Source organism: Paenibacillus sp. AK002 (assembly GCF_053903045.1).
This window is the reverse complement of sequence record NZ_CP096377.1, coordinates 6247501-6303527: the sequence shown is the minus strand read 5'-3', so window position 1 is coordinate 6303527 and position 56027 is coordinate 6247501. Positions and strand designations below refer to the sequence as shown.

The following is a 56027-nucleotide window of genomic DNA, read 5'->3' as shown; positions in this document are numbered from 1 at the left end:
CCGCTGCTTCGGAGGAAGAAATCCTGCCGCGCGGTTACCGGATTTTGAACAAAATCCCGCGTCTTCCGAATGTGATCATCCGCAACCTGGTGGACCAGTTCCATGACTTATCCAGCATTATGACCGCTTCCATCCATGAGCTGGATGAAGTAGACGGGATCGGCGAGGTTCGGGCACGCACCATCAAAGAAGGCTTGAAACGCTTGCAGGAACAAGTATTCATTGACAGACAAATCTAAAAGCCCTACAATCGATGTTCGAACGTACATGAACGAGGTGAATATAAAAATGACGAAATCAATTCCGAACATGTTTACTTTAGGTAATCTGTTTCTCGGAATGATTGGTATCATCTTGGCGACGGAAGGTCGAACGAGTATGGCTGCCATTATGATTATCATTGCCATGCTCCTTGACGGACTGGATGGTCGGGTAGCTCGGGCCTTGAATGCCCAAAGCGAATTCGGCAAGGAACTTGACTCCTTGTCCGATGTGATTTCATTTGGCGTAGCACCGGCACTTATTATGTATACCGTAGCGTTTACGGATATTAATACCGCATTGGCTTGGACAGTGACCGCCATATTTCCGATGTGCGGCGCACTGCGGCTTGCAAGATTCAATGTTCGTCCGGGCATCCCGGGATATTTTATCGGCCTGCCGATCCCCGCAGCGGGAGGCGTGCTCGCCACCCTGGCGTTGTTCCATGAAGAGATTACAGCACCTTATATGATTTTTGCCGTATTATTGCTTTCTTACCTTATGGTTAGCTCAGTCAAGTACCCGAATTTCAAAAAGATCGGCATTCCGAAAACCGCGATTAAATTTACGCCTTTGGTCATCATTGGCGCCGTGATGGTAGCCGTGTTCTTTCCGGAGCAGACTTCCATGCTGATCTTCGTGCCTTTGGTGTTGTATGCTGGTTACGGCTTGAAGCAGAATTTCCGCAGGCTGAACCGTAAAAACCGTCGCAAAAAAGATGACCGCAATTCCGATGAAGCCTATCAGTCTTCGGACCGATAAACGGATGCAAGGACATATATCCAAATAAAAAGCATTTATTTCCCTGCGAAGAGCAGCGAGATAAATGCTTTTTTTGTATGCATGGAGCACCTTGCCGTTAAGGTCCGTTTTGGTATGTAAGCGGCTTTACGACAGGTTGAAGAGACCCAATGTGGAGCATTTCTGCGACTCCTTGACAACAACCTCATCCAGTTGAATGTCCAGAAGATTCGCAAGGGCAGACATATAAAATAGGTTGCGGCCAAGCTCGGTGCTTACCGCTTCGCGGCAATTCTCGCACAGATGGCCTTCGACGTGCGTGCCTGCCAATTCCCGGGCTGATTCGAGATCAGCGCCGATATCGAAGGTTTGCTTCGTGGCGTGGAGCTCGATGCATCCGCATTCTGTGATGGCCTTTGTGACGGCCCGGTTGACTGAAGCATTGCTTTGACCATTTTTAGACAGAACATCCAAGAGACTGCGGTGACGGAGCAACAATTCGGAAACTTGGTCCTGAAAAGCCTGTAAACTAGGAGCGCTCATTTATACATCCACCTCGATATTATGAATTGAGTTCATTATATTCCACTACTTCAGCCGATTTCAACCAGTTTCAGGCGTGTAAAGGCGGTCAATTCCAGTTGTGAGGTCGATGTCAGCACACGTCAAAGCCTGATGGGTGTAGGTAAAAACAGGCAGGTCATCGCATCCGGAAACTTTATAAGAAAAACTTCAATCGGCACGATTACGACTTTGCAAATTGGACCATACTGGAAATAGAAGCCAAGATTATCAGGTATAAAAAGGAGGTGTGCGGAAGCTCATGTTAAAAAAAGCTATCTTAGCATTTACGGTATTATGCGGAGCATGGGGCGGGTATACGTTATATCATACAATGGAACGGTCTTTCTCAGGGCTCTCGCCTATGTTTGGACAAGGAATATTTGCAGCGGGAAGCGGAGCCTTCGCGGTGCTTGGAGGATTATTGTTTGGCATGATCGGCGTGCTGTCGGCGGATCGGGTAACGAGATGGCTGCACAGCCTGATCTCTTCGTTCTCTCGGATTCCGATGAATGAGCTGGCGGCGGGAACGGCAGGATTGTTAAGCGGCTTGCTGCTGTCTTTATTGCTCTCACCGGGGTTATCCTTGCTCGGACAAGCGGGGCAGCTGCTGCAGGTCGGCATCACGCTGCTCGGCGGCTACATCGGTTTACGCATTGGATTGGAGAAGAAGGATGAACTGGCTTCCCTATGGATGTCGGGGAAGTGGAGCCAAACCGCCGAACCGGAAGGTCGGCGCGTGGAGGAACATAAAATTCTGGATACAAGCGTCATTATTGATGGCAGGATCGCAGATATTTGCAAAACCGGATTTATTGAAGGAACGATTGTCATTCCCGAATTCGTTCTGGAGGAGCTTCAGCATATTGCGGATTCCTCGGATCTTCTAAAGCGAAATCGCGGCCGGCGCGGGCTTGATATCTTGAACAAAATCCAGAAGGAACTGGATGTTAAGGTGCTTATCTACGAAGGCGACTTTGAGGAGATATCCGAAGTGGACAGCAAGCTGGTGAAACTCGCCAAAGTGCTTCAAGGCAAAGTGGTCACGAATGATTTCAACTTGAACAAGGTTTGCGAGCTGCAGGGCGTGTCGGTGTTGAACATTAACGACCTGGCCAACGCGGTGAAGCCGGTGGTTCTGCCAGGAGAAGAAATTCTGGTGCAGATTATCAAGGATGGCAAAGAGCATGGTCAGGGCGTCGCATATCTGGATGACGGCACGATGATCGTAGTGGAGGGCGGACGCGAGTATATCGGCACGATGATGGAGGTGCTCGTTACCAGCGTACTGCAAACCTCGGCGGGCCGGATGATCTTCGCGAAACCAAAACTGTTGGAAAAAGCCCAGTAAAGGGGTATGATGGGGATATACATATCCGGTATTCGTCCTTTTGTGGCGTTTTGGGTGAGACAGGAGTTTGGTGTGTGATGAGTAACTTCGGCGCCGTCATCGTAGCGGCGGGAAAAGGAACGAGGATGGGCACCCGGGAGAGCAAGCAGTACTTGGTTCTGGACGGTAAGCCCATTATCGTTCATACGCTTGAAGCATTCAGCCGGATACCATGGCTGCAGGAAATTGTGCTTGTAACGGGGATGGATGATGTTTCTCGCTGTCAGTTCTGGGTGCAGGAATATGGTTTGGATAAGGTGTCTGCCGTAATCCCGGGCGGAAGCGAGAGACAACAGTCCGTATATCAAGGCATCAAGCAAATCTCTTCAGAATGGGTAATGATACATGACGGCGTAAGGCCGTTCGTAACGCAAGAGGAAATTGAAGCCTGCCGCGATGCGGCGATCCGCGAAGGCGCCTCGGTACTCGGGGTTCCCGTGAAGGATACGATTAAGCAGGTGAACGGTGAGGGGCTGATTACAGGCACCCCGGACCGTCAAAGTCTGTGGGCCGTCCAGACCCCACAGGCTTTTCGTCTTTCCGACCTGCTGTCCGCGCATGAAGCTGCGGCGAAGGAGGGATTTGCCGGCACCGATGACGCCATGCTGATGGAGCAGGCAGGGCATCCGGTCACCGTGGTGGAGGGGAAATACAGCAACATCAAAATCACCACGCCGGAGGATCTGGAATATGCGGCTTTTTTACAGAAACGTAAGGGAGAGGACATGGAATGATTCGAGTAGGACAAGGGTTTGACGTACATCAGCTCGTAGAAGGAAGGCCGTGCATCATCGGAGGTGTCACGATTCCGCATGACAAAGGTCTGCTTGGGCACTCCGACGCCGACGTGCTGCTGCACGCCGTGACGGACGCGATCCTGGGGGCGCTGGGGCTTGGCGACATCGGACGCCATTTTCCCGATAACGATCCTGCCTTTAAAGACGCTGACAGCCTGAAGCTTTTGGAACAGGTATGGGTCATGGCGAAGGAACGCGGGTATAGACTGGGTAACATCGATTCCACGATTATTGCCCAGAAGCCGAAGATGGCGCCATACATTCCGCAAATGGCGGAAGTGATCGCCAAAGCGCTGGATGCCGAGGTGGATCAAGTGAACGTGAAGGCGACCACCACCGAGCAGCTCGGGTTTACCGGCAGGGGCGAAGGAATCGCCGCGCAGTCGGTTGTCTGCCTTGTAAAAGGTGTGCTATCATCTTGAAGTATGCGTTCAAAAAGGGAGTTTTTGAACGGGGAAACTTTGTAGAATAGGGAAGCGGAGGGGTTACAATGACCGGAGAAGTCCGCGTGCGCTATGCACCGAGTCCAACGGGACATTTACATATCGGCAATGCCAGAACGGCATTATTCAATTATTTATTCGCCCGCAAGAACAACGGGAAATTCATTATCCGCATCGAAGATACGGATGTGAAACGCAACGTGGAAGGCGGCGAGCAGAGCCAGCTGAAGTACTTGAAGTGGCTGGGCATGGATTGGGACGAGAGCGTGGATGTCGGGGGCGAGTACGGACCTTATCGCCAGACCGAACGCCTTGATATTTATAAACAATATTGGCAGGACCTTCTGGATCGCGGGCTTGCTTACCGCTGCTACTGCACGGAGGAAGAGCTGGAGCAGGAGCGGGAAGAGCAGATGGCTCGGGGCGAAACGCCGCGCTATTCCGGAAAGCATCGCGATTTGACCGAAGAGCAGCGCCAGGCGCTTGAGGCTGAAGGCCGCGTGGCGAGCATCCGCTTCCGCGTGCCGGAAGACCGCGTCTACACCTTCGACGATATGGTGAAGGGCACGATTTCGTTTAACAGCAAAGAGACGGGCGACTTCGTCATCGTCAAAAAAGACGGCATTCCTACCTACAATTTTGCAGTAGCTTTGGATGATCATCTCATGAAGATCAGCCATGTGCTGCGCGGGGAGGATCATATCTCCAATACGCCGCGTCAGCTGATGATCTATGAAGCCTTCGGGTGGGAGCCCCCTCAGTTCGGGCATATGACCCTGATCGTGGGCGAGGATCACAAGAAGCTGAGCAAGCGCAACGAATCGATCATCCAGTTCATCGAGCAGTATGACCAGCTTGGTTATTTGCCTGAAGCGCTGTTCAACTTCATCTCGCTGCTGGGCTGGTCTCCGGAAGGGGAAGAGGAAGTGTTCTCCCAAGAGCAGCTGATCTCGATCTTCGATGAGCATCGCCTGTCCAAGAGCCCGGCGGTATTCGACACGAACAAGCTGGCTCATATGAATAACACGTACATTAAGAACGCGGATCCGGACCGGATCGCCGATTTGGCCATTCCGCATTTGCAGAAAGCCAGCCGTTTGCCGTCCGAGCTTACGGCCGAGCAGGAGGAATGGGCACGCGCGCTCGTGGCGCTCTATCAGGAGCAGATGACGGCGGCTTCGGATATCGTGGATCTGTCGGAAGTATTCTTCCGCACGCACCTGGAGCTGGATGCCGAGGGGATCGAAGTGATGGGCGGCGAGCAGGTGCCTGCCGTACTGTCCGCATTCCTGGCGAAGATCGAACAGTCCGATGAGTTTAACGCGCAGAAGATCGCTGCCATGATCAAGGAAGTCCAGAAGGAGACCGGGTTTAAGGGCAAACAGCTCTTCATGCCGATCCGCGTAGCCTTGACGGGACAAACCCATGGCCGCGACTTGAACCAGACGATCTGGCTGCTTGGCAGGGATCGCGTGCTTGACCGTTTGCGTTCCCAGATCAAAGGCGCATAAGTCGGGCGGCATCCGCAATAAACGTTCCTTGTCAGCCCGTATATCATCAGTTATAATTACACCAAACTATATGTGAAATATTCTTTGATCTAAGGGTTTTATTAAATGGTGCATTTACTCATACAGGGAAGTAGCGTCAGAGGACGGAATTGTGCTGGAGAAGCGAAGCGTTCGCCTTTGCCTTCCGATTTCAACCTAATTAATATCGTTAAAGAAATTCGGAAGGCAACAGCGATCGGAAACACGATCCGTCAGCGCAGCGTCTCTAGTGAGCCACGCGGTCATTTATGAAGCCTGGATCAACAAATATAAACGTTTAAAAAGCTACGATCAGGAGAAGTACGCGTAAAACAGGCACGTTCCAGAGAGGACAATCGGCAGAAGACAAGGACCACTTGAATTTGCCGGCTGAGAGTTGTCCCGTCGCCTGCAGCGGAAATGCACCTGTGAGCTGCATGGTTGAAGCGAACGCAATCGTTAGATCATGCCGGTCGTCTGCCGTTAATGACATGAAGAGAATCGGTAGAATCCGTCCCTGACGAAGGGAGGAGTCTTATGCCGGTTCGAAGCAGAGTGGAACCGCGGTCTAGCGCCTCTGCAGCGATAAGCTGCAGGGGCGTTTTTTATTACAGGAATAACGATGGATGGCAAGCTGCATGCGCGATTGGAAGAGGGGAAAGAGGGAGCGTTCATGTTTAAACAGATGAAATCGGATATTCGGACAGTGTTCGAGAATGACCCGGCTGCCCGGGGACTTTTTGAAGTGGTATTCACCTACTCGGGACTTCACGCCCTGTGGGCGCACCGGGTGGCTCATGCATTATTCAAGCGGCGGTGGTATACGCTGGCACGGATCATATCTCAGATCAGCCGGTTTATGACAGGCATCGAGATTCATCCGGGCGCCCGTATCGGGAATCGGCTGTTCATCGACCATGGCATGGGGGTTGTCATTGGAGAGACCTGCGAGATCGGAGACGACGTGGTGATTTACCAGGGGGTGACCCTTGGGGGAACCGGTAAGGAAAAAGGCAAGCGGCATCCGACCATCGGCAACAACGTGGTCATCGGATCCGGAGCGAAAGTGCTAGGTTCTTTTACGATTGGGGATAACTGTAACATCGGATCCAATGCGGTCGTATTAAGGCCCGTGCCCCCGAACAGTACCGTTGTCGGCAATCCCGGCAAAGTCGTGAAACAGAACGGGGAGCGGGTGCGCGACCGGCTGGATCACACGAATCTGCCCGATCCGATTGTCGATACGCTCCGTTCGATGCAGAAGGAGATCTACCAGCTCCGGGCGGAACTGGATGAGAGCAAGGGAAGCTCGCATCAAGCGATGGTTTCCGAGGCTGTCGTGTCTTCGGCCAAGGAAGAATAGAATAAACTCCCGTAACCTTGGATGCCTTGGACGATGCATCGCCTGACTTCATATAGCGATTTCGATACATCATCTTCAAAATGAATCAATGCGTTATGCAGGCTTTGAAGTAAAAGACAATAAGCGATGGAACGAAAGGATTGAGATGATACAATATGGCACTGCAAATCTATAACACGCTAACCCGCATGAAAGAAACGTTTGTTGCCCAGGAACCCGGAAAGGTAAAGATCTACGTATGCGGTCCTACCGTGTACGACTATATCCATATCGGCAATGCCCGGCCGATGATTTTCTTCGACGTGGTTCGAGCGTACTTCGAGAATCAGGGCAACGACGTGAACTACGTGGTGAACTTCACGGATGTGGATGACAAAATGATTCGGAAAGCGGAGCAAACCGGGACGACGGTTCCGGAGGTTGCGGAGAAGTTCATCAACGCATATTACGAGGATTTGGACGGTCTCGGCATACCCAGAGCGACATTGAATCCGCGGGTAACGGACAATATGGAGAGCATCATCGAATTCATCCAGGAGCTTATTGACCGCGACTTTGCTTATGAGAACGGTGGAGACGTATTCTACCGGACCCGCAAGTTCGACGACTACGGTAAGCTGTCCCAGCAGAACCTCGATGAGCTGCAGTTCGGGATCCGGATCGAAGTGGATAAACGAAAGGAAAATCCGGAGGACTTCGTCCTGTGGAAAGCCGCGAAGCCGGGAGAGATCTACTGGAGCAGTCCATGGGGCGACGGCCGCCCGGGCTGGCATATCGAGTGCTCCGCCATGGCTCGCCGCTATCTCGGGGATACCTTGGATATCCACGGCGGCGGCCAGGATCTGCAGTTCCCGCACCATGAATGCGAAGTGGCGCAGTCCGAGGTATTGACGGGCAAACCGCTCGCGAACTATTGGATGCATAATGGATATATCCGCATCAACAACGAGAAAATGTCGAAATCGCTGGGCAACGGCGTATTGGTTAAGGAACTTCGCGAACAATATACGAAAGAAGCCGTGCGCTATTTCATGTTGTCCACCCACTACCGCAACCCGCTGAATTACAGCGACGAGGTGATGGAACAGGCGCAGAACAGCGTGGAACGCCTCGCGAATGCGGCGGCAAACGTCGAACATCGATTGGGCACGGCGATCGGCTCCAAGGACGATCAAGTCAGCCAGGACGTAGCCGACAAAATATCGGCCGTGCTTGTCGAATTTCACGAGAAAATGCAGGACGATTTCAACACGCCGGACGCCATCACCGCGATGTTCCAATGGGCTAGCGAGGCGAATCAGCTGCTGAAGGAAGCATCGATTCCTGCCGCGAATCTGCATGAAGTGCTGCGTGCTTTCAACGAAATGAACAGCGTGCTCCGCATCGTGAACACAGGTACGGATGAATTGCTGGATGAGGAAATCGAAGCGCTGATTGCCGAACGTGTCGAAGCCCGCAAGAATAAAAACTGGGCCCGAGCGGACGAAATCCGCGACAAGCTGGCGGACGAGGGCATCGTGCTGGAGGATACGGCGCAGGGCATGCGCTGGCGGCGTAAATGAGCGGGGATAAGCATCAGGATCCTGCAGTAGGCTGGTTTGATTTTCCGCCGTCGAAGCCGGCCCGTTTAATTCCGCCCATCGTGCTCGCTTACATCGGGGATGCCATTTATGAGTTGGCGGTGAGGCAGTTTCTGATATCACGGGCCAATCTCCGTCCCCATCACTTGCACCGTTCGGCCACGAGCTTCGTGTCGGCGAAGGCGCAGAGCAGGATATTGGCTTTTCTGGATCCGGAGCTGACGGAAGAAGAGCGCGATGTGGTGCGTCAGGGGCGCAATGCCAAATCAGGCAGCATACCGAAGAATGCCGACGTGCTGGAATATCGGCATGCAACGGCATTCGAGACGCTGGTTGGGTATTTATATTATGCGGGAGAGCAGGACCGTCTCCGAGAACTCATCGGAAAGAGCATCGAGTTTATCGAGGGGTCCGTTAAATAAACCGTGTGGCAATATAGGCATCAACATTGAAACGATACAGCCGGTTTTCCCAAGCGAGGGGGACGCCGGCTGATATGCAGGAGGAGACCTACATGATGCAAGAAGAGGAAGTAGTAGCCGGTAAGCACTCCGTCACGGAAGCGCTCAAATCCGGACGCACGATCAACAAAATATGGATTGCCGAAAACGCGCAAAAGCATCTGACCCTGCCGATCATCGCGGAAGCGAAGAAGCTGGGCATCGTCATTCAGCATGTGGACAAACGGAAGCTGGATCAGATGGTTCCGGGAGTCCAGCATCAAGGCGTGGTTGCCCAGGCGGCACCCTATGCTTATGTGGAAGTGGACGATTTGCTGAAGGCCGCGGAGGAAAAGGGCGAGCCGCCTTTCCTGCTGCTTCTGGACGAGATCGAGGATCCGCACAATCTCGGATCGATTCTCCGAACGGCCGACTGCACGGGCGCTCACGGCGTCATACTGCCTAAGCGCAGATCCGCGCAGGTAACGGCAACGGTATCCAAAACATCGGCCGGCGCGGTGGAGTATGTGCCTGTAGCCAGAGTGACCAATCTGGGCCAAACCATCGATCAGCTGAAGGAAATGGGCGTCTGGGTTGTCGGAACCGTGGTCGATGCCGTTCAGGAATTGTATGATACCGAGGTTTTTGACGGGCCGGTCGCCATCGTTATCGGCAATGAGAATAAAGGGATGGGGCGTCTGATCCGCGAGAAATGCGATGTGCTTGTGAAACTGCCGATGGCCGGAAAAATCAATTCGCTAAACGCCTCGGTTGCCGCAGGCGTCGTCATGTACGAAGTGCTTCGCCGTCGCCGCCTGCAAGGTTAGCGATGATGGCCGATTGGCGGGATGTGCTGCTGGTCGACGGTTATAACATGATCGGCGGCTGGCCGCATCTTGCGAAGCTTGCCAATAGCAGCATGCACGAAGCGCGGGACTTGCTGCTTGAGAAATTAGCGGATTACCAAGCGTATTCTGGGCTCAGAGTCGTGGTGATTTTTGACGCGTACCGGGTCCCAGGCTTGGGTAAATCCTACACGCAAGGCAAGGTGCAGGTGTTTTTTACGAAAGAGAAGGAAACCGCCGACGAGTGCATTGAGCGGCTGGTCGGCGAGTTTAGCCATCGACGGCGTAAAATTTATGTGGCGACCAGCGATTTAATCGAGCAGCACGTCATTTTTGCTAGGGGAGCACTCCGGCTGTCCGCCCGGGAATTGCTGAGCGAGGTCGAGCAGAGCGAGCGCGAAGTGAAGCAGAAGATTACGAAAGAGCATACCAAGAGCAGAAATACGCTTGACGGGAAGCTGCCGCCGGATGTGAGACAGGCGTTCGAGCGCTGGCGAAGGGAGTAGCACAAGTTTTACACCATGGGGGACGAAAGGGCGGCTCGTTTGGAGAATGAAACAATATATGAATCTACGAAATAGTTTACATTAAATGTTATTATCGGTCTATTTTAGGTAGAACGTGGTTGACGGTCTAGTAGACATCATATATACTTGTCATATATTTCAAGCGAGTGACGGGCTACCGTGCGTTCCGGGCCGGAGGGATTCTATTGAGTGTGGACCTCAAGGAAGTCATGTTGTCAGGGTATGATGTGATAAGCGATGAAGACATTGTCGAGGCGGTCCGCGAGGGTGACAGCGGGGCGCTGGAGTATTTGATCAATAAGTACCGGAATTTTGTACGTGCTAAAGCCCGTTCCTATTTTCTGATTGGCGCCGACCGGGAGGATATCGTCCAGGAAGGCATGATCGGGCTGTACAAGGCAATTCGTGATTTTAAAGGGGATAAGCTGTCCTCGTTCAAGGCCTTTGCCGAGCTCTGCATTACCAGGCAGATCATTACGGCGATCAAGACCGCTACGAGACAGAAGCATATTCCGCTCAATTCGTATGTCTCTCTGGACAAGCCGATTTATGACGAGGATTCGGACCGTACGCTGCTGGATGTCATTTGCGGTACAGCGGTAAGCGATCCCGAGGAGCTGATCATCAATCAGGAGGAGTTTGTCGGCCTGGAAGACAAGATGTCAGAGATCTTAAGCGATCTGGAACGGAAAGTCTTGATGCTTTATTTGGACGGTCGTTCCTATCAAGAGATCGCGGTAGATTTGAGGCGTCACGTGAAATCGATTGACAATGCCCTCCAGCGGGTAAAGCGAAAGCTTGAGCGTTATCTGGAGGTCAGGGATAATTAAAGCAAATGTCGGACAAGAAGCAGAAGGCTCAATCAGAGCCTTTTTTTAATTGCAGCATCGTATTTCGGGATGGCCGGTGAAGGATCTTTGCATGCTTTACCGCCATGCTCTTTTGTCGGCAGACGTGATAGGATGCAATTCAGAGATGTCCATTTTCGCATGATGTGCAATATTTGGTGTTTCATCTGTTGAAAGATTGAACATACTGGATATAGGCTAAATGCTACGCAAGATGGACAAAGACTGTGAAACGCCACAGTTTTTTACAGCGGAAGGTGTACAATATGCCGGGGACTTATTCCCTGGTTTAGCTGGCAATGGCATTTATTGCAGCCCGCAATCAGAGAGAAAAAGGCTTGAAATGGCGCTATCCTTGTGATAAAGTGTTTTAGGTAGGCCTAAATTCGCGTGTTTTATGAATGGATCGTTGTTACAGCTTTTGGAACAACGGTTTTATTCATCTCGCAGAAATAACCGGTTTTCGATGAGAATAAGGTTGTTTCTACTAGGATCAATATCGATTCTTCTGACAAAGAAGGACGTCTTCGGGAGGTGCACATCATGCGGGTAATTATCACTTTGGCTTGTACAAGCTGCAAACAAAGAAACTACACAACCACCAAAAACAAGCGAAATCACCCCGACCGCATGGAGATGAAGAAATTTTGCAAGTTCTGTAACGAGCAAACTCCTCATCGCGAAACCAGATAGTTTTCTTTTGGAGGTGTAGTCGGCGTGAAACGTGGTTTCAAGTCTCTGTTTTCCTTTTTCTCTGAAAGCTGGGCGGAACTTAAAAAAGTTCGCTGGCCCAATCGTAAAGAACTGACGAACTATACTCTCATTGTTCTAGGCACCATTGTGTTTGTCACGATTTATTTTTGGGTTGTAGACATCGGTATTTCCGCTGTGATCGAAGCGATAATTTAGAAGGGTCCCAGGTGGCTTGATATGGAAAAAAGATGGTACGTAGTTCATACCTATTCTGGGTATGAGAATAAAGTCAAAGCCAATTTGGAAAAACGTGTCGAGTCCATGGGCATGGAGGACAAAATATTCCGCGTTCTTGTTCCGATGGAAGAAGAAATCGTAAACAAAGACGGCAAGAAAAAAACCGTCATGCGTAAAGTTTACCCGGGATATGTCTTGGTCGAAATGATTCAGACCGATGATTCTTGGTATGTTGTCCGCAATACGCCAGGAGTGACCGGTTTTGTTGGTTCGACAGGGTCCGGTTCTAAACCGACGCCTTTGCTTCCGGAAGAAGTGGAACAGATTCTGAAGCATATGGGCATGGAAGAGCCGAAACCGAAGATCGAATTCGACATCAAGGAATCCGTTCGTATCAAGGTTGGTCCTTTTGCGAATTTTGTGGGCTCCGTGGAAGAGATTTTGGCTGAAAAGAGCAAGTTGAAAGTTCACGTCAACATGTTTGGACGGGAAACCCCGCTGGAGTTGGATTATACTCAAGTGGAGAAGATTTGATTCTTCAGGTTTCTTGTGGGAGGGCGTAAATAAGCGTCCGTCTACCACTATTGATGCAAGGAGGTGTCAACCATGGCTAAGAAAGTTATCAAGATTGTGAAACTGCAAATTCCTGCAGGTAAAGCGAATCCGGCTCCTCCAGTAGGTCCTGCATTGGGTCAAGCGGGTGTCAACATCATGGCATTCTGTAAAGAATTCAACGCACGTACTGCTGATCAAGCTGGTCTGATCATTCCGGTTGAAATTTCGGTGTTTGAAGATCGTTCCTTTACGTTCATCACGAAAACTCCACCGGCTGCTGTTCTGCTTCGTGTGGCTGCTAAGATCGAAAAAGGATCCGGCGAGCCTAACAAGAAGAAGGTGGCTACCGTTAAGCGTGACGCTGTTCGTCAAATCGCTGAGCAAAAAATGCCTGACCTGAACGCTGCATCTGTTGAAGCTGCAATGAAGATGGTAGAAGGTACTGCCCGTAGTATGGGTATCACAATCGAAGACTAATCGTCTTTCGGTTGAAACCGGACGAGGTTCGGATTATGTGGGAGGAATTTCCGCTAACACCACAAAGGAGGAAAACAAACATGGCTAAACACGGTAAGAAATACGTTGAAGCTGCCAAGCTGATTGACAGCGAAGCAACTTATGAGCCTTTGGAAGCTGTGGAGCTTGTGAAGAAGGCTGCAACTGCCAAATTCGACGAAACTGTTGAAGCGGCTGTGCGTTTGGGCGTAGACCCGCGTAAACAAGACCAGGCTGTTCGTGGTGTTGTTGTCTTGCCTCACGGCACAGGTAAAACACAACGCGTTCTGGTATTTGCAAAAGGTGAAAAAGCGAAAGAGGCTGAAGCGGCTGGCGCTGATTTTGTTGGCGATCAGGACATGATCAACAAAATCCAACAAGGCTGGTTCGAGTTCGATGTCTGCGTAGCTACACCTGATATGATGAGTGAAGTCGGTAAACTTGGCCGTCTGCTCGGTGGTAAAGGCCTGATGCCTAACCCTAAAGCTGGTACGGTTACATTCGATGTTGCCAAGGCTGTTCAAGAAATCAAAGCCGGTAAAATCGAGTACCGTCTGGACAAAGCAGGTCAAATTCACGCGCCAATCGGTAAAGTGTCTTTCGATGCAGCTCAATTGAATGAGAACCTCAAAGCTCTCATCGATGCATTGAATCGTGCGAAACCAGCTGCTGCTAAAGGTGTATACCTGAAAGGTATCGCTGTTTCCTCGACGATGGGACCAAGCGCTCGCGTGAACACAACCGTTTACAGATAATATTACCATTGACTTTGGTCAATGAGGTTTGATATTATGTAACAGTTGTGAGTCTTCGAGACTGACCCTTAAAGTTGAATATGCTTACCGTAGACAGTAGGTGCCCTAAGCAGGCTTAATTTCCTACCGAGGTGTTATGATAGAACGTCAACAATTTGTCCGGTTGTACCGGCCAAATGATGATTCATCAGGCCTTCGTGATTCTACGGAGGCTTTTTTAGTGCCCGTAGGAAGAGCGGAGAGCTTGGTGCTCTTACGCTACTAATACAACCAGGAGGTGTAATCATTGGCAAACGCAAAAGTGATTCAAGCGAAACAAGAAGCGGTTGATGTCGTTGCTGCTAAGCTGCGCGAGAGCGTATCTACAGTAGTTGCTGACTATCGCGGACTGAACGTTGCGCAAGTAACTGAACTTCGTAAGCAGCTTCGTGAAGCTGGCGTCGAGTTCCAAGTACTGAAAAACACGCTGCTTCGCCGTGCAACTGCGGCAGCAGAGCTGACTGATCTGGACGAAGTCCTGACTGGTCCTACAGCTGTTGCTTTTGGTACCAATGACGCTGTCGCTCCAGCAAAAATCCTCAACGATTTTGCTAAGAAAAACGACGCGTTGAAATTGAAAGGCGGCGTAGTAGAAGGCCGTGTAATCGGAGAGAGCGAAATCAAAGCTCTGGCAGAACTTCCGTCCCGCGAAGGTCTCCTCTCCATGCTCCTCAGCGTGCTTCAAGCTCCAGTGCGCAACTTCGCGCTTGCAGTTAAAGCCGTTGCTGAGAAGGAAGAACAAGGCGCATAAGACTTGTCTTGCTGAAGCTGTGTAACAACAACTATCAAATCTTAATAATAAATGGAGGTTCAACTTAAATGAGCAAAGAGCAAATCTTGGAAGCAATTAAAGGTATGTCTGTTCTGGAACTGAACGATCTCGTAAAAGCAATCGAAGAAGAATTTGGTGTAACTGCTGCAGCTCCAGTAGCTGTTGTAGGTGGCGCTGGTGCAGCTGCTGAAGCAGAGCAATCCGAATTCGACGTAATCCTGACTAGCGCAGGCGCGTCCAAAATCAACGTAATCAAAGTGGTTCGCGAAATCACAGGTCTTGGCTTGAAAGAAGCAAAAGAACTGGTTGACAACGCTCCAAAACCATTGAAAGAAAAAGTAGCTAAAGAAGAAGCTGAAGCTGTTAAAGCTAAATTGGAAGAAGCAGGCGCATCCGTAGAAGTGAAGTAATTACTTCTCTAGATGAATGTCAGCAAGAAGCAAACCCCTTGAATATTTGTTCAAGGGGTTTGTTATTGTGGCGGGGAGTTCAACGCGTACTGATTCTCCGCAGGAAAGGTTATACTGGAATAATGGAGCGCTTAAGGCCGATATGCCTTAGGCGGGCAGAATTTGATTCAAAACGGAGGAAATGATGCCGAATCAACATTATTACTCAAACCAGCCGGAGATTGCTCATGATCGTAAGGAGCTAAAGACGGAACTTCGGGGGCAGTCATTTAGTTTGATCAGCGACGCCGGCGTATTCTCCAAGGGCGGCGTGGATTATGGCAGCAAGGTGTTAATAGACGCCATGGATTTTGGGCAGGATGCCCAGGTGCTGGACGTAGGGTGCGGGTACGGCCCGATCGGTCTAACGGCGGCAAGAATGGCCTCGCAAGGTCATGTGACGATGATCGACATCAATAGCCGCGCTGTCGAATTGGCCAAAGAGAATGCGAAGCGCAACGGTATAATCAACGTTACGATCTTAGAAAGCGACTTGTTTGAGGCGGTGAAGGATCAGCAATTTGATGTGGTTCTGACCAATCCGCCGATTCGTGCGGGGAAAGAAACGGTGCATGCCATATTCGAGGAATCATGGAAACATCTGCGCGAGAATGGACAGTTGTGGGTTGTGATTCAGAAGAAGCAGGGTGCGCCTTCGGCAAAAGCGAAGCTGGAGAGTTTATTCGACCAGGTTGAGGAAGTAACGAAGGATAAAGGGTACCGAATATTCAAAGCGACGAAATCTTCTTAAAATAGTTCGACTAGGCTGTTGACTTGGGTATGCTGGTATGGTATTATTATAAAATGTCAGTATTAGGATGGTCTCTTTGTCTTTAGTTGGCTGAAATGTCAAGACTTATTATGCGGAAATACGCATAAAGTCGGTCATATTGACGTATAATATGTACATTTTGGGCAAATCTACAGGATATGAGATGATTATCATAACCATGGATAAGCTGCTCTTTTTTCGAAAAGGTATTCGATAAGGGCTTTTCTCTATTTATGGGAGTGTCCTCTGTATGTTCCATTATAGTGTTACAAACAGAGGTTCGCAATGAAATTTTTAAAGTGAGTAGACATGAGGGGTGAGTTTAAGTTGGCAGGACATCTTGTTCAATATGGTCGACGCACTCGGCGAAGTTATGCTCGTATTAACGAGGTACTCGAAGTTCCGAACCTGATTGAAATCCAACAAAAATCTTATGAATGGTTTTTGGAGGAAGGACTCCGCGAAATGTTCCAGGACATCTCGCCGATTCAGGATTTCACGGGCAATTTGGTGCTAGAGTTCATTGACTACAGCCTTGGAGAACCGAAATACACCGTCGATGACGCGAAAGAACGCGACGTTACTTATGCGGCGCCGCTCCGCGTGAAAGTCCGGCTCATTAACAAGGAGACCGGAGAGGTCAAGGAGCAGGAAGTGTTCATGGGAGACTTCCCGTTAATGACGGAAACCGGAACATTCATTATCAATGGTGCCGAACGGGTTATTGTCAGCCAGTTGGTTCGCTCTCCCAGCGTCTATTTCAGCACGAAAGTGGATAAAAACGGTAAGACGACGTACACTGCAACAGTTATCCCTAACCGCGGCGCTTGGCTGGAACTGGAGATGGACGCGAAGGACATTATTTATGTCCGGATCGACCGCACCCGTAAAATCCCTGTAACGGTGCTTTTACGTGCGCTTGGTTTTGGCACGGATGCCGAGATTTTGGATCTTCTGGGCAATGATGAATATATTCAAAATACGCTGGATAAAGACAACACGGACTCCACGGAAAAAGCGCTCATTGAAATCTATGAACGCCTTCGCCCGGGCGAGCCGCCAACACTGGAGAATGCGAAGAGCCTTCTCGTTGCCCGTTTCTTCGATCCGAAGCGTTATGATCTGGCTAACGTTGGTCGTTATAAGATCAACAAGAAGCTTCATATTAAGAACCGTCTCTTTAATCAACGTTTGGCAGAAAGTTTGATAGACATCGATACGGGTGAGATCGTTGCGGAAGCCGGTCAAACCGTAGACCGTCGTCTTTTGGACGAGATTATGCCTTACCTTGAGAAGAGCGTAGGCTTCAAGAATTATCATGTTACCGGCGGCGTGATGGACAGCGAGGATATCCCGCTGCAAACGATCGACGTATTCTCTCCGATCGAGGATGGGAAAGTCGTGAAAATCATCGCCAATGCAAATATCGATAAATCCGTAAAACATATTACGCAGGCGGATATCATCTCTTCCATCAGTTATTTCATTGACTTGCTGCATGGAATCGGCAACACGGATGATATCGATCACCTGGGTAATCGTCGATTGCGTTCCGTAGGCGAATTGCTTCAGAACCAGTTCCGTATCGGTTTGTCCCGGATGGAACGGGTTGTTCGTGAAAGAATGTCGATCCAGGACGCAAACGTGATTACGCCGCAGGCGCTGATCAACATCCGTCCGGTTATCGCATCGATTAAAGAGTTCTTCGGCAGCTCCCAGCTGTCTCAGTTCATGGATCAGACCAACCCGCTTGCGGAATTGACGCATAAACGTCGTCTGTCTGCTCTCGGACCGGGCGGTTTGACGCGTGAGCGTGCGGGCTTTGAAGTGCGGGACGTTCACCACAGTCACTATGGCCGTATGTGTCCGATCGAGACGCCGGAGGGACCGAACATCGGTCTGATCAACTCCTTGTCGACATTTGCGCGCATCAACGAGTATGGCTTCATTGAAGCTCCTTATCGTTGGGTGGATCCGAAGACCAGCAAAGTAACGGACCAAATCGATTACTTGACGGCAGACGAAGAGGATAACTACATCGTTGCCCAGGCGAACGCCGAACTCAACGAAGACGGTACCTTCGCTGACGAAATGGTAATCGTCCGTTATAACAAGCAATCCGACAACATCCTTCCGATGCCGAGCGACCGTGTAGACTACATGGACGTATCGCCTAAGCAGGTCGTGTCGGTTGCGACGGCGCTCATTCCGTTCCTCGAGAACGATGACTCCAACCGCGCGCTGATGGGATCGAACATGCAGCGGCAGGCTGTTCCGCTTCTTATTCCTAAGGCTCCGCTCGTCGGAACCGGGATGGAGCATAAGTCTGCGAAAGACTCCGGTGTATGTATTGTATCCAAATACGACGGGATTATTGAACGTTCATCCGCCAACGAAATCTGGCTCCGTCGCGTGGAAAATATCGACGGACAAGAAGTCAAAGGCGATATTGTTAAATATAAATTACACAAATTTATGCGTTCGAACCAAGGAACATGCATCAATCAGCGTCCAATCGTCAAGCGCGGCGATGTGATCAAAAAAGGTGACATCCTGGCGGACGGACCATCCACCGAGATGGGCGAATTGGCACTGGGCCGCAACGTTGTCGTTGCGTTCATGACTTGGGAAGGCTACAACTACGAGGATGCGATTCTTCTCTCCGAGAAGCTGGTCAAAGAGGACGTGTACACTTCGATCCATATCGAGGAGTACGAATCCGAGGCTCGTGACACGAAGCTCGGTCCGGAGGAAATTACGCGTGATATCCCTAACGTAGGGGAAGAAGCGCTCAAGAACCTTGATGAGCGCGGAATTATCCGCATCGGTGCCGAAATCAGCGCTGGCGACATTCTTGTTGGTAAGGTAACGCCTAAGGGAGTAACCGAGCTGACGGCAGAGGAACGTCTCTTGCATGCGATCTTCGGTGAGAAGGCTCGCGAAGTACGCGATACCTCGCTGCGCGTTCCTCACGGTAGTGACGGAATCATCGTGGATGTGAAGGTGTTTACGCGTGAAAACGGCGACGAGTTGCCGCCGGGCGTCAACCAATTGGTTCGCGTCTACATCGCACAGAAACGTAAAATCTCCGAAGGCGACAAAATGGCCGGACGTCACGGTAACAAAGGTGTCGTTGCCCGTATTTTGCCAGAAGAAGACATGCCGTTCCTGCCGGATGGCACGCCGGTTCAAGTTGTGTTGAACCCTCTGGGGGTTCCATCACGGATGAACATCGGTCAGGTGCTTGAGGTTCACTTGGGTATGGCTGCGCTCCAGCTCGGCATTCACGTGGCTTCACCAGTATTCGACGGTGCAAGCGAGTATGACGTGTTTGATACGATGGAAGAAGCAGGCATGCAGCGCAATGGTAAGACCGTGTTGTACGACGGACGGACGGGCGAACGTTTTGAACGTGAAGTTACCGTCGGCGTCATGCACATGATCAAGCTCGCGCACATGGTTGATGATAAAATTCACGCCCGTTCCACGGGACCATACTCCCTCGTTACGCAGCAGCCGCTGGGTGGTAAAGCCCAGTTCGGCGGACAGCGCTTCGGTGAGATGGAAGTATGGGCGCTTGAAGCTTACGGTGCTGCCTATACGCTGCAGGAAATTCTTACCGTCAAGTCCGATGACGTGGTCGGCCGGGTGAAAACCTACGAATCGATCGTCAAGGGCGAGAACGTTCCGGAACCGGGTGTTCCTGAATCGTTCAAGGTGTTGATTAAAGAGCTTCAGTCTCTCGGTATGGATGTTAAAATCCTGAGCGAGAACGAAGAGGAAATCGAGATGAAAGAACTCGATGACGAAGACGATGCTCAAGGTGATAAACTGAGCCTTAACTTGGAAGGCGCTGAAGTCGGAGTGGAATAACGGTCAATCATTCACCCCCGTCGGCTGATTAGTCGGCGGTGGTGTTATGGTCGTACAGCACATAAATAGGACTAGGTTGAGGAGGGTTGCTCCTTGTTGGACGTTAACAATTTTGAGTACATGAAAATCGGTCTTGCTTCACCGGAAAAAATCCGTTCTTGGTCTCGCGGAGAGGTGAAGAAGCCGGAAACGATTAACTACCGTACATTGAAGCCGGAGAAAGAAGGCCTCTTCTGTGAGCGTATTTTCGGTCCTCAGAAGGACTGGGAATGTCATTGCGGTAAGTATAAGCGTGTCCGTTATAAAGGAGTAGTCTGCGATCGCTGCGGCGTTGAAGTCACGCGCGCCAAAGTCCGCCGCGAACGGATGGGCCATATCGAGCTCGCAGCTCCTGTTTCGCACATTTGGTATTTCAAAGGCATTCCAAGCCGCATGGGTCTGGCTCTGGATATGTCCCCAAGATCTCTTGAGGAGATCATTTACTTCGCATCTTATGTTGTGACCGATCCAGGAGATACGCCGCTGGAGAAGAAGCAATTGCTGTCCGAGAAGGAATACCGCAGCTACCGTGAGAAGTATGGCTACGGCTTCCAAGCCGGCATGGGTGCTGAAGCGGTCAAGAAACTTCTTCAAGACATTGATATTGAGAAAGAGCTTGAATTCCTTAAGGAAGAACTGCGCACTGCACAAGGTCAGCGCCGCAACCGGGCGATCAAACGCCTGGAAGTGATTGAGGCGTTCCGCAACTCCGGCAACAATCCGGAATGGATGATCATGGATGTGCTGCCGGTCATTCCGCCGGAGCTTCGTCCGATGGTTCAACTTGATGGCGGACGTTTTGCGACTTCCGACTTGAACGATCTGTACCGCCGTGTTATTAACCGGAACAACCGTCTGAAAAGACTGCTGGATCTCGGCGCGCCGGATATCATTGTTCAAAACGAGAAGCGCATGCTGCAGGAAGCTGTCGATGCACTGATCGACAACGGCCGCCGCGGCCGTCCGGTAACAGGTCCGGGTAACCGTCCGCTTAAATCCCTCAGCCACATGCTGAAGGGTAAACAAGGACGTTTCCGTCAGAACTTGCTCGGTAAACGGGTTGACTACTCTGGTCGTTCCGTTATCGTCGTAGGTCCTTACCTGAAAATGTACCAATGCGGTCTGCCTAAGAAAATGGCGCTCGAGCTCTTCAAGCCGTTCGTGATGAAAGAGCTGGTCAACAAAGGTCTGGCACATAATATCAAGAGTGCGAAACGCAAAGTAGAACGTGTAAGTCCAGAAGTATGGGATGTGCTCGAGGAAGTCATTAAAGAGCATCCGGTTCTTCTGAACCGTGCACCGACGCTTCACAGACTCGGTATTCAAGCATTTGAACCGATTCTGGTTGAGGGCCATGCGATCCGTCTTCACCCGCTCGTATGTACGGCGTATAACGCTGACTTTGACGGTGACCAAATGGCGGTTCACGTTCCTTTGTCCGCTGAGGCTCAAGCTGAAGCACGTCTGTTGATGCTGGCATCGGGCAACATTTTGAACCCGAAAGACGGTAAGCCGGTTGTTACGCCGTCTCAGGATATGGTACTGGGTTCCTTCTATCTGACAATGGATAACAAGGAAGAGAAAGGTACCGGCATGATTCTGGGCAGCGTGAACGAAGCGGTTTCCGCTTATCAGCGTGAAGCAGCCGGTCTGCATGCACGCGTAGCGATTCCGGTTAAAGCCCTTGGCAAAACCAGCTTCACCGACAAACAGCAGGATGCGATTTTGATTACGACGATCGGCCGGATTATCTTTAACGAGATTTTCCCTGCCAGCTTCCCGTACATCAATGAAGCGACTCGTACGAACCTGCTGCAAGGCACGCCTGAGAAGTATTTCGTATACGAGAAGGGTGCAGATATTCAAAAAGTGATCCAGGAGCTGCCGGTCAGCGGAGCTGTTGGCAAAGAATACCTGGGTTCCATCATTGCACGCTGTTTTGAAACGTACCATACAACGGAAACCTCTGTGATTTTGGATAAAATCAAGCAGATCGGTTTCACATACTCTACCCGTGCAGGCGTAACCGTTGCGGTATCCGACGTTATCGTACCTGACGAGAAGAACGAAATTCTGAAAGAGTCCGACGAGAAGGTTAAAGTGGTAACGAACCAATATCGCCGCGGCTTGATCACGAACGAAGAACGTTATGACCGCGTTATCGACATCTGGTCCAAGACCAAAGACGATATTACGGATGTACTCATGAAGTCGATGGATCGCTTTAACTCCATCATGCTCATGGTGGATTCCAAGGCGCGGGGTAACAAATCGCAGATCACCCAGCTCGGTGGCATGCGGGGTCTGATGGCGAACCCGTCGGGCCGTATCATCGAACTCCCGATCAAATCGAACTTCCGTGAGGGACTGACGGTACTCGAGTACTTCCTGTCCACGCACGGTGCGCGTAAAGGTCTTGCCGATACAGCGCTTCGTACCGCTGACTCCGGTTACTTGACTCGTCGACTTGTCGACGTGGCCCAGGATGTCATCGTTCGCGAAGACGAGTGCAGCACGGATAAAGGCTTTATGGTTAGCCGTATTCAGGACGGCAAGGAAGTAATCGAGGATCTCTATGACCGTATCGAGGGACGTTATGCATTTGAAACCGTTCGTCATCCGGAAACCAAAGAGATCATCGTTAATCGCAACGAATTGATTGATTCCGACAAAGCTGAAGAGATCGTGGCGGCTGGTGTCGAGCAGCTTCAAATCCGTTCCATCTTGAGCTGCCGTGCACGTTATGGCGTCTGCAAAAAATGTTACGGTCGTAACCTGGCTACTGGTAAGCATGTTGAGATTGGTGAAGCGGTTGGTATTATCGCAGCCCAATCCATCGGCGAACCGGGAACGCAGCTCACGATGCGTACGTTCCACACAGGCGGCGTTGCCGGTGATGATATTACGCAAGGTCTTCCGCGTATCCAGGAGCTCTTTGAAGCCCGTAATCCTAAAGGTCAAGCGACCATTAGTGAGATCGACGGCGTGGTTAAAGAGATCCGCGAAACGAAGGACCGTCGTGAAATCGAAGTGCAAGGTGAAGCTGAGACTAAGGTCTACGCGGTTACCTACGGCTCTCGTCTGCGCGTAAGCGAAGGCAAGCACATTGAAGCCGGGGATGAACTGACCGATGGTTCCATTGATCCGAAGGAAATGCTTCGCATCAAGGGTATCCGTGGCGTGCAGAACTACATCCTTCAGGAAGTTCAACGCGTATACCGTAACCAAGGCGTAGAAATTAACGATAAACACGTTGAAGTTATGATCAGACAGATGCTGCGTAAATTCCGTATCGTGGATGCGGGGGATACGAACCTGCTGCCAGGCTCCTTCGTGGATATGCATGAATACGAAACAGCTAATAAAGACGCTATTCTTTCCGGGAAAGAACCAGCGGTTGCCAAACCGGTTCTCCTCGGTATTACGAAGGCATCTCTCGAAACCGATTCGTTCTTGTCAGCAGCCTCCTTCCAGGAGACAACTCGCGTGTTGACTGACGCTGCCATCAAGGGCAAAGTCGATCAGCTGCTTGGTCTGAAAGAGAATGTTATCATTGGTAAGCTGATCCCTGCAGGTACCGGTATGAACCGTTACCGCAGCGTGAAGTTCGAGGGACAGGACGATGTGAATGACGAAAGTCAGGAACTCGAAACAGCTTCTATAGATTAAGAGACAGTCAGGTGACGGGGAGATGACGCGTCGTAAGACGATGAATCTCCCTGTTCCAATGTTTCTTTTTCCTGATTTAATAGCTTGACATCGTTTAGGGCAGATGCTAATATAGCAAAGGTGCGTGAATAGTTTCTTTGTTCCCTGTTCTTTTGGAGGAATGACTTGTGTCTAATGATAAAGGATTACAGGATGCACACATCAAGATTGGCACCAAACAAACGATGAAGGCCGTTGAATCTGGTCTGGCCGCTGAGGTTTATGTGGCTGAAGATTGCGACCAGCGTTTGATTTCAAAAGTCGTATCCGAGTGTGATAAGAATGGCGTGCATATCAACTATGTACCCACGATGACAGAGCTTGGAGAAGCATGCGGTATTGAAGTCGGTGCAGCTATGGTAGCTGTCTTGAAATCATGATTTGAGAAATCGTTTTTGTTGGAGAAGGCGTTACTTCTCTCGGCAAAAACTTTTCATTTGTTCTTTTATGAACCGCCTGGGTCTGTGGACTTAAACGGGTTCGTAATCGAATGATAAATACGGGAAGGGGGTGGCTAGCATGCCAACAATTAACCAACTGGTTCGCAAGGGCCGTCAAGCTAAAGTTTACAAATCGAAATCTCCAGCTCTTCAAAAAGGTTTTAACGCTTTGAAACGTGAGGAGACCGACTTGAGCGCTCCGCAAAAACGCGGTGTATGCACTCGTGTAGGCACGATGACGCCGAAAAAACCGAACTCCGCACTTCGTAAATATGCTCGTGTTCGCTTGACGAACCGCATTGAGGTGACGGCTTACATTCCGGGTATCGGACATAACTTGCAAGAGCACAGTGTTGTATTGGTTCGCGGTGGACGGGTAAAAGACCTTCCGGGTGTACGTTACCATATCGTTCGCGGCGCACTTGATACCGCTGGTGTAAACAACCGGATGCAAGCTCGTTCCAAATACGGCACGAAGCGTCCTAAAGCAAAAAGCTAATTGATGCTCATGTTTTCTAAACATGACTCATGACTGAAGAAAGGGGGATATCCATGCCACGCAAAGGTCCAGTAACTAAAAGAGACGTGCTGCCAGATCCGGTGTATAACAGCAAACTGGTAACTCGTCTGATCAACCGCATCATGTTGGATGGTAAAAGAGGTGTTGCTCAAAGCATCCTTTACAATTCGTTCAACATCATCAAGGAACGTACTGGTAATGATCCGATGGAAGTGTTTGAAGCAGCTATCAAGAACATCATGCCAGTATTGGAAGTTAAAGCTCGTCGTGTCGGCGGTGCTAACTACCAGGTTCCGATCGAAGTTAAACCAGAGAGACGTACATCCCTTGGATTACGTTGGCTCGTAAACTACTCCCGCAACCGCGGTGAGAAGACGATGGAAGAGCGTTTGGCGGCTGAGATCATCGACGCTTCCAACAACACAGGCGCTTCCGTTAAGAAACGCGAAGACACGCACAAAATGGCTGAAGCGAACAAAGCGTTTGCTCACTACCGTTGGTAGGATTCAGCAACTAATTTATACTTCAAATTTTGAAGGGAGACTATTCGCATGGCGACAAGAGAGTTCTCCTTGAAAAATACACGTAATATCGGGATCATGGCGCATATTGACGCTGGTAAAACGACCACGACAGAGCGGATTTTGTTCTATACAGGCCGTACGCACAAAATCGGGGAAGTTCACGAGGGTGCAGCTACAATGGACTGGATGGAACAGGAGCAGGAGCGCGGTATCACGATTACGTCCGCTGCGACTACCGCTTCTTGGAAGGGTCATCGCGTTAATATTATCGACACCCCGGGGCACGTTGACTTCACAGTAGAAGTTGAACGTTCCCTTCGTGTATTGGATGGGGCAGTAGGTGTATTCAGTGCGAAAGAGGGCGTTGAACCTCAGTCGGAGACTGTTTGGAGACAAGCAGACCGTTACGGAGTTCCGCGGATCGCATACGTAAACAAAATGGATATTATCGGTGCCGACTACTTGAACGTAGTTAAAGATATGAGAGAGCGCCTGCAGGCGAATGCGGTAGCAATTCAGCTTCCGATCGGTGCAGAGAACGATTTCATTGGCATCATCGATATTATCGAGGAAAAAGCTTATATGTATAAGGATGACCTCGGTCAAAATATCGAAGAAACCGAAATTCCAGCAGAATTCAAGGATCAAGTGGAAGAGCTTCGCAACGAGTTGGTTGAGAAGGTAGCAGAACTTGACGAAGACTTGACAATGAAATATCTTGAAGGTGAAGAAATCACCATCGCTGAGTTGAAAGCTGCTCTGCGTAAAGGTGTTGTCGAAGTTAAGATCTTCCCGGTTATCTGTGGATCTTCTTACCGTAACAAAGGCGTTCAGTTGATGCTTGATGCCGTAATCGATTATTTGCCGGCTCCAACTGACGTTCCAGACATCAAGGGTACCCTTGAAGACGGAACTGAAGCTATTCGGCATTCTTCCGATGAGGAGCCGTTCTCGGCTTTGGCATTCAAAATCGCAACCGACCCTTACGTTGGTAAGCTGACATTCTTCCGCGTATATTCCGGCGTACTGCAATCCGGTTCTTACGTACTGAATGCAACAAAAGGCAAGCGTGAGCGCATTGGTCGTATCCTTCAAATGCATGCGAACAGCCGTCAAGAAATTTCCGAAGTATTTGCCGGAGATATCGCAGCTGCCGTAGGTTTGAAAGATACGGGCACAGGTGATACACTATGTGATGAGAAAAACCCGGTTATCCTGGAGTCCATGAACTTCCCTGATCCGGTTATCGAAATCGCAGTTGAGCCTAAAACAAAAGCTGACCAAGATAAAATGGGCGTGGCTCTCGGTAAGTTGACGGAAGAGGATCCAACTCTTCGTGCGCATACCGATGAAGAAACTGGCCAAACGATCTTGGCAGGTATGGGTGAGCTTCACTTGGACATCATCATTGACCGTATGCGTCGTGAGTTCAAGGTAGAAACCAACGTGGGTAAACCACAGGTAGCTTACCGCGAAACATTCCGTGCGCCAGCTCGCGTTGAAGGTAAATTCGTTCGTCAGTCCGGTGGTCGTGGTCAATACGGTCACGTATGGGTTGAGTTCGAACCTCTGGAACCTGGTAGCGGTAACCAATTCGACAGCAAGGTTGTCGGTGGTTCTGTACCAAGAGAATACATTGGTCCTGCACAACAAGGTATTGAAGAGCAAATGAAGAACGGTGTACTTGCCGGCTTCCCGCTTGTTGACGTTAAAGCAACCATCGTCGACGGTTCGTACCATGATGTTGACTCCAATGAAATGGCGTTTAAAATCGCTGGTTCCATGGCTCTGAAAGCAGCTAAAGACAAGTGTAAGCCTGTCCTGCTCGAGCCAATCATGAAAGTTGAAGTTACCGTGCCTGAGGAATACATGGGCGACGTAATGGGTATGCTGAACTCCCGCCGTGGACGTATCGAAGGTATGGACTCCCGTGGTGGTACTCAAATTATCCGTGCGAAAGTGCCTCTTTCCGAAATGTTCGGTTACTCCACTACCCTTCGCTCCGGTACACAAGGACGCGGCGTGTTCTCAATGGAACTCTCCCACTACGAAGAAGTTCCTAAGAATATCTCCGATGAAATTGTGTCCAAGATCAAAGGCGGAGAATAATAACGTTTTACCTGCTGGATAGGAGGCGGGACCAAACATCCCGTTAACTCCGCTTCCGGCCCAACATATATAATCCCCTTAAGGAGGAATTGTTCAAATGGCAAAGGCTAAATACGAACGTACGAAACCCCATGTTAACATCGGTACTATCGGTCACGTTGACCATGGTAAAACAACTTTGACTGCTGCAATTACATCTGTATTGTCCAAAACTTACGGTGGCGCAGCAATGTCCTTCGATCAAATCGACAAAGCTCCAGAAGAGCGCGAACGCGGTATCACAATCTCTACTTCCCACGTAGAGTATGAAACTGATGCTCGTCACTATGCACACGTTGACTGCCCAGGTCACGCTGACTATGTTAAAAACATGATCACTGGTGCTGCTCAAATGGACGGAGCAATCCTGGTTGTATCCGCAGCTGACGGCCCAATGCCGCAAACTCGCGAGCACATCCTGTTGTCCCGCCAAGTAGGCGTTCCTTACATCGTTGTATTCTTGAACAAATGCGACATGGTTGAAGACGAAGAGCTCTTGGAATTGGTTGAAATGGAAGTTCGCGACCTTCTGAGCGAGTACGACTTCCCAGGCGACGACACTCCGATCACTCGTGGTTCCGCTCGTGAAGCTCTGCAAAACCCAGAAGGCGAATGGGCACAAAAAATCGTTGAAATGTTCAAAACAATCGACGAGTACATCCCATTGCCTGAGCGCGACACTGACAAGCCTTTCTTGATGCCTGTCGAGGACGTATTCTCCATCACTGGTCGTGGTACCGTTGCTACAGGTCGTGTAGAGCGTGGTACGATCAAAGTTGGTGACGAGATCGAAATCGTTGGTATCGCTGAAGAAACTAAAAAATCCGTTGTTACGGGCGTTGAAATGTTCCGTAAATTGCTGGATTCCGCACAAGCTGGTGACAACATCGGTGCATTGCTTCGTGGTGTTGAGCGTACTCAAATCGAGCGCGGTCAAGTACTTGCTAAGCCTGCTTCCGTTAAACCACACACTGAGTTCACAGCTCAAGTATACGTACTGAGCAAAGAAGAAGGCGGACGTCATAAGCCTTTCTTCACTGGCTACCGTCCACAGTTCTACTTCCGTACTACGGACGTAACTGGTGTGATCAACTTGCCAGAAGGTTCTGAAATGGTTATGCCTGGTGATAACATCACTGTAACGGTTAACCTGATCAGCCCAATCGCGATCGAAGAAGGAACTAAGTTCTCCATTCGTGAAGGCGGCCGTACCGTAGGTGCTGGTTCCGTTGCTTCCATCATTAAATAATTAAGGCTTCGAACAGCCTTGCATATAGCAACAGTGTATTGTAACGAGCAACAATGTGATGTCCTGATAAAAGAGTCTGATCCCTTGGATCGGGCTCTTTTTCTATTTGCAGTGATACCCCTGTGATCTTTGAGGCTAACTAAAGCCTTAAATGTAGGATTTGTAGAAAATTAGTCAAGCTTACTGTACAGAATATGCCATATATTCAAGGATTCATTCTATTTATTTGGTTCCAATATGATTACAATCTTTGATTGAAGTCAGTTAAGGTATTAGAAACTATCTATTATATAGAATGGAGATCACAGCCTGTATGAAATGTCCGTTTGCATGGATGAAGAGGAGTCTGGAAGATGAAGTTCAGCCTGCAGTAGAACTGCGCAATTCAGAAGAGGCAGATTTCCGTTATAGCGGTGAGTGTTCAGGAAATAGCCTCCCAGATCAAGCTGCTTTCCTTAAATGCCACCATTGAAGCAGCACGCGCCGGAGAGCATGGGAAAGGTTTTGCCGTTATAGCCCAAGAGGTAAGCCGCCTGTCGGAGGACACGAGGACGACCGTGAACCGAATTGCCGGTATCGTATCCAAGTCGAGAGCCAACACGACGGAAGTGGTAGAATCTATTAATCAGGTTCAACAGCTGACGAAGCAAGGGAAGAGACAATCCGAGGAATCCAGCAAGCTGTTCTCCAGCATTCTGATGTCGTACAGTCCAGTGCAGATCGAATGATGAGCGCGGAGAAAGAAATGAAGCTGCTCTCCATGACGATCGGAAGCATCCGGGAAGCCACGTCCGAAGCTGCGGTTTCTGCCGAAAATTTCAAGGAAAGCACGGAGCGAATGTAAATACATATCAAATATGAATTAGTGCTTGCAATGCGCCTATCTTTTATATATAATAGTAAATGTTGTTCTGCGACGTTGCGATGATGTGAGAGGTTACCGACACACCCGGCCCCTTTGCCATGAGGTGGGTGGTTGGAAAATTTTCACGGAGTATGTCCGATACCAAATTGGGCGATAGAAGGAGGGAATAAAATGGCAAAGCAAAAAATTCGTATTCGCTTGAAAGCATACGACCACAGAGTTCTTGATCAATCCGCTGAGAAAATTGTTGAGACAGCAAAACGTTCGGGTGCTGGTGTATCCGGTCCGATCCCGCTTCCAACTGAGAAACAAGTAATTACCATTCTCCGTGCGGTGCACAAGTATAAGGATTCTCGGGAACAGTTCGAAATGCGTACACATAAACGCTTGATCGACATCGTGAACCCGACTCCACAAACTGTGGATGCCTTGATGCGCTTGGACCTGCCGTCCGGTGTAGATATCGAAATCAAACTGTAAGCATTGCATAACGAATTAGAGAAGAGAAAAGAGGTGTCAACATGAAAGGTATCTTAGGTAGAAAGCTCGGAATGACTCAAGTATTTACCCCTGAGGGTGTTGTAATTCCTGTAACGGTTATCGAAGCAGGTCCTTGTGTTGTTCTTCAAAAGAAAGATCTGGAAAACGACGGATACGAAGCGATCCAAGTTGGTTTCTCCGATAAGAAAGAGAACAGATCTAACAAACCAGAAGCAGGCCATGCGAAAAAAGCAAACACTGCGCCTAAGCGCTACGTTCGCGAAATTCGCGGTGTTGACCTCGCGAGTGTCGAGGTTGGACAAGAGCTGAAGGCTGATGTCTTCGCAGAAGGCGAATTTGTTGACGTAACGGGTATTTCCAAAGGTAAAGGATTCCAAGGCGTAATCAAGCGTTGGGGCCAAAGCCGCGGACCAATGTCTCACGGTTCCCGTTATCACCGTAGACCAGGTTCCATGGGTTCGATCCAGGCAAACCGTGTTCCTAAAGGAAAGCGTCTGCCAGGTCACATGGGCAATGAGACAGTTACGATCCAAAAGCTCGAAGTTGTTAAAGTCGACGCAGAGCGTAACGTAATCCTTGTTAAAGGCTCCATTCCAGGGCCTAAAAAAGGTTTCGTTCAAATCAAAGAAACGGTGAAGAAATAATCGCCTAAAGAAAGGAGGAACAAACAATGCCTAAAGTAGCACTTTATAATGTCAGCGGTAGCCAGGTTGGCGAAGTAGAATTGAATGAAGCTGTATTCGGCATCGAGCCGAACGCACACGTACTGCACAGCGCAGTATTGCTGCAGCGCGCTTCCCTTCGTCGTGGTACCCACAAAGTAAAAGGACGTTCTGAAGTACGCGGCGGCGGACGTAAGCCTTGGAAACAAAAAGGTACCGGCCGTGCTCGTCAAGGTTCGATCCGTTCTCCACAATGGAAAGGCGGCGGCGTGGTATTTGGACCGACTCCGCGCAGCTACACGTTTAAACTTCCTAAGAAAGTTCGTCGTTTGGCTATCAAATCCGCTTTGTCTTCCAAAGTGATTGACAACGCAATTATCGTATTGGATCAACTGACGCTGAACACGCCGAAAACGAAAGAGTTTGCTAACATCCTTAGCAACCTGAAAGTAGGCCGTAAAGCTCTGATCGTTGCTCCAAGCTATGATGATAATGTAGCCCTTTCCGCACGCAATATTCCTGGTGTGAAATTCGTAGCGGCTGACGGCATTAATGTTCTTGACGTACTGTCGTACGATCAACTGATCATTACGAAGGAAGCAGTTCAGAAGGTAGAGGAGGTGCTCGCGTAATGAAAGACCCACGCGATATAATCAAGCGCCCGGTGATCACGGAACGTACGGCTGACTACATGGCAGAGCTGAAATATGCTTTTGAAGTGGATATCCGTGCTAACAAGACCGAGATCAAGCAAGCTGTCGAATCTATTTTTAAAGTAAAAGTATCGAACGTGAATACGATGCGTGTTCCTGCTAAACCAAAGCGTTACGGCCGTTATTCCGGTTACACAACCGAATGGAAAAAGGCAATCGTGACTTTGGCACCAGACAGCAAACCGCTCGAGTTCTTTGAATCGGTTGAATAAGAATTTCTTAAGTAAGGAGGGAAAATTCAGTGCCTATTAAAAAGTATAAACCGACATCCCCGGCTCGACGCAACATGTCCGTGTCGACTTTCGAAGAAATCACCACGAATCAGCCGGAGAAATCGTTGCTGGCTCCACTGAGCAAAACAGCTGGCCGCAACAACCAAGGTAAAATTACGGTTCGTCACCATGGCGGCGGACACAAACGTAAATACCGTATCATCGACTTCAAACGGAATAAAGACGGCATTCCAGGTCGCGTTGCTACAATCGAATACGACCCGAACCGTACTTCCAACATCGCTCTGATTCACTATGTAGATGGTGAAAAGCGTTATATCATCGCTCCTAAAGGTCTGAAAGTTGGAGACCAAGTAGTATCTGGAGTAGGTGCTGACATCAAGATCGGTAACGCGCTTCCTCTGGAAAACATTCCAGTAGGTACAGTTATCCACAACATCGAATTGAAACCAGGCAAAGGCGGACAATTGGTTCGTGCTGCTGGTACAGAAGCTCAGCTTCTCGGTAAAGAAGACAAGTACGTAACGGTTCGTCTTTCTTCCGGTGAAGTTCGCCGCATCCTGAAAGTTTGCCGTGCAACCATCGGTTCTGTGGGTAACCAAGACCATGAGTTGATCAAAATCGGTAAAGCAGGCCGCAGCCGCTGGCTCGGACAACGTCCTGAAGTACGCGGTGTCGTCATGAACCCTAACGATCACCCTCACGGTGGTGGTGAAGGCCGCGCTCCAATCGGACGTAAGTCTCCTATGTCTCCATGGGGTAAACCAACCCTTGGTGCCAAGACTCGTAAAAAAGGCAAAGCTTCTGACAAATATATCGTTCGCCGCCGCACGAAGTAATGCGCGCTTAAGTGCATAACTTCGTGTCAGGCCCGAAGGTAACGAGACAATTTGATGAAGGGAGGATTTCAATATGAGCCGTAGTTTGAAAAAAGGACCTTTTATTGACGGATATCTGCTCAAAAAAGTGGAGGATATGAACGCCGCAAGCAAAAAGGCTGTGATCAAAACCTGGTCCCGCCGCTCCACTATTTTCCCGCAATTTATCGGTCACACGTTCGGTGTATACGATGGCCGTAAACATGTACCTGTATATGTAACTGAGGACATGGTAGGACACAAGTTGGGTGAGTTCGCTCCAACCCGTACTTACAAAGGTCATGAAGACGATAAGAAAACAAGAAGATAATTAACGAAGCTCTTTGTTTGAGAGGAGGTTAAACATATGGAAGCAAAAGCACATGCTAGATCGATTCGTATTGCTCCTCGTAAAGCTCAACTCGTTGTTGACTTGATCCGCGGTAAGCAAGTGGGCGAAGCGATCGCAATTCTTCGTCACACTCCGAAAGCTGCATCTCCGGTTGTTGAGAAGCTTTTGAACTCGGCTATCGCAAACGCTGAGCATAACTACTCTTTGGATGTAACTAAATTGGTTGTGACGCAAGCTTATGTCAACCAGGGACCGACTATGAAACGTTTCCGCCCTCGTGCGATGGGACGTGCAAGCCGGATCAATAAACGCACCAGCCACATTACTTTGGTGGTAGCTGAAAAATAAGGAGGGAAAACGTGTGGGCCAAAAGGTAAATCCAGTAGGACTCCGTATCGGTATTATCCGTGATTGGGAATCCAAATGGTATGCAGGCAAAGATTTCGGTGATCTTTTGCTGGAAGACGTGAAAATCCGTGAATACCTGAAAAATAAATTGAAAGACTCCGCTGTATCCCGTATCGAAATCGAGAGAGCGGCTAATCGTGTGAACGTGACGATCCACACTGCGAAGCCAGGTATGGTTATCGGTAAAGGTGGTTCCGAAGTAGAAGTACTGCGCGGACAAGTGACTAAAATCGCCGGCGGTAAAAAAGTTCACATCAACATTTCTGAAATCAAAAACCCTGAACTGGACGCAATTCTTGTTGCTGAAAGCATTGCACAACAGCTGGAACGTCGTGTATCTTTCCGTCGTGCACTGAAACAAGCGATTCAAAGAACTATGCGCTCTGGAGCGAAAGGGATTAAAACATCGGTCAGCGGACGTCTTGGCGGAGCCGAGATTGCTCGTACGGAAGGCTACAGTGAAGGAACTGTTCCACTTCATACGCTTCGTGCAGACATCGACTATGGTACAGCAGAAGCGCATACGACTTACGGCCGTATCGGCGTGAAAGTATGGATCTATCGTGGAGAGGTTCTTCCTACGGCTAAGAAACAAGCTGCTCAGGAAGGAGGCAACTAATCATGTTGGTACCAAAACGTGTAAAACACCGCAAACAACAGCGCGGCCATATGAGAGGCCAAGCGAAAGGCGGTACTGAACTGAACTTCGGCGAATTCGGTCTGCAAGCTACAGAACCAGGCTGGATCACGAACCGTCAGATCGAAGCTGCTCGTATCGCGATGACTCGTTACATCCGTCGTGGCGGTAAAGTATGGATCAAGATTTTCCCAGATAAGCCGATTACTCAAAAGCCTCTCGAAGTGCGGATGGGTAGCGGTAAAGGTAACGTTGAGAAATGGGTTGCCGTTGTAAAACCAGGCAAGATCATGTTTGAACTTGGAGGCGTGTCCGAGGAAATCGCCCGCGAAGCGATGCGTCTCGCCGCTCACAAGCTGCCTGTAAAAACGAAGTTTGTGAAACGAGAAGAAGTGGGTGGTGAAGCAAATGAAAGCTAATGAACTGCGCAACTTAACCACTGCAGAAATCGAGCAAAAAATCGCCGGATTTAAAGAGGAACTCTTTAACCTCCGTTTTCAATTGGCCACTGGCCAGCTTGATAACCCGACTCGGATCCGTGACGTTCGCAAAGAAATAGCTCGTGCTAAAACCGTTATCCGTGAAAGAGAACTTGGGATTAGTTAATGAAATGGAACGTCATGTTCTGTATTCAGGAAGGAGGCTAACAAATGAGCGAAGAACGCAATGCTCGTAAAGTGCAAATCGGTAAAGTTGTCAGCGATAAAATGGATAAAACCATTGTTGTAGCTGTTGAAACTTATAAGAAGCATGACTTGTATCACAAACGCATTAAATACACGAAAAAATTTAAAGCGCATGATGAGAACAATCAAGCTCAAATCGGAGATACCGTTAAAATCATGGAAACTCGTCCTCTCTCCAAAGACAAGCGCTGGAGACTGGTAGAAGTGGTTGAAAAAGCGGTTATCATCTAAGATATGATCAGTTTTTGATGGAAGGAGGAAATTTAAATGATTCAACCATTTACACGTTTAGCTGTTGCTGACAACTCCGGTGCGAAGGAACTGATGTGTATCCGCGTATTGGGTGGTACTGGTCGTCGTACAGCTCAAATCGGTGATTTGATCGTATGTTCCGTCAAACAAGCAACACCAGGCGGCGTTGTCAAAAAGGGTGATGTAGTAAGAGCGGTAGTCGTTCGCACGAAGCGTTCTGTACGTCGTAAAGACGGATCTTACATCTCATTTGACGAGAATGCAGCTGTTGTTGTTAAAGACGACAGAAGCCCACGCGGAACTCGTATTTTCGGACCAGTTGCTCGCGAACTTCGCGAAAGAGACTACATGAAAATCGTTTCCTTGGCTCCGGAAGTAATCTAATAACACCCCAAAAAGTGACGTAACTTTTCGGGAACCCGATAAATAGTTGAACTGGCTAGTCATAGGAGGTGTAACGAATGCCTAAAGTGAAAAAAGTTCTGGAATCCCATAGCAACAAACTGCACGTGAAAAAAGATGATACGGTTATCGTCATCAGCGGTAAAGACAAAGGCAAAAAAGGCCGTGTCATCGCAGCGTACCCTCGTGAAAATCGTGTTTTGGTTGAAGGTGTGAACATGATCAAGAAGCACCAGAAGCCAAACCAAATGAACCCACAAGGCGGTATCATCGAGAAGGAAGCTCCGATCCATGTATCGAACGTTATGCACGTTGATCCGAAGAGCGGAAAAGTAACTCGTATCGGTTACAAAGTACTGGACAACGGTAAAAAAGTTCGCGTAGCTAAAAGATCCGGAGAAGTTATCGATAAATAAGACGGTTTAGAAAGGAGGTCCTTGAATCATGGCAGCAAGAATGAAAGAGCGTTTTTTGAACGAAGTAACTCCTGCTCTGATGCAGAAGTTTAGCTATAAGACAGTAATGCAAGTACCAAAAATCGAGAAGGTTGTCATCAACATGGGTGTGGGTGACGCTGTAGCCAACTCGAAAGTGCTTGATTCCGCTGTGAACGACATGCAGCTGATTGCTGGTCAAAAACCGGTTATCACCCGTGCAAAGAAATCCATCGCGGGATTCAAACTGCGTGAGAACATGCCAATCGGTGTGAAGGTAACGCTGCGCGGTGAGCGTATGTACTACTTCCTCGACAAGCTGTTCAACGTTACACTCCCACGTGTACGTGACTTCCAAGGCGTGTCCACCAAAGCATTTGACGGACGCGGTAACTATACGCTCGGTCTGAAAGAGCAGCTCATTTTCCCTGAAATTGAGTATGACAAAGTGGATAAGGTTCGCGGTATGGACATCGTTATCGTAACGACTGCCAAAACCGACGAAGAATCCCGTGAACTGCTTGCTCAACTGGGCATGCCTTTCGCGAAATAAGACGGTTGTCCTTTTCTCCGAAACTATTTAGGAGGTGTCAGGCTAAGTGGCAAAAACTTCGATGAAAGTTAAACAACAACGTACACCGAAATTCAAAGTACGGGCATATACCCGTTGTGAACGTTGTGGTCGCCCACATTCGGTACTGCAGAAGTTTAAAATTTGCAGAATTTGTTTCCGTGAATTAGCTTATAAAGGCCAGATTCCTGGCGTGAAAAAAGCAAGCTGGTAAGAAGTTTATAAACGGGAAGGAGGTTTATCCTACATGACTATGTCCGATCCAATTGCAGATATGCTAACTCGTATTCGTAACGCGAACACGGTTCGCCACGAAACAGTAGAAATGCCTGCTTCGACGATGAAAAAACAAATCGCTGACATCTTGAAGCGTGAAGGCTTCATCCGTGATGCAGAGTTTGTGGAAGACAATAAACAAGGGATCATTCGTGTATTCCTGAAATATGGTTCCAACAACGAGCGCGTAATCACAGGTCTGAAAAGAATCAGCAAACCAGGTCTTCGCGTTTACACGAAGAGCAACGAAGTACCTCGCGTACTTGGTGGTTTGGGTATTGCGATCATCTCCACGTCTAAGGGAGTTATGACCGACAAAGAAGCTCGTCAATCCAAAGCTGGCGGAGAAGTTCTCTGCTACGTATGGTAATCAACGTCACAAGATAGGAGGTGTAATGAATGTCCCGTATTGGTCGTAAACCAATTGCTATTCCTAACGGTGTGGAAGTCACACTGGATAACACTGTAATCACTGTAAAAGGACCTAAAGGTACCTTGACTCGTGAATTGCATAAAGACATGCAAATTACAGTAGAAAACAACGAGATCAATGTTGTTCGTCCTTCCGACAACAAAACACATCGCTCTCTTCACGGCACGACCCGCAGCGTTGTCTCGAATATGGTCAACGGTGTAACTGAAGGATTCTCGAAAAACCTTGAGTTGGTGGGTGTCGGGTACCGTGCAAGCAAAACCGGAGATAAAATCGTTCTGAACGTGGGTTACTCCCACCCAGTTGAAATTACACCGGAAGCTGGTATCGAATTCGATGTACCGTCAAACACAAAAATCACCGTTCGCGGTATCGATAAAGAGCGCGTAGGTGCATACGCTGCTAAGATCCGTTCCGTACGTGAGCCTGAGCCTTATAAAGGTAAAGGGATTAAATACGAAGGTGAACGCATTATCCGTAAGGAAGGTAAAGCTGGTAAGAAGAAGTAAGGTTAGCTGACTGGGGATTCACCTGGTGGATAACTTGCCTCTTCTCCCATACTTACCCGATGCGTCTAAAAGTGAAGCTCTTAAGGCAAAACTGAAGGGAGGAAATGGAAGCATGATCACGAAACAAGACAAGAACAAAGCTCGTCTGAAAAGACACCTGCGTGTTCGTAAGAAAATCCAAGGCACTGCAGAACGTCCACGTCTGAACGTGTTCCGTTCTTCGAAACACATCTATGCTCAATTGATCGACGACGTGGCTGGCGTGACTTTGGCATCAGCTTCTACGCTGGACAAAGAACTGGTTAGCGACATCAAGAACGGCGGAAGCGTTGAATCCGCTCGTAAAGTCGGCGAACTCGTTGCAAAACGCGCAGCAGACAAAGGTTATAAATCGATCGTATTCGATCGTGGTGGATATTTGTACCATGGACGTATTCAAGCACTTGCAGAGGCAGCTCGCGAAGCAGGCCTTGAATTCTAAGATATTTTCAAAAGGAGGTAAACGACTTGCGTGTAGATCCTAACACTTTAGAACTGACTGAAAGAGTAGTAAACATTAACCGCGTTGCTAAAGTTGTAAAAGGCGGACGTCGCTTTAGCTTTAGCGCACTGGTAGTTGTCGGTGATGGCAAAGGTTGGGTAGGAGCAGGTATCGGTAAAGCAGGCGAAGTACCGGATGCAATCCGCAAAGGTATTGAAGATGCTAAGAAAAACCTGATTCACATTCCACTTGTTGGAACCACTATTCCTCACCTCGTAACAGGACACTTCGGAGCAGGCCGCGTATTGTTGAAGCCGGCATCTGAAGGTACTGGGGTTATCGCTGGCGGACCGGTTCGTGCAGTACTCGAGCTGGCTGGCGTAGGCGACATTTTGACAAAATCTCTAGGTTCTTCGAACTCCATGAACATGGTCAATGCGACTTTGGAAGGCTTGTCCCGCCTGAAGCGTGTTGAAGATGTTGCCAAGCTTCGCGGCAAATCCGTCGAAGAGCTGTTGGGTTAAGGAGGGAATCTCATGGCTAAACTTGAAATCACCCTCGTACGCAGCGTGATTGGTCGTCCAGAGGATCAGCGTGCAACCGTGAAAACACTCGGACTTCGCAAAATCAACCATTCCGTGGTTCAAAGCGACAATGCTGCAATTCGCGGAATGATCAAGAAAGTAAATCACCTGGTTTCTGTTAAAGAAATCGAAGGTTAATCCCGGGCAGTTTATCCCCGGACATATTAAGGAGGTGCAACGAACGATGAAGTTACATGAGCTGAGCCCAGCACCTGGATCCCGCAAAGAGCGCAAGCGCGTTGGACGCGGTACTAGTAGCGGTACGGGTAAAACGTCGGGTCGCGGTCACAAAGGACAAAACTCTCGTTCCGGCGGTGGTGTACGTCCAGGCTTCGAAGGTGGACAGAACCCATTGTATCGTCGTCTTCCGAAGCGCGGTTTCGTAAACCCAACTCGGAAAGAGTACGCGATTGTGAACATCGAAGAACTTAACAGCTTTGCAGCAGGTACTGAAGTGACTCCAGAAGTTTTGGTTGAGAGCGGTATTGTTAACAATACAAAGAGCGGAATCAAAATTCTTGGCAACGGTGAAGTTACCGTTTCTTTGACTGTAAAAGCTAATAAGTTTTCTCAATCTGCGGTAGAGAAGATCGAGGCTGCCGGCGGTAAAACCGAGGTGATCTAATGTTTAAGACCCTGAAAAATATATGGCGTGTGGATGACCTTCGCAAGCGTATTTTGTTCACCTTATTCGTTCTGATCATCTTCCGTATCGGATCCTTTGTACCGGTTCCCGGTGTTAACAAGGATGTCTTTACCCAGACGAATCAGGCAGGCAATGAGTTGTTCGGTCTTCTTAACACGTTCTCGGGGGGCGCGTTATCGCAGTTTTCGATCTTCGCCCTTTCGATATTTCCATATATTACTTCGTCCATTATCGTGCAGTTGCTGTCGATGGACGTCATTCCAAAGTTTGCGGAATGGAACAAACAAGGGGAACACGGGAAGAAGCAGTTGGCTCAAATTACTCGTTATGGTACGGTAATACTGGGTCTGATTCAGGCGTTCGGTATGTCCATCGGGTTTAACCGCCTGTATGGCGCCGAAATGGTTCCTGGAGCAACCTTTATCGACTTCGTCGTGATCGCGATCGTTCTTACTGCAGGTACATCATTCTTGATGTGGCTCGGCGAACAGATTACGGAACGCGGAATCGGTAACGGTATTTCGATCATTATCTTTGCAGGTATCGCTGCTGGTATTCCGATGCACATTCGGACAACGATTGAATCGAACTTCATTCAGGATGGTCAGGTCTTCATGAATATTCTGAAGGGTGTCATCATCCTCCTGATTTTGGTTCTGATCATTACCGGTGTTGTATTCATTCAGCAAGGTATCCGTAAAATTCCGGTTCAATACGCGAAGCGTGTTGTAGGAAACAAAATGTACGGCGGACAGAACACACACATTCCGCTCAAGATTAACGGAGCAGGCGTTATTCCGGTAATCTTTGCGATGTCATTGCTGCAGTTCCCGGTTATCCTGGCCAGCTTCTGGGCACACCAGAATTGGGCGAAATGGATTACGGCGAACCTGGCTTATGACAGCCCGCTTGGAATGGTACTGTATGTACTCATGATCATTGGTTTCACGTTCTTCTACACCTTCGTGCAGATGAATCCGAACCAAATGGCTGATAATATGAAGAAGAACGGCGGCTATGTGCCGGGCATTCGTCCTGGTAAAGCTACCGAGAAGTATCTGACACGGGTTATGACCCGTCTGACCATGACAGGAGCTCTGTTCCTGGCCGTGATCTCCGTACTTCCGGTGTTCTTCGGATCACTTGCAGGTCTTCCTCGTACGGTTCAGATTGGTGGTACGTCCCTCTTGATCGTCGTCGGTGTTGCACTGGATACGATGAAGCAGATCGAAAGCCAACTGATCAAACGTCATTACAAAGGTTTTATCAATAAATAGGCGATAGGTTCCGGCGAGTGGTCTGTATCGCTTCCCGGCGCCTATTGTGTTGTTCTTGCTAGTCAATCAAGAGGAGGGAGTGAGGTAAGGTGAACATCTTATTCATGGGTCCTCCTGGGGCAGGAAAAGGAACGCAAGCAGAAAACATCGTGAATGAATTCGGTATTCCTCATATTTCTACAGGCGATGCATTTCGTCTCGCGATTAAACAAGGAACTCCCATCGGGATCAAAGCGAAGGAATTCATGGATCAGGGTCTGCTGGTACCCGATGACGTAACGATTGGTATTGTGGAAGAGCGTCTGCAGCAGTCCGATTGCGAAAAAGGTTTTTTATTGGACGGCTTTCCAAGAACCCTTTCGCAAGCGGAAGCGCTGGATGACATCCTCGCCCGCTTGAATACGGGTCTCGATCACGTCATCAACCTGAAAGTGGATCGGGAAAAGCTTCTGGCCCGCCTAACCGGCCGCCGGATTTGCAAAAACTGCGGTTCGACTTATCATGTGATCTTTAATCCTCCTAAACAGGAAGGCATTTGTGATAAATGCGGCGGCGAATTGTACCAGCGCTCCGATGATAACGAAGAGAGCGTCGGCATTCGTTTAGACGAATATATCAACAAAACAGCACCACTCCTCACGTTTTATGAGAACAAAGGTCTTTTGCGTCAAATCGATGGTGATCAGGAAATCGACGCGGTTTCATCACAAATTGCGTCTATACTGAGAGGTTAAGTATAATGATCATTTGTAAATCCGAAACGGAACTGAGCTTGATGAGAGAAGCAGGAAGGATCGTGGCGGAATGCCACAAGCTCCTTGCCGCTCATGTTGAACCGGGCATTACGACCGGGGAACTGGACCTTATGGCCGACAAGTTCATTCGAAGCCAAGGCGCTGTGCCATCTTTTAAAGGCTACAACGGATTTCCTTCCAGCATTTGCGCATCAGTCAACGAAGAATTGGTGCATGGATTTCCAGGCAAACGCAAATTGATCGAGGGCGATATCGTTACGTTTGATATCGGCGCGCAATACCAGGGTTACCATGGTGACTCGGCATGGACCTACGCTGTAGGAGAAATTTCCGAAGAGGCCCAGCGTTTGCTGGACGTTACGGAAGGATCGCTCTATGCTGGACTTGCGCTAGTCAAACCCGATGTCCGCTTGTTTACAATCTCTCATGCCATTCAGCGTCATATCGAGGATGCAGGTTTCTCTGTCGTCCGGGAGTACGTTGGTCATGGCGTGGGTACCGATCTGCATGAGGATCCGCAAATTCCGAACTATGGCATCCCTGACCGCGGACCAAGACTCAAACCGGGCATGGTGCTCGCGATCGAGCCGATGGTCAATACCGGGAAACGGAATGTCAAGACGCTGGAAGACAACTGGACGGTTGTAACGGTTGACGGCTCACTATGTGCTCACTTCGAGCATACGGTAGCAGTCACGCCGGATGGCATGGAAATTTTGACGAAGCTGCCGGAATAGGGTGATGACATTGAATCATGAAATCACGCTTCAACCCGGTCAGATTGTTAAGATACTGAAGGGCAGAGATGCCGGACAGTATGCCGTTATCGTTTCGATTGAGGACAGCAGGTTCGTGTGGATCGCGGATGGGGACAAACGCAAGTTTGACGGGGCCAAGAAGAAGAATGTTCTTCATCTTGAACCTCAATCCTACATTAGCAGTGAAGTGGTAAACAGTTTGCAAGAAAGCGGTCGGGTTACAAACGGTAAACTGCGTTTCGCACTTGGCCAATTTGTATCCGATAAATCCAAGGCAGATCAGAAAGGAGACTAACTGTGGCTAAAGAAGATGTCATTGAAGTCGAAGGAACGGTCATCGAGCCGTTGCCGAATGCTACCTTTAAAGTCGAGCTGGAGAATGGTCACCAGATTCTCGCTCATGTTTCCGGAAAGCTGCGGATGCACTTTATCCGTATCCTTACAGGAGACAAAGTGGTTGTTCAACTCTCGCCGTACGATTTAACCAAGGGTCGTATCACGTACCGTAAATAGATTCAAGGTTCCCCCGGGGAATCAAGGAAAGCTGCGAAGCGGTTTTACTGACGTAAAACTCAGCAGCGGTAACAAACTACTTTAGTTTCGAAGCTGGTTTTACAACGTAAAACTTGGAGGAGGTAATTAGCATGAAGGTAAGACCTTCTGTAAAGCCTATTTGCGAAAAATGCAAAGTCATTCGCCGCAAAGGGAACGTAATGGTTATCTGTGAAAATCCGAAACACAAACAAAAACAAGGTTAAAGAAGGGGGTGTAGCGTAAAATGGCTCGTATAGCTGGTGTGGATTTGCCACGTGACAAACGCGTTGAGATCGCCTTGACTTACATTTTCGGAATCGGTAAAACGACTTCCCAGAAAGTATTGAAAGAAACTGGAATCAATGCAGACACTCGTGTCCGTGATTTGACAGAAGATGAAGTCAGCAAATTGCGCGAAACGATCGATGGTATGGTTAAGGTAGAAGGTGACCTGCGTCGTGAAATTTCCTTAAATATTAAACGTCTCACGGAGATCGGCTGCTACCGCGGTATTCGTCACCGTCGTGGATTGCCTGTTCGTGGTCAACGTACTAAAACGAATGCTCGTACACGTAAAGGTCCTCGTCGTACCGTAGCGAACAAGAAGAAATAAGAAAGGGGGATAATAGACAATGGCTAAACCAAAAAAAGTCGTACGTACTAAACGTCGTGACCGCAAAAATATTGAAAGTGGCGTGGCTCATATCCGCTCCACGTTCAACAATACAATCGTAACGATTACGGATCCTCACGGAAACGCGATTTCTTGGGCAAGCTCCGGCGGCCTTGGATTTAAAGGTTCCCGTAAGTCGACCCCGTTCGCTGCGCAAATGGCTGCTGAAACAGCTGCCAAAGCGGCTATGGAACACGGTATGAAAGCGGTGGAAGTCATGGTTAAAGGTCCTGGTGCTGGTCGTGAAGCAGCAATTCGTTCCCTGCAAGCAGCAGGTCTCGAAGTTAACCTGATCAAAGACGTAACACCAATTCCACATAACGGATGCCGCCCACCAAAACGTCGTCGCGTATAATGAAGTCATCCTGTTAATGTGGTATAAATCCGTTGCAATCTGCTAATAATGGTTGTTTAGGCATACTACTACATGGATTACTGGATAAGATGACAGTTTCATATAGGAGCGACGTTTGAAGGAGGGGTACTTGCGTGATTGAAATCGAAAAGCCGAAAATTGAGACCGTTGATGTCAATGAAGAAGGAACCTATGGGAAATTCGTTGTTGAGCCTCTAGAGAGAGGATATGGCACGACGCTGGGGAACTCGCTTCGCCGCATCTTGTTATCCTCACTCCCGGGTGCAGCCGTCACATCGATTCAAATCGATGGCGTGCTTCATGAATTCTCCACGATTCCGGGTGTCATGGAAGACGTGACCGAGGTCATCCTGAACCTGAAAGCTTTGTCTCTGAAAATTCATTCCGATGAAGAGAAAGTGTTCGAGATTGATGCGGAGGGTGAAGGGGTTGTTACTGCTGGTGACATCCGTGCGGATAGTGATGTGGAGATTCTGAATCCGGATCTTCATATTGCGACGCTGGGCCCTGGTGCAAGACTTCATATGCGTATTTTTGCCAGTCGCGGTCGTGGCTATGTCCAGGCGGATCGGAACAAACGCGATGACCAGCCTATCGGCGTCATTCCCGTCGATTCGATCTACACTCCGATTAGCCGTGTTAACTACGGCGTGGAAAATACGCGTGTTGGCCAAGTAACCAACTACGACAAACTGACGCTCGAAATTTGGACGGATGGCAGCATCCGCCCAGAAGAAGCCGTTAGTCTCGGCGCGAAAATCTTGACTGAGCATCTGTTCCTCTTCGTGGGTCTGACCGACGAAGCGAAGGATGCGGAGATCATGGTCGAGAAAGAAGAAGACAAGAAAGAAAAAGTGCTTGAAATGACGATCGAAGAGCTGGATCTTTCCGTTCGTTCCTACAACTGCTTGAAACGTGCCGGCATTAATACGGTACAAGAGCTGACTACGAAAACCGAAGAGGATATGATGAAAGTCCGGAACCTCGGACGCAAATCCTTGGAGGAAGTTCAAGAGAAGCTCGAAGAGTTGGGCCTGGGACTTCGTACGGAAGAATAGCAGATTCGGCTTAGCTTAGCAAAGGAGGGAAAAACACATGGCATACCAAAAGTTGGGCCGCGATTCCAGTGCGCGTAAAGCGTTGTTCCGTGACCTGGTAACCGACCTTTTCTTATATGAGCGTATTCAAACGACTGAAGCCAAAGCGAAAGAAGTCCGTTCGATCGCTGAGAGACTGATCACAAAAGCAAAAAAAGGTGATCTTCACGCTCGTCGTCAAGTAGCTGCATTCGTGCGTCGTGAAACGGTTGACGGTGAACAAGATGCAATCCAAAAATTGTTCTCCGAAATCGCTCCTCGTTACGTAGAGCGTCCAGGCGGATACACGCGTATCCTGAAACTGGGTCCTCGTCGTGGTGACGCAGCTCCAATGGTTTATTTGGAACTGGTAGATCGCGCGTAATTTCGTTTTGTTCCATTGAAGTGACTGAAGTTATGTATGCCCGGCTCTTCAGATGTTTATTCTAGGAGCCATGAACGGGAAGTGGTGCGAGATATAGTCGATCATTTGGTTCGACTCGTCTCGACTACTCCATGGGCTACGATAACGGGGACCTTCTAGTCATGTGGCTGACTCGAAGGGTTCGGCTTCACATGATGAAAAGGAGCTCCTATGGGGCTCTTTTTTTGATAGATATAGAACCTATGAGTTATCAGCGATGTTAATGAGATTCTATATCGCAAGTTTCGTTGCGGAGTCATTCGATGAAAGCACGCAGGAGGCAAGCAATGCGTAATCTTCTGATGAAGGTCAGTTACGACGGTACCGATTATAACGGCTTTCAGACCCAGCCCGGTGGCCACACGATTCAGGACTATTTGGAGGAAGCCATTCGCCGCTTGTCCGGAGAGCAGCTCAAGATTACGGCTTCCGGCCGGACAGATGCCGGGGTGCATGCCCGTGCCCAGGTATTTAATTTTTACACGGCTTCCCCCATTCCCGTGGAGCGTTGGTGCATGGCATTAAACACTTGGCTGCCGGAAGATATCGTGGTTTCGGATGCAATGGAGGTACCGATGGAATTCCATTCCCGCCATGCAGCGAAACGCAAAACCTATCGTTTTACCATCAATGCGAATCAATATCCGGATTTATTCAACCGGCGGTACCAGATCCATCATCATGGAAAGCTGGATATCGCAGCGATGGAGCAGGGACTTTCTCATCTGATCGGAACGCACGACTTTACGACGTTTGCGTCACGAAAGTCGACGAAGCCGTCCCATGTCCGTACGATTTTTGATGCTTGGATCGAGAAGGATACATCCATGTGCCGTCCGGACACCAGAGATCAAGGAATCATTCATACGTATGTATCCGGGAACGGGTTTCTGCAGCACATGGTCCGGATCATTATGGGAACGTTGATTGAGGTAGGGGAAGGCAAGCGCCATCCGGATGATATGAAGGTCATATTGGAAGCCCAAAATCGGGCAGCAGCCGGTCCAACAGCGATGGGCAAGGGTTTGATGTTATGGGAAGTGGATTACGATATCGCCGGCCAAGAGAAGCCGCAATGACTGATGCGATACGTATCACGCAGACGGCTGTACCCCAAAGAACCGGAAAGCGTTCGGGATGCGTTTGGCGGCTTGTTTGAATCAAACCGCATGGTGTAAGGTAGAAAAGCAAAAAACACTTGCGGAAGTGGGTGTAATCCTGTATTATATAAGTTGTGTTTTCTTAACGGCTCTCCCACAGCCCCGGTTAAGAGAATGCCAATAGCAAGACAGAAACACCATGAAAATGCTTTACACATGAACGAAGATAAATGATGAAAATTAATGATGATTTTCGGACGAATACAAGGAGGAACTATACATGCGTACCACCTATATGGCGAAGCCAAATGAAGTTGAGCGCAAATGGTACATCGTTGATGCCGAAGGCAAAACGCTTGGCCGTTTGGCAAGTGAAGTTGCGGCTCTGATCCGCGGCAAACATAAGCCTCAATTCACTCCACATGTTGACACAGGGGATTTCGTGGTTGTTATCAACGCCGAGAAAATCCACCTCACTGGCAAAAAGATGGAGAACAAGAAATATTATCGTCACTCCCTGCATCCAGGTGGATTGAAAGTAACTTCAGCTCAAGACCTGATTGCTAAATTCCCAGAGCGTGTAATCGAAAGTGCGGTTCACGGCATGCTTCCTAAAACTCGCATGGGCGAGAAAATGAAGCTGAGACTGAAAGCATACGCAGGCACGGCACATCCACATGAAGCACAAAAACCAGAAGTTTACGAACTTCGCGGTTAATTAAAAAGGAGGACAGTTTCATGGCACAAGTACAATACTATGGGACAGGTCGTCGTAAACACTCGGTAGCACGTGTACGCCTCGTACCGGGTGAAGGACGCATTGTCATCAATAAACGTGATATCAATGAATATTTCGGTTTGGAAACACTCAAACTGATCGTTAAACAACCTTTGAATCTGACAGAAACACTGGGCAAATATGACGTGCTTGTCATCGCTCACGGTGGCGGCATCTCCGGTCAAGCTGGAGCAATCCGTCACGGTATCTCCCGTGCTCTTCTGAAAGCAGATCCTGAATTCCGTCCTTCTCTGAAAAGAGCTGGATTCCTGACTCGCGACCCTCGTATGAAAGAACGTAAGAAATACGGTCTTAAAGCAGCTCGTCGCGCGCCTCAGTTCTCCAAACGTTAATATTCGATTTACCAAGCCCTTGGCCATTACGGTCAAGGGCTTTTTTGTTGTGTTTATAAAGCCTAATTCTCGAAGCATAGGACTCCCGGTTATCACAACACAGCGTCCTCTGCACGAAGCCGTCTACTGAGAGTGAAGTGGACAAGACATTTGTTGTAAGGTTGTCCACAAAGATATGCACACATGGTGAGCACATTTGGGAAAGGTTCACCAAACTTGGGGCATGTTGTTCACATCATGTGCACAGCTTGAGGATAGAAAGAATGAAACTGGCCTCCGAGCATGATCATCTGAGATCGTCAACCACTTGACTTCATATGTAAATAGAGATATATTATTAATTGCAAATTAATTAAGCACTTAAATAATTAATATTTAATCATTAATTAGATAAGTAATTTCTTGGAGCAGTAAGGGGGGATATGGTTGGATCGCAATGAAGAGATTTTTAAGGTGTCGTCGATGTTCCGGGCCCTGCTGAAGAACATTTCTCAAGAATGGAACAAGTCGAGCGCCGGGAAATACAATTTAAGTTTCCCTCAATTTCAGGTGCTGTATGTATTAAAGATGAGAGGACCTCTAAAGGTTTCGGAGCTTGCTGAAGTTCTGTCTTTGACGCCGCCGGCTATAACCGGACTGACGGATAAATTGGTTGCAGAAGGGTATCTGCAGAAAGAACGCGCCGAGGATGACCGCAGAGTTGTCAACATCACGCTCTTGGAACCGGGGCTTGAGATCATTAAGAAAGTGAAGAAGGATCAAAAAGAAATGATCCAGGGATTTTTTGACTTCCTCTCTGAGGAAGACATTCAGCATTTAAGAAGAATCTTCTCCTTGATGCTGTCAAACATAGATAAAACCAATCACAACGGGTAGAGGTGGAGCATGGAGCATTTAACGCTTAAACGTAAAGTTTCGATTATGATCGCGATCATGGCTGCGATGTTCTTCGCAGCCATTAACCAGACGATAACAAGCACCGCGATGCCGCGGATTATCGCCATTCTTGATGGCATGGATTATTACACATGGACCATCAACATTTATTTGTTAACATCAACGATCGCAACCATACTGGTTGGCAAGCTGTCCGATATGTTCGGACGTAAGCCGTTTATACTGATAGGTATATTATTTTTCATGTTAGGAGCTTTTCTGACGGGTACTTCGACAGACGTGTATCAGTTTATTATTTATCGGGGTATTCAAGGTATAGGTGCCGGCATTATCCAATCGACGGCATTTATGTCGGTCGGGGACTTATTCCCGCCGCGGGAACGTGGTAAATGGATGGGCCTGATGACGGCCGTATTCGGTTTTTCCAGTGTCCTGGGCCCTACGCTTGGCGGTTACCTGGTCGATAACATTGAATGGCGCTGGTTATTCTGGATCTTCCTGCCGCTGGGCGTTGTCGCCTTTATCATGATCATGACATTGTTCCCTAAGGTCGAACGGAAAACCGGTCAATCCATCGATTATCTGGGTTCCTTATTCCTGACAACGGCGATTGTTCCGCTGTTGCTTGCGTTCTCTTGGGCAGGCACGGAATATCCTTGGGGATCGCCTGAAATTATCGGTCTCATAGCGGCTTCGGTCGTATCGGCCATCATCTTTATATTTGTTGAGACAAAAGCCAAGGAACCGGTTTTGCCGCTGAGTTTATTTAAGAACAGCGTCGTTACGGTTTCCAATCTGATTGGATTCATTATGAACTTCGGTTTGATGGGCGCGATGATTTACATCTCGTTCTACGTGCAGGGCGTACTTGGCATTTCGCCTACCTATGCCGGGTATGTAACGATTCCGATGTCGGTCTTCATGATGGGAATGAGCGCCGTCGTGGGCCAACTGATCGCGAAGAGCGGCAAGTACAAACGCTACGCGCTGCTTGGCGTACCGATCATGATTGTTGGCATGGGTATCATGGTATTCATGGATAATCTGTGGCTGACCGTGGTCAGTACCATCATTTTCGGTGTCGGACTTGGTTTGGGCATGCCGGTATTCTCGCTCGCCACGCAAAATGCGGTATCGCACAAAGAGCTTGGCGTAGCGACGGCTTCTTCCCAATTATTCCGTAATCTTGGCGGTACGATCGGTATCGCGGTTATGGGTACGGTTATGTCGAATAACCTGACGAAGAATTTGAAGGATGCACTTCAGTCGGAGAGCGCGCCTGACTTCAGCGCCTTGGATCCGCAGATGGCCCAGCAGATGCTATCGTTCGCGAATCCGCAGACGCTGATGAATAAGCCGTTGATCGAACAGACGCAAGCAAGCCTTCCTGCAGACGTGCAACCATTATTCCTGCAGATGATAGACAGCATTCGCGATGCGCTCGGAAATACGCTATCCATGGTATTCCTTACCGGGATGCTGGTGCTTGTGGTCGCATTGCTGCTCGTATTCTTCTTGAAGGAAATTCCGCTGCGGACAACGAATCAGGCATCGGCTCCCAAGTCCGAGGATTCGGAAGGAAAAAGTGCCGGTGCAGGCATGAGAGCCAAAGAGGTATCCGTAGCATCGGAGTAAGGTCCAAGACTTGTCATAATGTTTGGAAATAGAATAGAGAGAAGTCCCTTCCTGCTTGCGCAGGAAGGGTTTTTTCGTTTTTTATGGTAGCGATTTGATGGTTGACATTTATTAGGAATGTTTTATACTGTATTTAATTCATATTATTTCAGTAGGATTATCGGGATTAATGAATAATGGGGGAGGCATCCAATCATGAATTTGCTGGAGAAAGAAGATCTGATCAGAGTGCAAGCTGAAGAGCTTGAGCATGCATCGGCTGAGGAAGTCATCGAATTTGCAATCAAGACGTTTCCTAATATAACGTTTGCTTGCAGCTTTGGAGCAGAAGATGTGGTATTGGTCGATATGATTCAGAAGATCAGCCCGTCGACGGATATTTTTTATCTGGATACCGACTTTCATTTCAAGGAGACATACGAAACGCGGGATCGTATGGCAGAACGTTATGGCCTGGAATTTGTGCGCGTATCTCCGCTCATCACGCCGGAAGAGCAAGCGGCTCAGCATGGCGAAGCATTATGGAGCGTCAGCCCGAATGAGTGTTGCAACATCCGCAAGGTAGAGCCGTTGACCCGGATTCTGTCTCAATACGAGGCTTGGATTACAGGCATACGAAGAGATCAAGCCCCTACCCGGGCGAATACGAAGAAGATTGAATACGACACCAAGTTCGGTTTGGTGAAGTTCAATCCGATCGCGGGCTGGACGAGTGAGGATGTGTGGAATTATATCCGCACGAACGATATCATCTACAACCCGCTGCATGATCAGAACTATCCGAGCATTGGCTGCGAATATTGCACGCGGCAGGTCATGCCGGGAGAAGATCCACGTGCAGGACGCTGGTCCGGGCATGAGAAGACGGAGTGCGGGCTTCATAAATAAACAGATAAGAACCACTTGCCTTATTACAGTTGCAGCATAAGAAGGAGGAATTATTCATGACAGCCATACTCCCTCATGGCGGTACGCTGGTGCAGCGGGTAGCCCAAGGAGAAGAACGTGAAGCTTTGTTGAAGCAGGTGGACACCTTTCATAAGATCCCCGTTAACGCCTGGAGCATTTCGGACTTGGATCTGATCGGGGTCGGAGCATTTTCGCCATTGCAGGGATTTCTGAACGAGCAGGACTATAAGTCCGTTGTTTCTAATATGCGTTTATCTGACGGAACGGTGTGGAGCATACCGGTTACCCTGGCCGTAGATAAAGACACGGCGGCGAAGCTCGTTGTCGGCGAGAAGGCGGCGCTTGTAGGCGAAGAAGACGGCGTCGTTTATGGCGTCATCGATGTTGAGAGCGTCTATAAGGTCGATCAGCAAGTCGAGGCTGTACAAGTATTCAAGACCGATGATCCGGAGCATCCAGGCGTGAAAAAGCTGTTGGAACGACCTGCGACGTATGTCGGAGGTCCGATTCAAGTATTGAATCGTCCGCAGCCGGAACGGTTTGGCGAGTTTTATTTTGATCCGGCTGAAACACGCGCGCATTTTAAAGCCAAGGGCTGGAATACGGTTGTCGGCTTTCAGACCCGAAATCCGGTCCACCGTGCACATGAGTACATTCAGAAAAGCGCAATGGAAATCGTAGATGCGCTATTCCTCAATCCGCTCGTGGGAGAGACCAAATCGGATGACGTTCCTGCCAACGTGCGGATGAAGAGCTACCTGACCTTGCTGGAGAACTATTACCCCGCGGATCGTACCTTCCTGGGCGTATTTCCGGCTGCCATGCGTTATGCGGGCCCAAGGGAAGCCATATTCCATGCCATGGTTCGTAAAAATTATGGATGCACTCATTTTATCGTGGGCCGGGATCACGCCGGAGTCGGCGACTACTACGGCACTTATGAGGCACAGGAAATTTTCAAGAATTTCACTGCGGAAGAGTTAGGCATTACCCCGCTGTTCTTCGAGCACAGCTTCTTCTGCACAACATGCGGAAACATGGCCTCGAGCAAAACATGCCCGCACCCTAAGGAGGACCATCTGACCTTGTCGGGAACGAAGGTTCGCGGCTTGCTTCGTGAGGGGCAGTGCCCGCCGCCGGAATTTACGCGCCCGGAAGTTGCGCAAGTATTGATCGAAGGCATGAAAGAGCAGATCACGGTATAACGAAGGCATAAATAACCACCTTGTCCCATATGATGGAGTAGAACAACTCATGGGACGAGGTGGTTTTGTTATGTCCAGGCGGAGAACGGACAAGGTTACGGTATGGATATCGTTGAAGAGAATCAAGCAAACCCTGATTGGTGCCGTACTACTGGCACTGCTCATTATCGTAGTGACGTACGAAATCCCCTCTGCCAAAACGTCCAATACCTGGAGCCTGCCGCTTGCCGGCAAAGTCATTGCCCTTGATGCAGGCCATGGCGGGCCAGACGGGGGAGCAGTAAGCCGCCAAGGCGTCATAGAGAAGGATGTAAACCTGGCCATCACCTTGTATCTGCGTGATTACTTGCAGCAGGCAGGCGCGCTTGTCATTATGACAAGAGAAGGAGATTACGACCTGGCGGCGGAAAGCACCAAGGGCTATTCCAAGCGGAAAACGGAAGACCTCAAACAACGCGTGCGGATGATTGAGGACAGCAAGGCCGACCTGTTTATCAGCATGCATCTGAACAGCATTCCGTCCAATCGGTGGAGAGGCGCGCAGACCTTTTTCCCGCCGAATAACGAGGACAGCAAGAAACTTGCCGAATTGATCCAGGCTGAAATTAGGCATAACCTGGAGAATACGCAGCGTCTGGCCAAAACGGACGATAAGATATATTTGCTCCAAGCCCTGCGCATGCCATCCGCCCTGGTCGAGGTTGGTTTCTTGTCCCACCCGCAGGAATCCGAATTGCTTCGGGACGAGAAATACCAGAGGAAGGTCGCAGCTTCCGTGTATAACGGCATTTTGCGGTATACCTCCGGAGAGTCCATCAGCGAGTCGTCACAAGCTGCAGAGTAATGGTATAATAGACACGAATGTCGAAACATTGTCTATTCCATTACATAGAGCAGAGGTGCTTATATGCTGACTAGAGAAACGGTACAGGAGATACTCCAGCCTTTACGTGATCCCGAAACCGGGAAGAGCCTGATGGAGCTCCAGCGTATTCGAGATATTGTAGTCAAGGAACGCACGGTTCGATTATCCGTGACGTACAGCAGCGAAGATGTACGCGCTTCCCTGGAAGCGCAGATCAGAGAAATTCTGGAGGCGATGGGGGCAGAGGATATTCATATCCGCATGCGTCCCCTGGACAATGCCTCAAACCAAGCGAACCGCGAGGAAGCCAACGATCGCGATAAGCTGACAAAAGGGCATGCTGCCGGCATGGAGCAGAATACGCTTCTAAGCGAACAATCCGGCATTCATTTCATTGCGATCGCAAGCGGCAAAGGCGGCGTCGGCAAATCCACCGTTACGGTGAATTTAGCCGCAGCTTTGGCCCGACAAGGGAAGAGGGTCGGTCTGATCGACGCGGATATTTACGGATTCAGCGTGCCGGACATGATGGGCATTGAGGAAGGGCCCTCCGTAACCGAAGACGGCGTCATTCACCCGGTTGAGCGCTTTGGCGTCAAGGTCATGTCGATGGGCTTCTTCATCCGTGAGAACAGTCCGGTGATTTGGCGCGGACCGATGCTTGGCAAAATGCTGCGTCAATTTTTCACCGATGTCGCTTGGGGGGATTTGGACTACATGCTGCTTGATCTGCCGCCAGGAACCGGTGACGTGGCGCTGGACGTGCATCAGATGATTCCGCAGAGCAAAGAGATCATCGTAACCACCCCGCATGCTACGGCGGCGTTTGTTGCCGCCAGAGCGGGTGCGATGGCCTTGCAGACCGATCATGAAATTCTGGGCGTCGTCGAGAACATGTCCTATTATGTCTGCTCCCATGGCGGAGAGAAGGATTATGTGTTTGGTCGTGGAGGCGGAGGCAAACTTGCCGAGACGCTTCATACGGAGCTTCTCGCGCAGCTTCCGTTGGGGGCCCCGGATAATCACCCTTCGGAGCCGGATTTCTCGCCATCGGTTTATAAACCGGGGACAGAGAGCGCTGCGATTTACGAGGAGATCGCCTCACGAATCGCGGCTAAACTTGAAGGACCCGTTTAAGACGAAACAAGCTCCCTCTGCAGGGAGCTTGTTCTATTTTTCGGAATGGATGCTTTAACCGCCGCCGCCATCGCCGCCGCCTTCTTCACCGCCGCCACTTTCACTGCTACCGCCACCGCCGCCTTGCTCTTCTTGGCCTTTTTCCTCGCCTTGTTTTTTCTTTTCCACTTTAGGCTGAAGTTCATCTTTCACAACCGTTTTGAGCAGTTCCAGAACCTCCATGCGGAACAGTGGATTTTGCATAGCTTCCTGCATCACGGTCATGGACTGTTTGCGATAGTCCGGCGTATTGGTCAATTCAAGAAACGATTTCATCACATCCGGTGATTTTAACATATCCTGAATAGCCTTTTGATACGTTGGGTCCTTGATCAGCTGCATATGCAGCCGCTTGCTCTCGGAATTAATGGCTTTGGCAAAATCGCCGGCGAATTGCGGATCGGTCATGATCTTCTCAATTTCCTTCTTATATTCATCCGACACCAGCGTATCCTTAACAGCCATCCGAATTTGATCGCCAGATTGGGCGGACATCATTCGCATTCCCATTGAGCCTCCGCTGCCTGAGGAACCGCCGGCTCCGCCCCCCATCGCTTCTTCCACCGCTTTTTTGCCTTCGTCGGTTTTCAGAATGTCGACCACCATAGACTTGATTTCTTTATAGCCAAGCTGCGGGGACGAGCTTTGTTCTACGCCACAAGCGGTAAGCACCATGGCTGCAACGAAGACGATAATGCATAAACGAAATAACGGCCACTTCATTACCGTTGTCCTCCTTTTTTCGCAAGAAAAATCCTTCTGCATGCGGTCTGTCTTTTCGTGAAAGTAAGTTGATTGTCATTTTTCTTACGGGTCTTCGCATAGTATGCGATGGATTTGCAGAAATATGTCGGATTCAGAATGGTTTTTTATTGTGAACGTTGGTAAAATAATGATCTGTGGGGGTGGAAGTTAGTTGAGCTTACGTAAGTGGTCCAAATTGTTTTTGAAAACGCTGCTCGTCGGGGCAGTGGCGGCATTGATCGTAGGTCTGATCCTGCAGTTGTTTAATGGCGCTATCGAGTTCACGGGAATGGCCGATTTATTGATATACCCGCTGATTTTGTTAGGCTCTGGGGCGCTGGTGAGCGTATACTCCCAGATGGGCTTTTTTGCATACCTGACGTTAAATTATATGGGGATTGGCATATTCCGAAGAAAGACTTGGCAATACATTCAGATTGTGTTGGCTGTACTGGCATTGCTTGAGCTGATGTTCTTCCGTACGTTTGTCGGCGGATCCACCAGCCTGCAGCAGGATTTGATTTTGGGTATCTCCATACTGGTCATTGCCATTGTCGTTGCTTACCTCAAAGTTAAGAGCACAAATGCCAACGCATGGATCCCGACGCTGTTCTTCATGATGGCCATTTCCATCGTTGAGATTATCGGCGTGCTGCAAATCGGAGTGAGCAATGCCACGATTTTTATGGTTGTACCGCTGCTGATCTGTAATGCATACCAGATTCTGACGCTTCATAAAGTTACACAAGACGAAAAAAAGAGCTAAGGCCTTAGCTCTTTTTTTGTTAAGCATTATTTAATGTTAAGGTTCTTCGTGATTCATAGACCGCCTGCGTCTTCGATGCTCTTCTGCAATGAAGCGTGATCGCGGACCTCGGTGCCTTGGGTGCTGCCCTGTTGAAGCAGATCGGTGACCGTGACGAACTCGTAGCCTTGATTGCGAAGTTCCTTGATGATGAGAGGCAGCGCTTCATGGGTTTGCTTCACCGAATCGCTGGCGTGCATCAGCACGATATCTCCCGGATGGGCTTTGGAGACGACGCGATCAACGATTTTCTCCACGCCGATGTTCTTCCAATCCCTGGAGTCGGTATCCCACTGGATCACCGTGTAGTTCAGGCTTTGGGCGATGCTGAGGACTCTTTTGTCAAAATCCCCGTTCGGCATCCGTATCAATTTGGGTTCTTGTCCGGTCATTGCGGTTAAAATAGTGTGTGCCGAAGAAATTTGCTTGCGTATTTCCTCGTCGGTGAGCGTGCTGTAATTGTCGTGCTTGAAGCCGTGGCTCCCGATTTCATATCCGCTTTCCTTGATGGCATTCACGATATCGGGATGCGTTTTGCTCCATGGCGCAGACAGGAAGAAGGTTGCCTTTTGAACTCCATTGTCCTTTAAGG

The 56027-nt window shown here is 49.1% G+C and carries 73 protein-coding genes and 1 other annotated feature (2 of these 74 only partly in view); of the genes, 69 read left to right on the top strand and 4 right to left on the bottom strand.

Annotated elements, in window-relative coordinates:
* Both disA and pssA read left to right on the top strand, forming a co-directional pair.
* A protein-coding gene (gene disA / locus M1D70_RS28565) for a DNA integrity scanning diadenylate cyclase DisA (RefSeq protein WP_009594677.1) crosses the window boundary here: on the top strand, positions 1 to 239 show its final stretch. The gene continues 838 nt to the left of window position 1, outside the view; 239 of the gene's 1077 nt are visible here — the last part of the coding sequence; its start codon lies off the left edge, out of view; it ends in the stop codon at positions 237 to 239.
* A gap of 49 nt (positions 240 to 288) precedes the next feature.
* Positions 289 to 1023: a CDP-diacylglycerol--serine O-phosphatidyltransferase gene (pssA, locus tag M1D70_RS28560; RefSeq protein WP_228468840.1), complete on the top strand. Its 735-nt coding sequence runs from the start codon at positions 289 to 291 to the stop codon at positions 1021 to 1023.
* Between the two features lie 126 nt (positions 1024 to 1149).
* Here the strand turns inward: pssA and M1D70_RS28555 are convergent, their stop codons facing one another.
* Positions 1150 to 1545, bottom strand: a complete 396-nt coding sequence (locus tag M1D70_RS28555; protein ID WP_009594665.1) for a nucleoside triphosphate pyrophosphohydrolase family protein — start codon at positions 1543 to 1545, stop codon at positions 1150 to 1152.
* A gap of 280 nt (positions 1546 to 1825) precedes the next feature.
* Here M1D70_RS28555 and M1D70_RS28550 point away from each other — a divergent pair, with 280 nt between their 5' ends.
* The 4 genes from M1D70_RS28550 to gltX all read left to right on the top strand — a co-directional run bounded on the left by M1D70_RS28550 (position 1826) and on the right by gltX (position 5704).
* The gene (locus tag M1D70_RS28550) at positions 1826 to 2914 is read left to right on the top strand and encodes a PIN/TRAM domain-containing protein (RefSeq protein WP_015737636.1); all 1089 of its coding nucleotides are present in this window, start codon (positions 1826 to 1828) and stop codon (positions 2912 to 2914) included.
* Positions 2915 to 2991: 77 nt separating this feature from the next.
* Complete coding sequence (gene ispD / locus M1D70_RS28545; RefSeq protein ID WP_456288537.1) at positions 2992 to 3687, top strand: 2-C-methyl-D-erythritol 4-phosphate cytidylyltransferase; 696 nt, start codon at positions 2992 to 2994, stop codon at positions 3685 to 3687.
* Positions 3684 to 4172 carry a 2-C-methyl-D-erythritol 2,4-cyclodiphosphate synthase gene (gene ispF, locus M1D70_RS28540; protein WP_009591976.1) on the top strand — a complete coding sequence of 163 codons (489 nt, stop codon included), beginning with the start codon at positions 3684 to 3686 and terminating at the stop codon, positions 4170 to 4172. The genes ispD and ispF overlap by 4 nt, the downstream gene beginning before the upstream one ends.
* Positions 4173 to 4240: 68 nt before the next feature.
* Positions 4241 to 5704: a glutamate--tRNA ligase gene (gene gltX / locus M1D70_RS28535; protein WP_456288536.1), complete on the top strand. Its 1464-nt coding sequence runs from the start codon at positions 4241 to 4243 to the stop codon at positions 5702 to 5704.
* Between the two features lie 316 nt (positions 5705 to 6020).
* Here gltX and M1D70_RS28530 read toward each other — a convergent pair whose 3' ends face one another.
* Complete coding sequence (locus M1D70_RS28530; protein WP_456288535.1) at positions 6021 to 6215, bottom strand: hypothetical protein; 195 nt, start codon at positions 6213 to 6215, stop codon at positions 6021 to 6023.
* Between the two features lie 180 nt (positions 6216 to 6395).
* Here M1D70_RS28530 and cysE point away from each other — a divergent pair, with 180 nt between their 5' ends.
* From cysE to M1D70_RS28220, 62 genes are all read left to right on the top strand, one after another.
* The gene (gene cysE, locus M1D70_RS28525; RefSeq protein ID WP_456288534.1) at positions 6396 to 7085 is read left to right on the top strand and encodes a serine O-acetyltransferase; all 690 of its coding nucleotides are present in this window, start codon (positions 6396 to 6398) and stop codon (positions 7083 to 7085) included.
* Positions 7086 to 7240: 155 nt separating this feature from the next.
* Complete coding sequence (cysS, locus tag M1D70_RS28520) at positions 7241 to 8647, top strand: cysteine--tRNA ligase (RefSeq protein ID WP_456288533.1); 1407 nt, start codon at positions 7241 to 7243, stop codon at positions 8645 to 8647.
* Entirely contained in the window at positions 8644 to 9087 is a 444-nt protein-coding gene (locus tag M1D70_RS28515; RefSeq protein WP_456288532.1) for a Mini-ribonuclease 3, read from the top strand. Before cysS ends, M1D70_RS28515 begins: the two co-directional genes overlap by 4 nt.
* A 92-nt stretch (positions 9088 to 9179) precedes the next feature.
* Positions 9180 to 9932 carry a 23S rRNA (guanosine(2251)-2'-O)-methyltransferase RlmB gene (rlmB, locus tag M1D70_RS28510; protein WP_009591980.1) on the top strand — a complete coding sequence of 251 codons (753 nt, stop codon included), beginning with the start codon at positions 9180 to 9182 and terminating at the stop codon, positions 9930 to 9932.
* Between the two features lie 5 nt (positions 9933 to 9937).
* Positions 9938 to 10456: an NYN domain-containing protein gene (locus tag M1D70_RS28505; protein WP_036662755.1), complete on the top strand. Its 519-nt coding sequence runs from the start codon at positions 9938 to 9940 to the stop codon at positions 10454 to 10456.
* Positions 10457 to 10662: 206 nt separating this feature from the next.
* A complete protein-coding gene (gene sigH / locus M1D70_RS28500) occupies positions 10663 to 11307 on the top strand; it encodes an RNA polymerase sporulation sigma factor SigH (protein WP_006212942.1) in 645 nt (214 codons plus the stop codon).
* Between the two features lie 561 nt (positions 11308 to 11868).
* A complete protein-coding gene (gene rpmG, locus M1D70_RS28495) occupies positions 11869 to 12018 on the top strand; it encodes a 50S ribosomal protein L33 (protein ID WP_006212941.1) in 150 nt (49 codons plus the stop codon).
* A 24-nt stretch (positions 12019 to 12042) separates the two neighbouring features.
* Positions 12043 to 12234, top strand: a complete 192-nt coding sequence (gene secE, locus M1D70_RS28490; protein ID WP_006212940.1) for a preprotein translocase subunit SecE — start codon at positions 12043 to 12045, stop codon at positions 12232 to 12234.
* A gap of 21 nt (positions 12235 to 12255) precedes the next feature.
* Positions 12256 to 12789 carry a transcription termination/antitermination protein NusG gene (nusG, locus tag M1D70_RS28485; RefSeq protein WP_006212939.1) on the top strand — a complete coding sequence of 178 codons (534 nt, stop codon included), beginning with the start codon at positions 12256 to 12258 and terminating at the stop codon, positions 12787 to 12789.
* 72 nt (positions 12790 to 12861) lie between these two features.
* The gene (gene rplK / locus M1D70_RS28480; RefSeq protein WP_006212938.1) at positions 12862 to 13287 is read left to right on the top strand and encodes a 50S ribosomal protein L11; all 426 of its coding nucleotides are present in this window, start codon (positions 12862 to 12864) and stop codon (positions 13285 to 13287) included.
* Positions 13288 to 13367: 80 nt separating this feature from the next.
* Complete coding sequence (gene rplA / locus M1D70_RS28475; protein ID WP_009591966.1) at positions 13368 to 14060, top strand: 50S ribosomal protein L1; 693 nt, start codon at positions 13368 to 13370, stop codon at positions 14058 to 14060.
* 69 nt (positions 14061 to 14129) lie between these two features.
* Positions 14130 to 14288 (top strand) — a sequence feature (ribosomal protein L10 leader region).
* A 58-nt stretch (positions 14289 to 14346) separates the two neighbouring features.
* A complete protein-coding gene (gene rplJ / locus M1D70_RS28470) occupies positions 14347 to 14850 on the top strand; it encodes a 50S ribosomal protein L10 (protein ID WP_009591975.1) in 504 nt (167 codons plus the stop codon).
* Positions 14851 to 14918: 68 nt separating this feature from the next.
* Positions 14919 to 15281, top strand: a complete 363-nt coding sequence (gene rplL, locus M1D70_RS28465; RefSeq protein WP_009591984.1) for a 50S ribosomal protein L7/L12 — start codon at positions 14919 to 14921, stop codon at positions 15279 to 15281.
* Between the two features lie 184 nt (positions 15282 to 15465).
* Positions 15466 to 16071, top strand: a complete 606-nt coding sequence (locus tag M1D70_RS28460) for a class I SAM-dependent methyltransferase (protein WP_456288531.1) — start codon at positions 15466 to 15468, stop codon at positions 16069 to 16071.
* A 348-nt stretch (positions 16072 to 16419) separates the two neighbouring features.
* On the top strand, positions 16420 to 19965 hold the full coding sequence (rpoB, locus tag M1D70_RS28455; RefSeq protein ID WP_009591964.1) for a DNA-directed RNA polymerase subunit beta: 3546 nt from the start codon (positions 16420 to 16422) through the stop codon (positions 19963 to 19965).
* 93 nt (positions 19966 to 20058) lie between these two features.
* Positions 20059 to 23673: a DNA-directed RNA polymerase subunit beta' gene (gene rpoC / locus M1D70_RS28450; RefSeq protein ID WP_009592004.1), complete on the top strand. Its 3615-nt coding sequence runs from the start codon at positions 20059 to 20061 to the stop codon at positions 23671 to 23673.
* 167 nt (positions 23674 to 23840) lie between these two features.
* Entirely contained in the window at positions 23841 to 24092 is a 252-nt protein-coding gene (locus M1D70_RS28445; RefSeq protein WP_009591977.1) for a ribosomal L7Ae/L30e/S12e/Gadd45 family protein, read from the top strand.
* A 139-nt stretch (positions 24093 to 24231) separates the two neighbouring features.
* Positions 24232 to 24651, top strand: coding sequence for a 30S ribosomal protein S12 (gene rpsL / locus M1D70_RS28440; RefSeq protein ID WP_006212930.1), 420 nt, complete (start codon positions 24232 to 24234; stop codon positions 24649 to 24651).
* Positions 24652 to 24704: 53 nt separating this feature from the next.
* Complete coding sequence (gene rpsG, locus M1D70_RS28435) at positions 24705 to 25175, top strand: 30S ribosomal protein S7 (protein ID WP_006212929.1); 471 nt, start codon at positions 24705 to 24707, stop codon at positions 25173 to 25175.
* Positions 25176 to 25223: 48 nt separating this feature from the next.
* Positions 25224 to 27305, top strand: coding sequence for an elongation factor G (gene fusA / locus M1D70_RS28430; protein ID WP_090914106.1), 2082 nt, complete (start codon positions 25224 to 25226; stop codon positions 27303 to 27305).
* A gap of 97 nt (positions 27306 to 27402) precedes the next feature.
* Positions 27403 to 28593, top strand: coding sequence for an elongation factor Tu (tuf, locus tag M1D70_RS28425; RefSeq protein ID WP_009591967.1), 1191 nt, complete (start codon positions 27403 to 27405; stop codon positions 28591 to 28593).
* Between the two features lie 413 nt (positions 28594 to 29006).
* A complete protein-coding gene (locus tag M1D70_RS28420) occupies positions 29007 to 29321 on the top strand; it encodes a methyl-accepting chemotaxis protein (protein ID WP_456288530.1) in 315 nt (104 codons plus the stop codon).
* Between the two features lie 308 nt (positions 29322 to 29629).
* Positions 29630 to 29938, top strand: coding sequence for a 30S ribosomal protein S10 (gene rpsJ / locus M1D70_RS28415; RefSeq protein ID WP_009589214.1), 309 nt, complete (start codon positions 29630 to 29632; stop codon positions 29936 to 29938).
* A gap of 41 nt (positions 29939 to 29979) precedes the next feature.
* Positions 29980 to 30603, top strand: a complete 624-nt coding sequence (gene rplC / locus M1D70_RS28410) for a 50S ribosomal protein L3 (RefSeq protein WP_009589211.1) — start codon at positions 29980 to 29982, stop codon at positions 30601 to 30603.
* Positions 30604 to 30629: 26 nt separating this feature from the next.
* Positions 30630 to 31253, top strand: coding sequence for a 50S ribosomal protein L4 (rplD, locus tag M1D70_RS28405; protein ID WP_009589231.1), 624 nt, complete (start codon positions 30630 to 30632; stop codon positions 31251 to 31253).
* Complete coding sequence (gene rplW / locus M1D70_RS28400; RefSeq protein WP_006212919.1) at positions 31253 to 31546, top strand: 50S ribosomal protein L23; 294 nt, start codon at positions 31253 to 31255, stop codon at positions 31544 to 31546. The genes rplD and rplW overlap by 1 nt, the downstream gene beginning before the upstream one ends.
* A gap of 29 nt (positions 31547 to 31575) precedes the next feature.
* Positions 31576 to 32406 carry a 50S ribosomal protein L2 gene (gene rplB, locus M1D70_RS28395; protein ID WP_009589218.1) on the top strand — a complete coding sequence of 277 codons (831 nt, stop codon included), beginning with the start codon at positions 31576 to 31578 and terminating at the stop codon, positions 32404 to 32406.
* 73 nt (positions 32407 to 32479) lie between these two features.
* Entirely contained in the window at positions 32480 to 32755 is a 276-nt protein-coding gene (gene rpsS / locus M1D70_RS28390) for a 30S ribosomal protein S19 (RefSeq protein ID WP_006212917.1), read from the top strand.
* Between the two features lie 36 nt (positions 32756 to 32791).
* Positions 32792 to 33124 (top strand): 50S ribosomal protein L22, encoded by a 333-nt coding sequence (rplV, locus tag M1D70_RS28385; protein ID WP_015737624.1) that lies wholly within the window; start codon positions 32792 to 32794, stop codon positions 33122 to 33124.
* 13 nt (positions 33125 to 33137) lie between these two features.
* Positions 33138 to 33803 carry a 30S ribosomal protein S3 gene (gene rpsC / locus M1D70_RS28380; protein WP_006212915.1) on the top strand — a complete coding sequence of 222 codons (666 nt, stop codon included), beginning with the start codon at positions 33138 to 33140 and terminating at the stop codon, positions 33801 to 33803.
* Positions 33804 to 33805: 2 nt separating this feature from the next.
* Complete coding sequence (gene rplP / locus M1D70_RS28375; RefSeq protein ID WP_009589221.1) at positions 33806 to 34240, top strand: 50S ribosomal protein L16; 435 nt, start codon at positions 33806 to 33808, stop codon at positions 34238 to 34240.
* Positions 34230 to 34427, top strand: coding sequence for a 50S ribosomal protein L29 (gene rpmC / locus M1D70_RS28370; protein WP_007132561.1), 198 nt, complete (start codon positions 34230 to 34232; stop codon positions 34425 to 34427). Before rplP ends, rpmC begins: the two co-directional genes overlap by 11 nt.
* A 44-nt stretch (positions 34428 to 34471) precedes the next feature.
* Complete coding sequence (gene rpsQ / locus M1D70_RS28365) at positions 34472 to 34738, top strand: 30S ribosomal protein S17 (protein WP_009589223.1); 267 nt, start codon at positions 34472 to 34474, stop codon at positions 34736 to 34738.
* A 36-nt stretch (positions 34739 to 34774) separates the two neighbouring features.
* On the top strand, positions 34775 to 35143 hold the full coding sequence (gene rplN, locus M1D70_RS28360) for a 50S ribosomal protein L14 (protein ID WP_006212911.1): 369 nt from the start codon (positions 34775 to 34777) through the stop codon (positions 35141 to 35143).
* 77 nt (positions 35144 to 35220) lie between these two features.
* On the top strand, positions 35221 to 35577 hold the full coding sequence (rplX, locus tag M1D70_RS28355; protein WP_006212910.1) for a 50S ribosomal protein L24: 357 nt from the start codon (positions 35221 to 35223) through the stop codon (positions 35575 to 35577).
* A 28-nt stretch (positions 35578 to 35605) separates the two neighbouring features.
* Entirely contained in the window at positions 35606 to 36148 is a 543-nt protein-coding gene (gene rplE / locus M1D70_RS28350; protein ID WP_007132558.1) for a 50S ribosomal protein L5, read from the top strand.
* A gap of 46 nt (positions 36149 to 36194) precedes the next feature.
* Positions 36195 to 36380, top strand: a complete 186-nt coding sequence (locus tag M1D70_RS28345) for a type Z 30S ribosomal protein S14 (RefSeq protein ID WP_013312154.1) — start codon at positions 36195 to 36197, stop codon at positions 36378 to 36380.
* A 33-nt stretch (positions 36381 to 36413) separates the two neighbouring features.
* A complete protein-coding gene (gene rpsH, locus M1D70_RS28340; RefSeq protein WP_009589201.1) occupies positions 36414 to 36812 on the top strand; it encodes a 30S ribosomal protein S8 in 399 nt (132 codons plus the stop codon).
* 29 nt (positions 36813 to 36841) lie between these two features.
* Entirely contained in the window at positions 36842 to 37384 is a 543-nt protein-coding gene (gene rplF / locus M1D70_RS28335; protein ID WP_009589224.1) for a 50S ribosomal protein L6, read from the top strand.
* A 112-nt stretch (positions 37385 to 37496) separates the two neighbouring features.
* Positions 37497 to 37865 (top strand): 50S ribosomal protein L18, encoded by a 369-nt coding sequence (gene rplR, locus M1D70_RS28330; RefSeq protein ID WP_090914097.1) that lies wholly within the window; start codon positions 37497 to 37499, stop codon positions 37863 to 37865.
* A gap of 26 nt (positions 37866 to 37891) precedes the next feature.
* Entirely contained in the window at positions 37892 to 38389 is a 498-nt protein-coding gene (gene rpsE, locus M1D70_RS28325) for a 30S ribosomal protein S5 (RefSeq protein WP_009589212.1), read from the top strand.
* A 12-nt stretch (positions 38390 to 38401) separates the two neighbouring features.
* Positions 38402 to 38587 (top strand): 50S ribosomal protein L30, encoded by a 186-nt coding sequence (gene rpmD, locus M1D70_RS28320; protein ID WP_006212904.1) that lies wholly within the window; start codon positions 38402 to 38404, stop codon positions 38585 to 38587.
* Between the two features lie 46 nt (positions 38588 to 38633).
* A complete protein-coding gene (gene rplO / locus M1D70_RS28315) occupies positions 38634 to 39074 on the top strand; it encodes a 50S ribosomal protein L15 (RefSeq protein ID WP_006212903.1) in 441 nt (146 codons plus the stop codon).
* Positions 39074 to 40372, top strand: a complete 1299-nt coding sequence (gene secY, locus M1D70_RS28310) for a preprotein translocase subunit SecY (protein WP_456288529.1) — start codon at positions 39074 to 39076, stop codon at positions 40370 to 40372. The genes rplO and secY overlap by 1 nt, the downstream gene beginning before the upstream one ends.
* A gap of 89 nt (positions 40373 to 40461) precedes the next feature.
* Positions 40462 to 41106, top strand: a complete 645-nt coding sequence (locus M1D70_RS28305) for an adenylate kinase (protein ID WP_009589204.1) — start codon at positions 40462 to 40464, stop codon at positions 41104 to 41106.
* A 5-nt stretch (positions 41107 to 41111) separates the two neighbouring features.
* Complete coding sequence (map, locus tag M1D70_RS28300; RefSeq protein WP_456288528.1) at positions 41112 to 41864, top strand: type I methionyl aminopeptidase; 753 nt, start codon at positions 41112 to 41114, stop codon at positions 41862 to 41864.
* Positions 41865 to 41868: 4 nt separating this feature from the next.
* Positions 41869 to 42180, top strand: a complete 312-nt coding sequence (locus M1D70_RS28295) for a KOW domain-containing RNA-binding protein (protein WP_015737620.1) — start codon at positions 41869 to 41871, stop codon at positions 42178 to 42180.
* A gap of 2 nt (positions 42181 to 42182) precedes the next feature.
* Positions 42183 to 42398, top strand: coding sequence for a translation initiation factor IF-1 (infA, locus tag M1D70_RS28290; protein ID WP_006212898.1), 216 nt, complete (start codon positions 42183 to 42185; stop codon positions 42396 to 42398).
* 131 nt (positions 42399 to 42529) lie between these two features.
* Positions 42530 to 42643, top strand: coding sequence for a 50S ribosomal protein L36 (gene rpmJ, locus M1D70_RS28285; protein ID WP_003333770.1), 114 nt, complete (start codon positions 42530 to 42532; stop codon positions 42641 to 42643).
* 20 nt (positions 42644 to 42663) lie between these two features.
* On the top strand, positions 42664 to 43032 hold the full coding sequence (gene rpsM, locus M1D70_RS28280) for a 30S ribosomal protein S13 (protein ID WP_006212897.1): 369 nt from the start codon (positions 42664 to 42666) through the stop codon (positions 43030 to 43032).
* 19 nt (positions 43033 to 43051) lie between these two features.
* Positions 43052 to 43447 carry a 30S ribosomal protein S11 gene (gene rpsK, locus M1D70_RS28275; RefSeq protein ID WP_009589209.1) on the top strand — a complete coding sequence of 132 codons (396 nt, stop codon included), beginning with the start codon at positions 43052 to 43054 and terminating at the stop codon, positions 43445 to 43447.
* A gap of 134 nt (positions 43448 to 43581) precedes the next feature.
* Positions 43582 to 44526, top strand: a complete 945-nt coding sequence (locus tag M1D70_RS28270) for a DNA-directed RNA polymerase subunit alpha (protein ID WP_006212895.1) — start codon at positions 43582 to 43584, stop codon at positions 44524 to 44526.
* Positions 44527 to 44563: 37 nt separating this feature from the next.
* Positions 44564 to 44929: a 50S ribosomal protein L17 gene (rplQ, locus tag M1D70_RS28265; protein WP_009589203.1), complete on the top strand. Its 366-nt coding sequence runs from the start codon at positions 44564 to 44566 to the stop codon at positions 44927 to 44929.
* Between the two features lie 326 nt (positions 44930 to 45255).
* Positions 45256 to 46047 (top strand): tRNA pseudouridine(38-40) synthase TruA, encoded by a 792-nt coding sequence (gene truA / locus M1D70_RS28260; protein ID WP_456288527.1) that lies wholly within the window; start codon positions 45256 to 45258, stop codon positions 46045 to 46047.
* 301 nt (positions 46048 to 46348) lie between these two features.
* Entirely contained in the window at positions 46349 to 46786 is a 438-nt protein-coding gene (rplM, locus tag M1D70_RS28255; protein WP_009589234.1) for a 50S ribosomal protein L13, read from the top strand.
* Positions 46787 to 46806: 20 nt separating this feature from the next.
* A complete protein-coding gene (gene rpsI / locus M1D70_RS28250) occupies positions 46807 to 47199 on the top strand; it encodes a 30S ribosomal protein S9 (protein ID WP_006212891.1) in 393 nt (130 codons plus the stop codon).
* 426 nt (positions 47200 to 47625) lie between these two features.
* The gene (locus M1D70_RS28245; protein ID WP_009589233.1) at positions 47626 to 48075 is read left to right on the top strand and encodes a MarR family winged helix-turn-helix transcriptional regulator; all 450 of its coding nucleotides are present in this window, start codon (positions 47626 to 47628) and stop codon (positions 48073 to 48075) included.
* A gap of 9 nt (positions 48076 to 48084) precedes the next feature.
* Entirely contained in the window at positions 48085 to 49731 is a 1647-nt protein-coding gene (locus M1D70_RS28240) for a DHA2 family efflux MFS transporter permease subunit (RefSeq protein ID WP_456288526.1), read from the top strand.
* Between the two features lie 195 nt (positions 49732 to 49926).
* A complete protein-coding gene (locus tag M1D70_RS28235; protein WP_456288525.1) occupies positions 49927 to 50619 on the top strand; it encodes a phosphoadenylyl-sulfate reductase in 693 nt (230 codons plus the stop codon).
* A 56-nt stretch (positions 50620 to 50675) separates the two neighbouring features.
* Entirely contained in the window at positions 50676 to 51845 is a 1170-nt protein-coding gene (gene sat, locus M1D70_RS28230; protein WP_456288524.1) for a sulfate adenylyltransferase, read from the top strand.
* A 70-nt stretch (positions 51846 to 51915) separates the two neighbouring features.
* Entirely contained in the window at positions 51916 to 52689 is a 774-nt protein-coding gene (gene cwlD / locus M1D70_RS28225) for an N-acetylmuramoyl-L-alanine amidase CwlD (RefSeq protein ID WP_009589216.1), read from the top strand.
* Between the two features lie 63 nt (positions 52690 to 52752).
* Positions 52753 to 53847, top strand: coding sequence for a P-loop NTPase (locus M1D70_RS28220; protein ID WP_433941545.1), 1095 nt, complete (start codon positions 52753 to 52755; stop codon positions 53845 to 53847).
* A 54-nt stretch (positions 53848 to 53901) separates the two neighbouring features.
* On the opposite strand, the gene gerD is transcribed toward M1D70_RS28220, so the two are convergent.
* Positions 53902 to 54609, bottom strand: a complete 708-nt coding sequence (gene gerD / locus M1D70_RS28215) for a spore germination lipoprotein GerD (RefSeq protein ID WP_009589205.1) — start codon at positions 54607 to 54609, stop codon at positions 53902 to 53904.
* Positions 54610 to 54802: 193 nt separating this feature from the next.
* Between gerD and M1D70_RS28210 the strand changes: the two genes are divergently transcribed.
* A complete protein-coding gene (locus M1D70_RS28210; protein ID WP_015737612.1) occupies positions 54803 to 55396 on the top strand; it encodes a KinB-signaling pathway activation protein in 594 nt (197 codons plus the stop codon).
* A 53-nt stretch (positions 55397 to 55449) separates the two neighbouring features.
* On the opposite strand, the gene pdaB is transcribed toward M1D70_RS28210, so the two are convergent.
* Positions 55450 to 56027: the 3' portion of a polysaccharide deacetylase family sporulation protein PdaB gene (gene pdaB, locus M1D70_RS28205; RefSeq protein ID WP_009589226.1), read on the bottom strand. It continues 226 nt past the right edge of the window; the window shows 578 of its 804 coding nt (coding positions 227-804); its start codon lies off the right edge, out of view; the stop codon is at positions 55450 to 55452.

Coding starts and splice junctions, on each gene's coding strand:
- pssA (WP_228468840.1), top strand. CDS start 289: ATGACGAAATCAATTCCGAACATGTTTACTTTAGGTAATCTGTTTCTC.
- M1D70_RS28555 (WP_009594665.1), bottom strand. CDS start 1,545: ATGAGCGCTCCTAGTTTACAGGCTTTTCAGGACCAAGTTTCCGAATTG.
- M1D70_RS28550 (WP_015737636.1), top strand. CDS start 1,826: ATGTTAAAAAAAGCTATCTTAGCATTTACGGTATTATGCGGAGCATGG.
- ispD (WP_456288537.1), top strand. CDS start 2,992: ATGAGTAACTTCGGCGCCGTCATCGTAGCGGCGGGAAAAGGAACGAGG.
- ispF (WP_009591976.1), top strand. CDS start 3,684: ATGATTCGAGTAGGACAAGGGTTTGACGTACATCAGCTCGTAGAAGGA.
- gltX (WP_456288536.1), top strand. CDS start 4,241: ATGACCGGAGAAGTCCGCGTGCGCTATGCACCGAGTCCAACGGGACAT.
- M1D70_RS28530 (WP_456288535.1), bottom strand. CDS start 6,215: ATGTCATTAACGGCAGACGACCGGCATGATCTAACGATTGCGTTCGCT.
- cysE (WP_456288534.1), top strand. CDS start 6,396: ATGTTTAAACAGATGAAATCGGATATTCGGACAGTGTTCGAGAATGAC.
- cysS (WP_456288533.1), top strand. CDS start 7,241: ATGGCACTGCAAATCTATAACACGCTAACCCGCATGAAAGAAACGTTT.
- M1D70_RS28515 (WP_456288532.1), top strand. CDS start 8,644: ATGAGCGGGGATAAGCATCAGGATCCTGCAGTAGGCTGGTTTGATTTT.
- rlmB (WP_009591980.1), top strand. CDS start 9,180: ATGATGCAAGAAGAGGAAGTAGTAGCCGGTAAGCACTCCGTCACGGAA.
- M1D70_RS28505 (WP_036662755.1), top strand. CDS start 9,938: ATGGCCGATTGGCGGGATGTGCTGCTGGTCGACGGTTATAACATGATC.
- rpmG (WP_006212941.1), top strand. CDS start 11,869: ATGCGGGTAATTATCACTTTGGCTTGTACAAGCTGCAAACAAAGAAAC.
- nusG (WP_006212939.1), top strand. CDS start 12,256: ATGGAAAAAAGATGGTACGTAGTTCATACCTATTCTGGGTATGAGAAT.
- rplK (WP_006212938.1), top strand. CDS start 12,862: ATGGCTAAGAAAGTTATCAAGATTGTGAAACTGCAAATTCCTGCAGGT.
- rplA (WP_009591966.1), top strand. CDS start 13,368: ATGGCTAAACACGGTAAGAAATACGTTGAAGCTGCCAAGCTGATTGAC.
- rplL (WP_009591984.1), top strand. CDS start 14,919: ATGAGCAAAGAGCAAATCTTGGAAGCAATTAAAGGTATGTCTGTTCTG.
- M1D70_RS28460 (WP_456288531.1), top strand. CDS start 15,466: ATGCCGAATCAACATTATTACTCAAACCAGCCGGAGATTGCTCATGAT.
- rpsL (WP_006212930.1), top strand. CDS start 24,232: ATGCCAACAATTAACCAACTGGTTCGCAAGGGCCGTCAAGCTAAAGTT.
- rpsG (WP_006212929.1), top strand. CDS start 24,705: ATGCCACGCAAAGGTCCAGTAACTAAAAGAGACGTGCTGCCAGATCCG.
- fusA (WP_090914106.1), top strand. CDS start 25,224: ATGGCGACAAGAGAGTTCTCCTTGAAAAATACACGTAATATCGGGATC.
- tuf (WP_009591967.1), top strand. CDS start 27,403: ATGGCAAAGGCTAAATACGAACGTACGAAACCCCATGTTAACATCGGT.
- rpsJ (WP_009589214.1), top strand. CDS start 29,630: ATGGCAAAGCAAAAAATTCGTATTCGCTTGAAAGCATACGACCACAGA.
- rplC (WP_009589211.1), top strand. CDS start 29,980: ATGAAAGGTATCTTAGGTAGAAAGCTCGGAATGACTCAAGTATTTACC.
- rplD (WP_009589231.1), top strand. CDS start 30,630: ATGCCTAAAGTAGCACTTTATAATGTCAGCGGTAGCCAGGTTGGCGAA.
- rplW (WP_006212919.1), top strand. CDS start 31,253: ATGAAAGACCCACGCGATATAATCAAGCGCCCGGTGATCACGGAACGT.
- rpsS (WP_006212917.1), top strand. CDS start 32,480: ATGAGCCGTAGTTTGAAAAAAGGACCTTTTATTGACGGATATCTGCTC.
- rplV (WP_015737624.1), top strand. CDS start 32,792: ATGGAAGCAAAAGCACATGCTAGATCGATTCGTATTGCTCCTCGTAAA.
- rplP (WP_009589221.1), top strand. CDS start 33,806: ATGTTGGTACCAAAACGTGTAAAACACCGCAAACAACAGCGCGGCCAT.
- rpmC (WP_007132561.1), top strand. CDS start 34,230: ATGAAAGCTAATGAACTGCGCAACTTAACCACTGCAGAAATCGAGCAA.
- rpsQ (WP_009589223.1), top strand. CDS start 34,472: ATGAGCGAAGAACGCAATGCTCGTAAAGTGCAAATCGGTAAAGTTGTC.
- rplN (WP_006212911.1), top strand. CDS start 34,775: ATGATTCAACCATTTACACGTTTAGCTGTTGCTGACAACTCCGGTGCG.
- rplX (WP_006212910.1), top strand. CDS start 35,221: ATGCCTAAAGTGAAAAAAGTTCTGGAATCCCATAGCAACAAACTGCAC.
- rplE (WP_007132558.1), top strand. CDS start 35,606: ATGGCAGCAAGAATGAAAGAGCGTTTTTTGAACGAAGTAACTCCTGCT.
- rpsH (WP_009589201.1), top strand. CDS start 36,414: ATGACTATGTCCGATCCAATTGCAGATATGCTAACTCGTATTCGTAAC.
- rplF (WP_009589224.1), top strand. CDS start 36,842: ATGTCCCGTATTGGTCGTAAACCAATTGCTATTCCTAACGGTGTGGAA.
- rplR (WP_090914097.1), top strand. CDS start 37,497: ATGATCACGAAACAAGACAAGAACAAAGCTCGTCTGAAAAGACACCTG.
- rpmD (WP_006212904.1), top strand. CDS start 38,402: ATGGCTAAACTTGAAATCACCCTCGTACGCAGCGTGATTGGTCGTCCA.
- rplO (WP_006212903.1), top strand. CDS start 38,634: ATGAAGTTACATGAGCTGAGCCCAGCACCTGGATCCCGCAAAGAGCGC.
- secY (WP_456288529.1), top strand. CDS start 39,074: ATGTTTAAGACCCTGAAAAATATATGGCGTGTGGATGACCTTCGCAAG.
- map (WP_456288528.1), top strand. CDS start 41,112: ATGATCATTTGTAAATCCGAAACGGAACTGAGCTTGATGAGAGAAGCA.
- M1D70_RS28295 (WP_015737620.1), top strand. CDS start 41,869: ATGACATTGAATCATGAAATCACGCTTCAACCCGGTCAGATTGTTAAG.
- rpmJ (WP_003333770.1), top strand. CDS start 42,530: ATGAAGGTAAGACCTTCTGTAAAGCCTATTTGCGAAAAATGCAAAGTC.
- rpsM (WP_006212897.1), top strand. CDS start 42,664: ATGGCTCGTATAGCTGGTGTGGATTTGCCACGTGACAAACGCGTTGAG.
- rpsK (WP_009589209.1), top strand. CDS start 43,052: ATGGCTAAACCAAAAAAAGTCGTACGTACTAAACGTCGTGACCGCAAA.
- rplQ (WP_009589203.1), top strand. CDS start 44,564: ATGGCATACCAAAAGTTGGGCCGCGATTCCAGTGCGCGTAAAGCGTTG.
- truA (WP_456288527.1), top strand. CDS start 45,256: ATGCGTAATCTTCTGATGAAGGTCAGTTACGACGGTACCGATTATAAC.
- rplM (WP_009589234.1), top strand. CDS start 46,349: ATGCGTACCACCTATATGGCGAAGCCAAATGAAGTTGAGCGCAAATGG.
- rpsI (WP_006212891.1), top strand. CDS start 46,807: ATGGCACAAGTACAATACTATGGGACAGGTCGTCGTAAACACTCGGTA.
- M1D70_RS28240 (WP_456288526.1), top strand. CDS start 48,085: ATGGAGCATTTAACGCTTAAACGTAAAGTTTCGATTATGATCGCGATC.
- M1D70_RS28235 (WP_456288525.1), top strand. CDS start 49,927: ATGAATTTGCTGGAGAAAGAAGATCTGATCAGAGTGCAAGCTGAAGAG.
- sat (WP_456288524.1), top strand. CDS start 50,676: ATGACAGCCATACTCCCTCATGGCGGTACGCTGGTGCAGCGGGTAGCC.
- cwlD (WP_009589216.1), top strand. CDS start 51,916: ATGTCCAGGCGGAGAACGGACAAGGTTACGGTATGGATATCGTTGAAG.
- M1D70_RS28220 (WP_433941545.1), top strand. CDS start 52,753: ATGCTGACTAGAGAAACGGTACAGGAGATACTCCAGCCTTTACGTGAT.
- gerD (WP_009589205.1), bottom strand. CDS start 54,609: ATGAAGTGGCCGTTATTTCGTTTATGCATTATCGTCTTCGTTGCAGCC.